Below are 53,239 nucleotides of genomic sequence, written 5' to 3'. Positions count from 1 at the left end.
TCAGCCAGAACTCGCCGAGCGCGGGCAGCGCGGCCGCGCCGTCGTCCGCGCGGCTGGCCAGGAAGCTGGCGTTGAGGGCGCCGGCCGAGGTGCCGAACAGCCAGCGGAAGGGAAAGGCCGTAGCGCTGTCGGGCAGCATGGCAGCCACGGCCTTGAGCACCCCGGCCTGGTAGGCGGTGCGTGCGCCGCCCCCCATGAGCACGAGGGCGCAACCCTCGGCCGGGGTCGCGCCGGGGGCGCGCAACTGGATGCTGTGGCTCAGGACAGTGTCGAGCGACACGCGGTGCTCCCGGTGGTGGTTGAAGGGCACCGCGACGCTATCACGTCGAGACGTCTTCGGCTGGTGTGTGGGCGTCGTCGATGAAGCGCTGCAGGCGCTGTGGGGTCACGGGCTTGTGCAGGCCCGTGACGCCTGCGGCGCAGATCGCGGCGAGTGCCTCCGGGCTGGTGTCGCCCGTGACGATGGCCATGCGGATGCGGTGGTCGAGCCGCTCTCGAAGCCGCTCGATCACCTGCAGGCCATGCGTGTCGCCGTCGAGGTGCAGGTCGACCAGGGCGAGTTCGGGCGCCGCGCCGGCGTCGAGGTGGGCCTGCACCTCGGCCACCGAGCTCGCCAGCAGCGGCTCGTGGCCCCAGCCCCGCAGCAGGTAGGACATGGCGGCCCGTATCTGCTCATCGTTGTCCACGACCAGCACCCGGTGCTTGTGGCTGGGCGCCAGCTCGGGCGCGGCGGGGGCGGCGACGGGCGCCGCCTCGCGAGCCAGGGGCAGTTCGATGGCGAAGACAGATCCCCGGCCCGGACTGGAACGCGCGTGCAGCGGACTGCCCAGCAGTTCGGCCGAGCGCTTGACGATGGCCAGGCCCAGGCCGAACCCGCGCGTCTGGCTCGCGTCGCTTCGTGCTTCGTCCGCCTGGAAGAACTCTTCGGTGACGCGTGGCAGGTCGTCCGCCGAAATCCCGATGCCGCTGTCGCGGACCTCCAGCCGCACCATCTCGCCGCGTCGGCGCGCGGCCAGCAACACGCCGCCGCGTTCGGTGTAACGCACCGCGTTGCCCGCGAGATTGCTCAGGATGGTGTACAGGATGGCGGGGTCCGCGTGCACCACCAGGTCCCCGTCGCGCACGCGCAATGCCAGTCCCTTGGCCTTCGCCAGTTGGGTCACTTCGTCGGCCACCTTGCGCAGCAGCGCGTGCAGCTCCACGGGCTGAGGATGGGGTTGCAATGCGCCCGCGTCCAGCCGGGAGATGTCAAGCAGGCGATTGAGCAGTTGCGCCATGGTGTCCAGCGCCGCCTGCAGGCGCTCGGCAATGGTGCCCACCACCAGGGGGTTCAGGCTGGGTCGCTCGGCCAGCGCCTTGAGCGCGGGAACGAAGAGGCTCATCGCGTGGATGGGCTGGCGAAGGTCGTGGCTTGCCGAGGCGAGGAAGCGCGTCTTGGCCCGGTTGGCCGATTCCGCGCGGTCCATCTGCACCCGAAGCTGCCCCGCCAGCGATTCGTTCTCGAGTCGCAGTCGCAAGGCGTCTTCGAAGGCGCGCGCAATGCGCCGCGCGAACAACTCGGCCATGAGGAGGTAGAACAGCGTCAGCCCCCCCATCGTGACCAGCGAGCCTTGTCCGGACGCCAGGCATCGGGCGGCGAAGGGCAGGACGCAGGGCAGCGCAAACGCCAGGTGGGCGGGAAAGAACGCCCCCAGCGATTGGCTCGCGCTCGACAGGATCGACATGAGCACGATGGCCACGATGGCCAGCGTGAACGGCTGCTCGGGGGTGAAGAACAGCCAGGCCAGCGCCCCCCAGCACAGGCCGGCGGCTCCGGAGGCGGACACGAAAGCCGGCGCCCAGCGCTCGGGGGGGTGGCCGGTGTCGCGGCGGAACCGGTGCAGCAAGACCAGGCGCGCCACGGACAGCAGCACCACGGCTGCCAGCCAGCCGGCCACGGCCCGCACGGGCTGCTCGTTCACCCACAGCAGCGCGGCTGTGCCGAATGCCAGGACCAGGGTGCCGACGATCAGCGCGGGTACGTTGTCCGCGAGCAGGCGAATCTGCTCGCGGCGCAATTGCAGCCGCAGGGCCAGCGAGTCTTCCATTGGTATGAGCATAGGCGTGCGCGAACGAAGCCACGACCGATTGGCGACGCTCGGCCACCTCGCTTCGATCGCCGTCCGTGACCGACTCCCCACCTCGGTTCCCGACGCGCGTCTCGGACCGCCGGTCTTGACGCCGATCAGGAAGTCACGATTTCTGACGCTTTCGGCTTGCGTGGGCGGGGCATCGTCGGCATAGTGGGTCGCAAGCCATCCCGTGGTCGCCGGATGGCCCTGCCCCCGGCGGCCTGTGTCAACCCGGAGCAATTGGAGGCTCACTCATGAACCTGACGATCAACGGTCACGACCTCGAGGTCACTCCCGCGCTGCGCGGCTACGTCACCAGCAAGCTCGAACGCATTTCCCGGCACTTCGACCAGGTCGTCGATATCCGGGTGCTGCTGAAAGTGGACAACCTCAAGGAAAAAGACCTGCGACAACGCGCGGAATGCAACATCCACGTCAAAGGGCGCGACCTGTTCGCCGAGAGTGCCCATGCCGATCTTTATGCCGCCGTTGATGAACTCGCCGACAAGCTCGACCGCCAGGTGTTGCGTTACAAGACCAAGACGCAGGACCACAACCACGAAGCCGTGAAACGCCTGATGTGAAAACGGTCACAACCCGCGCCGTTCGTGGGTTTGTGATCGTGCTGCACTGCAGCAAGCCGCTTGAGTTGTCAAGCGGCTTTTTTGTCTTTTTCATCTAGGCGTGGGAGATCAGAAGCGCATAATTCGCGCCCGAAAGGGCCCCCATGAACCGACTGTCTGCCATATTGCCCGCCGCGCAGGTGCTCGTCAGCGTTGACGCCACCAGCAAGAAGCGCGCCTTCGAGGAAGCGGGCCTGTTGTTCGAAACCCTGCACGGCCTCAACCGCGCGCTCATCACCGACAGCCTCTTCGCGCGCGAGCGCCTGGGGTCCACCGGACTCGGTCATGGCGTGGCCATTCCTCACGGTCGCATCAAGGGGCTCAAGCAGCCACTGGCCGCCGTGTTCCAGTTGGCCGGCGCCATTGGTTTCGATGCCCCCGACGAACAGCCGGTGCAGCTCATGATCTTCCTGCTGGTGCCTGAGGCGGCCACGCAGAAGCACCTGGAAATCCTGTCGGAAATCGCTGAGCTCCTGAGCGACAGTGCCCTGCGCGAGCGCATGAAGGCCTCGACCGACGCCGCCGCGCTGCACGGCCTGATCGCCAACTGGCAGTCGGCGCACGCCGCCGCCTGAACCTTGAGCCCCCACGCTCCGCCGTTGCGTGAGACGCCCCTTGCAGGGCGCGGCAGCGCCAGAGTCGCTGCCTCTTCGGACCGTCCAGGCCTGCGCAGGCAGGCCTGGAGCCGCGGTCCTCAGCCCCCCGAGTGGGCTGATCGGCCTTGGGGCGGCCCGGCGGCCGATCTTCCCGCATGAAGCCGACCGTCGTCAGCGCCGACGTCCTCTTCGAGGACCACCGGGACACGCTGAAATGGCAGTGGATCGCGGGGCTGGGGGCCTCCGAGCGCCGTTTCGACGAGGTGGCGATCCGCGCCGCGCGCTCCGGCGCCGACCTGGTCGGCTACCTCAACTACATCCACCCCTACCGCCTGCAAGTCATCGGCGAGCGTGAGGTCGCCTACCTCACCAGCCCCAGCGTCGACGACAACCGGCGCCGGGTGGCGCGCATCGTGACGCTGGAGCCGCCGGTGCTGGTGGTGGCCGACGACAAGCCCGCGCCCGACGAGCTGCTCGCCATGTGCGAGCGCGCCCAGATCCCGATGTTCGCGACCCACGAGTCCGCGGCCTTCGTGATCGACGTGCTGCGCGCCTACCTCTCGCGCCACTTCGCCGACCGCGCCACGATGCACGGCGTGTTCATGGACATCCTGGGCATGGGGGTGCTGATCACCGGCGAATCGGGTCTGGGCAAGAGCGAACTCGGGCTGGAACTCATCTCGCGCGGCCACGGCCTGGTGGCCGACGACGCGGTGGACCTGTACCGCATCAACCAGACCAGCGTGGAAGGCCGCTGCCCCGAACTGCTGCAGAACCTGCTGGAAGTGCGCGGCATCGGCCTGCTCGACATCAAGGCGATCTTTGGCGAGACGGCGGTGCGCCGCAAGATGCGCTTGCAGCTCATCGTGCACCTGGTGCGCCGCGAAACCATGGAGCGCGACTACGAGCGCATGCCTTACGAGCCGCTGTACCAGGATGTATTGGGCGTGCCCGTTCGCAAGGCCGTGATCCAGGTGGTGGCGGGTCGCAACATCGCCGTGCTGGTCGAGGCCGCGGTGCGCAACACCATCCTGCAGTTGCGCGGCATCGACACTTACCAGGAATTCGTGCAGCGCCACCGCGCAGCCATGTCGCGAGACGAGTGACACGGGGCCCCACGCTTCGCCGCTGCGCGGGGCGCTGCCCCCGACGGAACCGATCCGGCTTGGGGCGGCCCGGCGCCGGATCGTCCGTGGCCCTCAGCGGTGGCCGCCGGCCTTGGGGACGCGGTGCGGGCAGTCGCCCTTGGTGCAGTTGGCGTAGAGCGAGAGCGCGTGTTCCTGCAGCGCGAAGCCGCGCGACTTGGCCACCATCTGCTGGCGCTTCTCGATCTCGGGGTCGAAGAACTCCTCGACCCGCCCGCAATCCAGGCAGACCAGGTGGTCGTGGTGCTGGCCTTCGTTGAGTTCGTAGACGGCTTTGCCGGACTCGAAATTGCTGCGCGTGAGCAGGCCGGCCTGTTCGAACTGCATCAGCACGCGGTAGACCGTGGCCAGGCCGATGTCGCTGCGCTCGTCGAGCAGCACGCGGAACACGTCCTCGGCGGTCATGTGCCGCTGCGTGGCGTTCTGGAAGACCTCGAGGATCTTCAGGCGCGGCAGCGTGGCCTTCAGGCCGGTGCTCTTGAGGTCTTCGATGTTGGACATGGTGCTGGCGTCGGGCTCACTACAATGGCCGACCGATTATCGTCCGCCTTGCGCCGGCCGCGCCAGCGCAAGGCCAGCAGGCCCACCCGGGTTTTCGCCATGTTTCTCTTCAAGCTCCGAATCCCGCTCGCACCGGCGGCCCTGCTCGCCGCCGTGCTGGCACTGGGCGGCTGCGGTACCGTGGCCGGCTGGGTCACCCCCTACAAGATCGACATCCTCCAGGGCAACGTGATCACCCGCGAGCAGGTCCAGGCGCTGCAGCCCGGCATGCCGCGCGAGCAGGTGCGCGACATCATGGGCTCGCCGCTGCTGGCCAGCGTGTTCCACGCCGACCGCTGGGACTACGTCTTCACCCTGAAGCGCCAAGGCCAGGAGCCGCAAAGCCGCCGCGTGTCGGTGTTCTTCAAGGACGGTGTGCTGGCGCGCCACGAGGCCGACGACCTGCCGAGCGAAGCCGAGTTCGTGGCCTCGCTCGACGCGCGCCGCGGCAAGACCGGCAAGGTACCGCCGCTGGAGGCGACCGAGCAGCAGCTCAAGGAATTCGCGGAGCGCAACAAGCCGCAGGCCCCGCCGTTGCCCGCCAGCGCCGCCCCCGCGCCCTCCACCACCCAGTTCCCGCCGCTGGAGCCGGCGCGATGAGTCAACCCGGCACCAGCCCCCGCGTCTGCGTCGCGGGCGCCAGCGGCCGTATGGGCCGCATGCTTATCGAGGCCGTGCAGGCCAGCGGCGACTGCGTGCTCGGCGGCGCGCTCGACATGGCCGCCAGCCCCGCCATCGGGCAGGACGCCGGCGCCTACGCCGGCCAGTCCACTGGCGTCTTCATCACGGCCGACCTCGCGCAAGGCCTCAAAGGCAGCGACTGCCTGATCGACTTCACGCGCCCCGAAGGCACCATGGCCCACCTGCGCGCCTGCGTCGAGCACGGTGTGCAACTCGTCATCGGCACCACCGGCTTTTCCGACGAGCAGAAGGCCGAGATCGCCGAGGCCTCCCAACGCATCGCCATCGTCATGGCGCCCAACATGAGCGTGGGCGTCAACGTCACGCTCAAGCTGCTGGAGATGGCGGCCAAGGCCCTGTCCACCGGCTACGACATCGAGATCATCGAGGCCCACCACCGCCACAAGGTGGACGCGCCCAGCGGCACCGCGCTCAAGATGGGCGAGGTCATCGCCAATGCGCTGGGCCGTGACCTGAAGGACTGCGCGGTCTACGCGCGCGAAGGCGTCACCGGCGAGCGCGACCCGTCCAGCATCGGCTTCGCCACCATCCGGGGCGGCGACATCGTGGGCGACCACACCGTGCTGTTCGCGGGCACCGGCGAGCGCATCGAGATCACGCACAAGTCCGCCAGCCGCAGCACCTACGCCCAGGGCAGCCTGCGCGCCGTGCGCTTCCTCGCGGGCCGCCAGAACGGCCTGTTCGACATGTTCGACGTGCTGGGGCTGCGCACCTAGCATGTGGCAGGTGTTCCTCCAGGCCGACCCCTTCGGCCAGGCCATCGGAACCCTGCTGCTTACCATGTCCGTCGCCACCTGGGTGGTGATGATTTGGAAATATTCCCTGCTGCGCCGCGGCGCGCAGGCGCTGCCGCGCGCCACGGCGGCCTTCTGGCTCGCCCCCGACATCGACGAAGCCGAGCGCCGCCTGGCTCAGGCCGACACCGCCGCGCTCGCGCTGCCGCTGCTGCAGGCCGCGCGCTCGCTCGAGGCGGTGGACGCCGCCAGCCTGGCGCGCCAGGGCGAGCGGGCCGCGCAGGTCACGCGCCTGCTGCGCGGCGCGCTCGACGCCCGCCGTGCCCACCTGCAGTTCGGTCAGACCCTGCTCGCCAGCGTGGCCGCCACGGCGCCCTTCGTGGGGCTGCTGGGCACGGTCTGGGGCGTGCACCACGCGCTGGCGGCCGTGGGCATGGGCGAGGGCTTCCAGATCGAGCGCGTGGCCGGCCCGGTGGGCGAGGCCCTGGTCATGACGGCCGCCGGCCTGGCCGTGGCGATTCCCGCCGTGCTGGGCCACAACGCCCTCGGGCGGCACATCGCGCGCCTGGAGGCCGAGCTCGAAGGTTTCGCGCACGACCTGCGCGAATGGTTCGCGCCGACGCCCCGGCCATGAGCACCGCACGGCCACCCGACGGGGCTCGCCCCGCCGCGCGCTGCACGGAGCTTGTCCTGTGAGCTTCGGCCGCCTGCCCGGCACGCGCCCGGCGCGCGCCATCGGCGACATCAACGTGACGCCCCTGGTCGACGTGGTGCTGGTGCTGCTGGTGATCTTCATCGTGTCCGCCCCGCTGATGGCGCGGCAGATGGCGCTGGAGCTGCCGGCGGAGAAGACCGCCACACCGGCGCCCGCTGCCGCGTCCGTGGTCACGCTCGAACTCGACACCCGATCGGGCCTGCGCTGGAACGGCGAGGTCGTGCCCGAGGCGGCGCTGCCCGATCGCCTGCGCGAGGCCGCGCAGCGCGACCCGGCGACCGAACTGCAGCTGCGCGCCGACGCGTCACTGCCCTACGGCCGGGTGCTCGCGATCATCGGCGCCGCGCAGGCCGCGGGGCTGCGGCGCGTGGGTTTCACGGCCCGCCAGCCCGCGTCGCCGCGCTGACGGCGCGCCGCCGGGCCCCCGGCCTAAAATCCCCGCTCCCACGGGCACGCCACGCCCGTCCGGCCCCCAGGTCTTCCCCGTCCCCATGCAAGACAAATACGCCCACCAAGACGTCGAGCGCGCCGCGCAAGCCCACTGGACCGCCCGCGACGCCTACCGCGTCACCGAAGACGCCGGCAAGAAGAAGTTCTACGCCTGCTCCATGCTGCCCTACCCCAGCGGCAAGCTGCACATGGGCCACGTGCGCAACTACACCATCAACGACATGCTCACGCGCCAGCTGCGCATGAAGGGCTACAACGTCCTCATGCCCATGGGCTGGGACGCCTTCGGCCTGCCGGCGGAGAACGCGGCCATCAAGAACCAGGTGCCGCCGGCCAAGTGGACGTACGACAACATCGCCTACATGAAGCGGCAGATGCAGGCCATGGGCCTGGCCATCGACTGGAGCCGCGAGGTCGCCACCTGCTCGCCCGACTACTACCACTGGAACCAGTGGCTGTTCCTCAAGATGCTGGAGAAGGGCATCGCCTACCGCAAGACCCAGGTCGTCAACTGGGACCCGGTGGACCAGACCGTGCTCGCCAACGAACAGGTCATCGACGGCCGCGGCTGGCGCACCGGCGCGCTGGTCGAAAAGCGCGAGATCCCGGGCTACTACCTCAACATCACCGCCTACGCGGGCGAGCTGCTCGACCACGTGCAGATCGGCAACCCCAAGGCCACGCTCAGCGGCTGGCCCGACAAGGTGCGCCTGATGCAGGAGAACTGGATCGGCAAGAGCGAAGGCCTGCGCTTCGCCTTCCCGCACCAGATCAAGGACGCGGGCGGCGCGCTCATCGGTGACGGCAAGCTCCACGTCTTCACCACGCGCGCCGACACCATCATGGGCGTCACCTTCTGCGCCGTGGCCCCCGAGCACCCGCTGGCCACGCACGCCGCCGCCAGCGATGCGAAGCTCGCCGCCTTCATCGAGGAGTGCAAGAAGGGCGGCACCACCGAGGCCGAGCTCGCGCTGAAGGAGAAGGAAGGCCTGCCCACGGGCCTGAGCGTCACGCACCCCATCACCGGCGAGGCCGTGCCCGTGTGGGTGGGCAACTACGTGCTCATGAGCTACGGCGACGGCGCCGTCATGGGCGTGCCCGCGCACGACGAGCGCGACTTCGCCTTCGCGAAGAAGTACGGCCTGGCGATTCAGCAGGTCGTCGCGGTCGAGGGCGAAGTCTTCAGCACCGACGCCTGGCAGGAGTGGTACGCCGACAAGCAGCGCGGCGTCTGCGTCAACAGCGGCTTCATCGACGGCCTGGGCCATGCCGATGCGGTGAACAAGGTCGCCGAAGTCCTCGCCGCCAAGGGCCTGGGCGAGAAGAAGACCACCTGGCGCCTGCGCGACTGGGGCGTGAGCCGCCAGCGCTACTGGGGCACGCCCATCCCCATCATCCACTGCCCCGAACACGGCGCCGTGCCCGTTCCCGAGAAGGACCTGCCCGTGGTGCTGCCCGAGGACTGTGTGCCCGATGGCAGCGGCAACCCGCTCAACCACCACGAGGGCTTTCACGCGGGCGTCGTCTGCCCCGTGTGCGGCAAGGCCGCGCGGCGCGAGACCGACACCATGGACACCTTCGTGGACTCGTCCTGGTACTTCATGCGCTACTGCGACCCGCAGAACCGCGAGCGCATGGTGGCCGACGGCACCGACTACTGGATGCCGGTGGACCAGTACATCGGCGGCATCGAGCACGCCATCCTGCACCTGCTCTACGCGCGCTTCTGGACCAAGGTCATGCGCGACCTCGGCCTCGTCAAGGTGGACGAGCCCTTCACCCACCTGCTCACCCAGGGCATGGTGCTCAACCACATCTACAGCCGCCGCAACGAGAAGGGCGGCAAGGAATACTTCTGGCCGCACGACGTGGACAACGTGCTCGACGAGGGCGGCAAGGTCATCGGCGCGAAACTGAAGAACGCCGTCGGCGAACTGCCCGCGGGCACGCCCATCGACTACGAGGGCGTGGGCACCATGTCCAAGTCCAAAAACAACGGCGTCGACCCGCAGGACCTGATCGAGAAGTACGGCGCCGACACCGCGCGCCTGTACACCATGTTCACCGCGCCGCCTGAGGCCACGCTGGAGTGGAACGACGCAGCCGTGGAAGGCAGCTACCGCTTCCTGCGCCGCGTCTGGGCCTATGGCCACAAACGCCATGCGCAGGGGGCGCAGCAGGGCGCGCTGGCCGCCGGCGTGGGCCAGGCCGCGTTGTCCAAAGCCGCCAAGGCGCTGCGCCTGGAGGTGCACACCGTGCTCAAGCAGGTGGACTACGACTACCAGCGCATGCAATACAACACCGTGGTGTCGGGTGCCATGAAGATGCTCAACGCGCTGGAGGGCTTCACGCCCGAGGGCGCGGCCGACGAAGCCGCCGCCGCCGAGGGCTTCGGCATCCTGCTGCGCTGCCTGTACCCGGCCACGCCGCACATCGCGCACACGCTGTGGAGCGAACTCGGCTACCCCGGCGAACTGCTCGACGCGCCCTGGCCGCAGGCCGACGAGGCCGCGCTGCAGCGCGACGAGATCGAGCTCGTGCTGCAGATCAACGGCAAGCTGCGCGGCAGCGTCACCGTGCCCGCCAGCGCCGACAAGGCCGCCATCGAAGCCGCCGCGCTCGCCAGCGAGGCCTTCATCAAGCAAGCGGCCGGCGCCGCGCCCAAGAAGGTCGTGGTGGTGCCGGGCCGCCTCGTCAACGTGGTGGTCTGATCATGGTGATGCAGCGGCGCCTTCTGCTCGGTGGTTCGGCGGCACTGGCCCTGTCGGCCTGCGGCTTCAAGCTGCGCGAGGCGCCGACCTTCGCCTTCGACGCCGTGCAACTGAATGGCATCCCGGGCGGTTACGTCACGTCCCAGCTCTACCGCGAGCTGCAGGTCAACGACCTGCGCGTGAACGGCACGCCGCCGCCGCCCGTGATCCTCACCGTGCAGGTGGACCAGCGCGAGCGGGTGGTCGTGGGCCAGACAGCCGCCGGCCAGGTGCGCGAACTGCAGTTGCGCCAACGCTTCCGCTTCAACCTGCGCACCCGCGACGAGCGCATCCTCATCGAGGACACCGAGCTGCTGATCGAGCGCGACATGAGCTTCAACGAGACCCAGGTGCTGTCCAAGGACGCCGAGGAACAGATGCTCTACCGCGACATGACCAACGACATCGCGCAGCAGGTGGTGCGCCGCCTCGCCGCCGTGCGCCAGATCTGACGGCCGCATGCAGGTCCCCGCGAACCAGCTCGCCGCCCAGCTCCAGAAGGGGCTGCGCAGCCTCTACACCCTGCACGGCGACGAGCCGCTGCTGATCCAGGAGGCGGGCGACGCCATCCGCGCCGCCGCGCGCGAGCAGGGCCACACCGAACGCACCGTGCACACCATGGCCGGCGCGCACGCCGACTGGTCGTCCGTGATCGCCAGCGGTGCTTCGCTCAGCCTGTTCGCCGACAAGCAGATCGTCGAGGTGCGCGTGCCCTCGGGCAAGCCCGGCAAGGACGGCTCGGCCGCCCTGCAGCAACTGGCCGAGGCCGCCGATGGCAATCACAGCACGCTCACCCTGGTGGTGCTGCCGCGCCTGGACATGGCCACGCAGAAGAGCGCCTGGTTCGCCGCGCTCGACGCGCACGGCGTGACCGTGCGCGTGGACCCGGTGGACCGCAAGGCCCTGCCGCAGTGGATCGCGATGCGCCTGCAGGCCCAGGGCCAGCGCGTGCGCGCGGGCGAAGAGGGGCAGCGCACCCTGGCCTTCTTCGCCGACCGCGTGGAGGGCAACCTGCTCGCCGCGCACCAGGAGATCCAGAAGCTCGCGCTGCTGCACCCGCAGGGCGAACTCGGTTTCGAGCAGGTCGAATCGGCCGTGCTCAACGTGGCGCGCTTCGACGCCTTCAAGCTCGCCGAGGCCGTGCTCGCCGGCCAGGTGGCGCGCGTGCAGCGCATGCTCGACGGCCTGCAGGCCGAGGGCGAGGCGCCCGTGCTGGTGCACTGGGCCCTGGCCGAGGACATCCGCACCCTCAACCGCGTGCGCGGTGCCGTGGACGATGGCCGCCCGCTGCCCATCGCCCTGCGCGAGAGCCGCGTCTGGGGCGTGAAGGAAAAGCTGGTGGAGCGCGTGCTGCCCACCCTGGGCACGGCGCAACTGGCGCGCTGGCTCGACGACGCCCACACCGTGGACGGCATCGTCAAGGGCCTGAAGTTCCCCGACTGGCCCGCCGAGCCCTGGCAGGCCTTGCACCAGTTGGCGATGAAGGTGGCGCGCGCTTGCGCGCCACGCTGAGCGTCCGGCCCGGTTCAGCGGGACGTCGAATCCGCGGCAACCGGGGGCGTTTGCCTGCGCCGGACCTCGATATGCTTGATGGAGTCAAAAATGGCCGCGTATACGCCCGACATGCGGCGGGCGTCTCTGGCGGTCCGGTATTCGGCCAACCGATGCACCTGAGCAACCGCAGGTGGAGTGTCTGAGGCCTGCTTCTCGGTGGTGGAGAAGTCAAGTTGGAGTTGTTCCGGCAGTGTCACTGGCAGATGCTCCAGTCGGTGAGGCTACAAGACTTTTGCGTCGGAGCGATTCTACGACGAGGGCCTCCAGAGCAGGCAAGGCTTCCAGGCTTTTCTCGACCTTGGGCGTTCCGCGATCGGGTGCGACGCGAATGACTTTGCCGCCTTGCTTGCGCGAGTCGCGCTTCATCTTGAAGAGGCTCAGGAATCGTGTGGGCGCGACTCCGTCGTACGGCAGCAGCCGCACCTTGTCCCCCGACTCCTCGCTTTCGGTCATGGCGTCGCCATGAAGGCGGGTGGCCAGGCTCTTCTTGTACGGCTCGATGTAGTACACCTCAGTGATGCCCGCGGCGATGATGTGCCTCGCGCAGGAGTGGCAGGGGTAGGTCGTGACGTACAGGCGGCCACCTCGCACGCGATCACCCTTTTGCCGCAGGGCGCTCAGGATCGCGTGCATCTCCGCATGGATGGACCGCGAGAACTCGATCAAGCCGCGCAGCTTCTTGTCGCTCTTGACCAGTTGAATGGCCGCCTCGCGATGGGCTTCCTTCACGAGGCTCCCCAGCGCATCGACGACGTGCCCGGCGAGCAGGTCTTTTTCCTCATCGTTGTAGCACTTGCCGCCAAAGTTCCAGCACCTCAGGTCGTCGTTGCCGTTGGCATTCGTGCCCAGGTCGGTGACGTAGAGATCGCCGAACGCCCGGGGCACGTCGTTCCAGCCGATGGCGAGAATTTCGCCCTCCCTGTCCGTCACGGCCGCGCCGACCTGGCGCGATAGACAGGCGGAGTTGCTCGCCGCCGAGGCGGCAGCGTACATGGCGGTCTCCGCGCGCGTGGGCGTGATGACCTGGGTGCCAAGGATCAGGTGCAGAAACCGTTCGACGCGGCCTCGGAGCTGGGTGTCGGTGTTGGAGTCCGTGCGAAGGAAAAAGTCGCACTGGGGAAACGTTTCCTGAACGGTCTGCCCCTCGTCGAGCTCCTCTCCGGAGTCGCGATCCATCAAGCGGGCGATCGCCGTGTTGTCGAGTCCCTGCGCGCGAAGCGCATGCTCGCGTGCTGCGACTGGCGCAAACACCCCAACCACGTAGAGCGCTTCCCGGTACACCGTCCTCAGCAGTTCAAGTTCATGCTGGTTCTTGATGGAATCAATGATGTGGCAGGCCCTGCGTGGCAGGTATTGGCTGGTCTGTGGATCGCGCGCATTGAGTTCCCGGTCGACCCGAATTTCGTGAACGGCCAACTCCGCCAGCACGCTGAAACCGTAGGTTCGGCGCATCTCGTCGCCAAAGTCGATCAGGGCGTGTCGTCTGTCCGCGGCTTTGCCGGCGATCGACCGCCCCGCGCGGCCCGCATGGTCTTCGATGAACCGGCTCAGCCGGACGACGCGGCAGGTGTGGTACGCGAAGGTGTTGCGCAGCATCTCTTGAAGTTTGTCGGCGACCTCGTGCAGGGGGGATCCGATAGGACCGCACAGTGCGATCACGAGCTCGTCCGTGTGTGTCGAGGACAGCATGTCGCCGGTGGAGACGCCAGCGAAAAGATCGTGGTGAGGTGAAGGGTCGTGGGCCGTAGGCCCATCCACCCTTTTCAACGGCGCATTCATTCCTGGCTCCCTTGCTGCGGTAAGGCACGCCACTGGGGCCCAGTGGCGCGGTCCCGGGAGAGCTTATGTGCGCAGAGGCCTCGAAGTCGTCTCGGTTTTCTTATGGCTTGGAGCGGGTGTGATTCGTCACCCGCTCACGCGCCTGGTCGCGAAAGTCCGACGGCGTGCGCCCCGTGTGCTCGCGAAACACGCGGCTGAAGTGCGCCGTGTTGTTGAAGCCCCAGGAAAACGCGATCTCGGTGATGGTGCGCGCGGCGCTGGCCGGGTCGCCGAGCTCGCGCATGCAGCCCTGCAGCCGCTGGCGCAGGATGTACTGGGCCAGGGTGTCGTCCTCGGCGCTGAAGGCCTTGTGCAGGTGGCGCTTGCTGCAGTTCATCGCGCTGGCGATGTGGTCCAGCGATAGGTCGGGGTCGCGCAGGTGGCGGCCGATGTGCACGCGGATGCGGTCGCGAAACGCCTCCAGTTGCGTGCGCCCGTCGCCGCGCCCGGCCAGCTCCAGCAGCGAGAGCCGCACCAGCTCCACGATCGCCTCGCCCGCGCCGCGCGCGGCCGACTCGCTCATGCCCGGCAGCTCCTGGTAGGTGGTGCGCATGGTCTCCAGCGCCACGCGCGCGATGCCGCTCACCCCGCCGATCTGGCGCGCCATCAGCGGCTCCAGCGAGAGGCCGCGCTCGGCCAGTTGCGCCTTGGGCAGCATCACGATCAGGTGCTCCACGCGCTCGGGGTTGGACACCGCGTAGTCGTTCGTCGTGTCGTAGATGGCCCAGCCGCCCGGGCGCACCCAGGCCTCGCGGCCCGCCTGCTGCACGCCCGCGCTGCCGCGCCACGGCGCCACGATCTTCAGGTACGCGCGCTCGCCGGCCCGCGCCAGGCGGTCGCTCTTGATCACGCGGTGCCGGTTCGCCTCCAGCCGCGTCAGCACCACCTCGCCCGCCTGCGAGGCGCTCATGTGGCCCTCGAACTCGGTGTCGCCGTACAGGTCGGAGTCCAGCCCGCCGAAGTGCGTCCACACCCACTCGCGCCAGATCGCGGCGCGCTCCGTGGGCGCCACGGCGTCGGTGCTCATCGGGGCCAGATTGCTCATGCGGCGATTGTCTGGTGCCGCCCCGCCCGCTGGGGCGCCCGAGCATTGCGGGTAAACCCGCATCGCCATGCGCGATTGGTCAAGCGGACAGTGCGCCATCGGCACAGCGGCGCGCGGGAGTCCTTCCTACGATCGCTGCGTCCTAGGGCGTGTTCACACTATTTTTCCAAGATGCGTTGCGGAACCAAAAGGCCATGCGCAAGGCGCGAGACGCAGACGGGCCGGTGGCCCGGCGAGGCTTCGCAACGCGGCGCATGGCCTTTTGGACCGCAACCCGAAGGGAACGGGGTGAAAACAGCGCCACTCGTCGTTGCACTCCTAGGCCAGGCGTCCAGCCTGGCCGTCGTCGCGCGCCTAGATTGGCGCTGTTTTCACCCCGTTCGCACTTGGAAAAATAGTGTGAACACGCCCTAACCCCCAACACCAGGAGACAAACCATGGCCATGAGCAACCGCCGAGTGATGATCCAGCAGACCGCCGCCGCCGTGGGCGCCATGGCGGTCGCCCCGCAACTGATGGCGCAGAGCGCGCCCGTGCGCGTGGGCTACAGCATGTCGCGCACCGGCCCGTGGACGGGCGGCGCCCAGACCAGCCAGGAGCCCAACTTCCTGCTCTGGGCCGAGCAGCAGAACGCCGCCGGCGGCCTGGACGTGAAAGGCGTGCGCCGCAAGATCGAGCTCATCAGCAGCGACGACCGCAGCGACGTGGAAACCGTGGTGCGCACCTACGAAAAACTCATGGGCAGCGACAAGGTCGACCTCATCCTGCCGCCCTGGGGCTCCAACGCCAACTTCGCCGTCGCGCCGCTGGCCAACCGCTTCCAGTACCCCTTCCTCGCGCCCACCGCACTGTCCAAGCGCCTCATCGACCTGAAGCTGCCCTACTTCTTCCTGCTGCTGCAACAGCCCAAGCCCATGTGCGACGCGCTCGTCGACATGCTCAAGGCCAACGGCGCCAAGACGGTCGCCTGCATCTACGTCGACGACCTCTTCGGCCTGGAGAACTACGCCGCGCTGAAGGTGGCGCTGCAGGGCAGCGGCATCCAGCTCGTGCAAGACACCAGCTACCCCGGCGGCGTGAAGGACCTCGGCCCCACGCTGCGCAGCATCAAGGACAAGAACCCCGACGCCTTCGTCGGCTTCACCTACCCGCCCGACACCATCCTCGCCAGCCGCCAGGCCAAGGAGATCGGCTTCAACCCCAAGTTCTTCTACGCCTCGGTCGGCACCGCCTTCCCGCTCTACAAGAACGTCATCACCGCCGCCGGTGCCGAAGGCGTGCTGGGCATGGGCTCCTGGAACAGCAAGACCAGCCCCGGCGCCAAGGCCTACTTCGACGCCCACGTGGCCAGCCAGAAGAAGGAACCCGACCGCTGGGCCAGCGGCGCCTGCTGGGCCGGGCTGGAGATCCTCACCAACGCGGTGAAGCAGCACGGCCTGGACCGCAAGGCCATCCGCGACTACGTGGCCAACACCACGCACAAAACCATCCTCGGCGACATCAGGTTCCAGGGCAGCGAGAACGTGGGCACGCCCGGCACCGTGGGCCAGTGGCAGAACGGTGAGTTCGAGGTGGTGTGGCCCAAGCAGGTGGCCACCGCCGCGCTGAACCCGAACAAGCCCGCCTGGAAGTGATGTCGTTTTCCTCCTGGATCGAGCTCATCGCCTCCGGCCTCATCACCGGGGGCATCTACGCGCTCGTCGCGCTGGGCCTGAACCTGCAGTACGGGCTCATGCGCATCCTCAACATCGCGCACGGCGAGTTCCTGATGGTGGGCGCCTTCATCACCTGGATGGCGGCCGCCACCTTCGGCCTCTCGCCGCTGTGGATGATCCCCGTCTCCTTCGCGCTGCTCATGGGCATCGGCGTGGCGGTGCACTGGCTGTGCTTTCGCCGCCTCACCGCCACCTCGCCCAACCTCGATGTGTTCGAGGCGCGTGGCCTCATGGTGGCCTTCGGCCTCATGTTCTTCGTGCAGAACGCCATCAGCTGGATCTGGGGCGGCGACCTGCGCGGCTACGACTTCCTCACCCAGCCCTTCGCCATCCCCTTGCCCGACGGCCAGGCCCAGTTCGCGGTGAACAAGCTGCTCGTCTTCGGCCTGGCGCTGCTGTTCGCGGGCGCGCTCATCGTGCTGCTGCGCACCACCTTGCTGGGCAAGGGCGTGCGCGCGCTCATGCAATCGCCCACCGGCGCGCAGCTCGTGGGCATCGACACCAAGCGCCTGCACCCGCTTATGTTCGGCATCGGCCTGGGCCTCTCGGGCGTGGCGGGTTGCCTGCTCTCCATGGCCTACACCATCAGCCCCTCCATGGGCGAGCCCTACACGGTGACGGCGCTCATCGTCATCACCCTGGGCGGCTTCGGCAGCATGGGCGGCGCGCTCGCGGGCGGCCTGCTGCTCGGCGTCATCGAGGCCATCGGCATGCACTTCACCAACCCCTCGCTCAAGGCCTTGCTCAGCTACATCGTGTTCATCGGCGTGCTGCTGCTGCGCCCCGAAGGTCTGTTCTCGCGCAAAACCAGAAAAGCATGAATTCGAGACAGTTCCTCATCCGCGATTTGTTGGTGCTCTTCGCCCTCACCGGCTGGGCCGTGGCCCTGCCCGGCTTCGCCAGCGAGTTCGTCGTCTCCATGGCGCTCACCTGCCTGATGTACATCGCCCTCTCGTCGAGCTGGGCGCTGTTCTGCGGCAGCACGCGCTACCTCTCGCTCGCCACCTCGGCCTTCTTCGGCATCGGCGCCTACACCAGCGCCATCGGCCTGGAAACGCTGAGCTGGCCCGTGGCCATCGCGGCCGGCGCGGGCATTGCGGCCGTGGTGGCGGTGGTGATGGGCGCGGCCGTGCTGCACCTGCGCGGCACCTACTTCGCCGTGCTCACCTTCGGCATGACGGAGCTCATCCGCCACGCCATCAGCTACTTCGAGAAAAGCGTCACCGGCACCGTGGGCCGCGTGCTCATGGTCGTGCCCGAGCGCGACACCATCTACTTCACCGTGCTGCTGCTCGCGGTGGTGGCGGTGTTCCTGTCGATCTGGATCCGCCGCACCCGCTTCGGCCTGGCCATGATGGGCATCGGCGCCGACGAGCAGCGCGCGCAGACCCTGGGCGTCAACACGCGCCTGGTGAAGACCGCCGGCTTCGCCCTCACCGCGGCCATCGCCGGCGCCGTGGGCGCGGCCATGAGCGTGCGCTGGACGTACATCGACCCGCACACCGTCTTCAACCCCTTCATCGGTTTTCAAACGGTGCTCATCGCGCTCATCGGCGGTGCCATGACGCTGTGGGGCCCGCTCATCGCCGCCATCGTCTTCAGCGTGCTGGCCGAAACCCTGCGCCTGCAGGTGCCGCAGGTGTACATGATGTCGCTGGGCCTCTTGCTCATCCTCTCGGTGCTGTACCTGCCGGGCGGGCTCGCGTCGGTGCGCACCGACACCTTCAAGGGCTGGTGGCGCGACCTGAAAGCCTGGTGGAAGGAAACCAGGGACGACCTGAGCGGCGAGACCGAGCGCCGCAAGCAGCGCGAGAAGAAGCAGCGGGAGGCGCGCCATGTCTACTGAAGCGAAGCAGCCGCTGCTCCAGGCCAAGGACATCACCGTCCGCTTCGGCGGCCTCACCGCCGTCGACAGCGTCAGCGCCAGCTTCATGCCCGGTGAACTGGTCGGCATCATCGGCCCCAACGGCGCCGGCAAGACGACCTTCTTCAACGCCATCTCCGGCGTCACCAAACCCACCAGCGGCCGGCTGGACCTGTGCGGCCACTCGCTCGCGGGCAAGGCGCCGCACCGCTTCGCAGCCCACGGCCTGGCGCGCACCTTTCAAACCCCGCGCACCTTTGGCGACATGCTGGTGCGCGACAACATCGCCTTCGGCCTCAAGTTCGCCGGCAAGCGCCGCCGCGAATACCTGTTCTGGGGCGACGAGATCGGCGTGCCCTGGGTGCTGCGCACGCCCGACAGCATCCTCGGCCTCATCGGCCTGAGCGCGCAGGCCGACCTGCCCGCCGCCGCCATCACGCCCTCGCAACAGCGCCTGCTGGAAATCGGCATGGCCCTGGCCACGCGCCCCAAGCTGCTGCTGCTGGACGAAGTGGCCGCCGGCCTCACCGAGAACGAGGTGGAGGAAATGGCCCGCCTCATCCGCCGCCTGCGCGACGAGCTGGACCTCACTGTCGTCTGGATCGAGCACGCCGTCAGCACCCTGCTGCGCCACGTGGAGCGCGTCATCGTGCTGCACCAGGGCCGCAAGATCGCCGACGACGTGCCGCGCGACGTCATCCGCAACCCGGAGGTGATCGAGGCCTACCTGGGCGACGAGATGGGCGAAGCCGCAACCGAATCAGAAGCGGCGCAAGAACAAGAGGCCACCGCATGATGTGGTACCGCCAAGACCCCTTCCGCCTCGGCGGCGCCTCGCAAGCGCACCTCAAGATCGACGGCCTCAGCGCCGGCTACGGCGCCTTCCTGGTGCTGCGCGACCTGAAGCTCGAAGCCCGCCCCGGCCTCACCGTGGTGCTGGGCCCCAACGGCGCCGGCAAGACCACCCTGCTCAAGGCCATCAACGGCCTCATCCCGCGACAGGGCACCGTGCTGCTCAACGGCGAAGAGCTCGCCGAGAAAACGCATGAGATCGTGGAAAGCGGCGTGGCCCTGGTGCCCGAAGGCCGCCAGCTCTTCCCGCAGATGAGCGTGACCGAGAACCTGGAGCTGGGCGGTTGGCTCGTGCCCAAGGCCGAACGCGCGCGCCGCATCGAACAGGCCTTCAACGACTTCCCCAAACTCCGCGAACGCGCGAACCAACTGGCCGGCACCATGAGCGGCGGCGAACAGCAGATGGTGGCCGTGGCCCGCGCCATGATGTGCGCGCCCCGCCTGCTCATGCTCGACGAACCCTCGCTCGGCCTGGCGCCCAAGATGGTGGACGAACTGCTCGGCATCGCCCGCCGCATCGCCGACGCCGGCACCACCGTGCTGATGGTGGAGCAGAACGTGAAGAAGGCCCTGGCCGTGGCCGACCGCGGCTACGTGCTCGAACGCGGCGCCATCGTCGCCAGCGGCCCCGCCAAGCTGCTCGCGCGCTCCACCGTCATCCGCGAGGCCTACCTCGGCGCCGACAAGGACCCCGCCACCGGCACCACCAACGCCGCCGACGCCGTGGCGCGCCGCAAGGCCGTGGCCGCCTGACCGCACAGACACACCTCACCGCACAAGCTCAAGGAGAACCCATGTCCGACCTGTCCATGCTCATCAACGGCCTCAAGGTCACCGCCGAAAAAGGCGCCACCTTCGAACGCCGCAACCCGCTCGACGGCAGCGTGGCCACCCGCGCCCCCGCCGCCAGCCCGGCCGACGCCGTCATGGCCGTGGAAGCCGCCGCCGAAGCCTTCAAGACCTGGAGCGAAACCGGCCCCGGCGAACGCCGCGCCCTGCTGCTCAAGGCCGCCGACGCGCTCGAAGCCAAAACGCCCAAGTTCATCGAAGCCGTGGCGGCTGAGACCGGTGGCACCGGCATGTGGGCCGGCTTCAACTGCTTCCTGGCCGCCGGCATGATCCGCGAGGCCGCCGCCCTCACCACCCAGATCTCGGGCGAGCTCATCCCCTCCGACATCCCCGGCAGCCTGGCCATGGGCGTGCGCCAGCCCGCGGGCGTGGTGCTCGGCATCGCACCCTGGAACGCGCCCATCATCCTCGGCGTGCGCGCCATCTGCGTGCCCCTGGCCTGCGGCAACACCGTCATCTTCAAAGGCAGCGAGAACTGCCCCCGCACCCACCAGCTCATCGTCGAAGCCTTTCAAGACGCCGGCTTCCCCGCCGGCGTGGTGAACTACATCACCAACGCCCCCGCCGACGCGGGCGCCGTCGTCGAAGCCATCGTGGCCCACCCGGCCGTGCGGCGTGTCAACTTCACCGGCAGCACCAAGGTCGGCAAGATCATCGCCATGACCTGCGCCAAGTACTTGAAGCCCGTGGTGCTGGAACTGGGCGGCAAGGCGCCCATGGTCATCCTCGACGACGCCGACATCGACGATGCGGTGAACGGTGCGGCCTTCGGCTGCTTCGCCAACAGCGGCCAGATCTGCATGAGCACCGAGCGCATCGTCGTGGACGAGAAGATTGCCGACGAGTTCGTGAAGAAGTTCGGCGACAAGGCCCGCAACCTGCCCGTGGGCGACCCGCGCAAGCCCGAGCCCGTGGTGCTGGGCTCCGTCATCGGCATGAACACGGTCAACTTCTGCAACGAGCTCATCGACGACGCCCTGGCCAAAGGCGCCAAGCTCGTCTGCGGCGGCAAAAGCACCGACACCCTGATGCCCGCCACCGTGCTCGACCACGTCACGCCCCAGATGCGCATCTACCGCGAAGAAACCTTCGGCCCGGTGAAGTGCATCGTGCGCGTGAAGAACACCGAAGAGGCCATCGCCTGCGCCAACGACAACGAATACGGGCTCAGCGCCTCCGTCTTCGGCAAAGACATTGCGCGCGCCTACAACGTGGCCCGCAAGATCGACAGCGGCATCTGCCACGTGAACGGCCCCACCGTCCACGACGAAGCGCAAATGCCCTTCGGCGGCGTCAAGGGCTCGGGCATCGGCCGCTTCGGCGGCAAGGCCGGCATCAACGAGTTCACGGAGCTGCGCTGGATCACGGTGCAGACGACGCCGCGGCATTACCCGTTCTGAGTTGAACTGAAGGGGGAGCGAGGGAGGGGAGGACGAAGGCCCTGGGGCGGGAGCTCCGGGGCCTTTGGTTTGGGCGCTACTCAGCGCGAAGGCCTCCAACCCACCTCCAGCCATCGCAAGGACCAACTCGCGTGGTTGTCGCCTTGCCAGTCAAGGCGCGCGAGGCCGATCAGATCGTCGGGCGGGATTTCAGCTAGCAAGTCCGCCAGCGTGGCATCCCACGCCACCAGCGCGGTCTGAGGCACCTTGCGACCCTGGAAGAGCACCTTGTGGACGACCAGATACCAATGTCTCTCCAGGGTCAGTGTGACCACGCGCCAATACTGCTGACTAGGCGCAACCGCAGAGGGATGCAGGAACGGAACGAACGCGGCTGAGGTAACGAACATGCGCAGACTCCCAAAAACGCGTCGGCATTGTGCCCTAAATGCCGCCACCCCTGCGGGTTTGGTCTCCACACTTTTTCGGTGCCTGATCAAGCGTCCGAAACCTCTCCCGCGCGTGGCCAGTTGGCCAGGAACCTTGTTGCTCTGCGTGCGCAAGGCAACTGGAGTACTCGCGCGCTCGCGGAGCAGGCCCACGTGGACCGCCGAATGATTCAGCGTCTGGAAAGAGGGGAGCTCAATGTGTCCTTGGGCACGGTGGATAAGTTGGCTCGTGCTCTGGGCGTGTCCACAGGTTCACTGCTCGGAGCGCGGCCTGTGGCTCGACAGGAGGCTGACAACTTGATCGAGGCTCTGCTGGCGCAGAACCTTGTCGCAGCAAGGGGGCGCTTGATGCTGACTCAGGAGATGTTGAGTCAGCGATCCGGCGTCAGCAGGCCAGTCATCGCGCGCATCGAGCGCCAAGCGAGGAACCCTTCGCTGCAGACACTTGAAAGGCTCGCGGCGTCGCTCGCCTTGTCGATGGCGACGCTTCTAACGAGTTCGAATTGATGTCGTTGCTGCTTTCAAGATCCGCGTGCCCGCTGGGTTGAGGGAACGCGGTGGGATCGGGCTCGTTCCGCGCATGCGCTGCTGCTGAACCTTCAACTCTTCACCGGTAAGGTATCGACGTGGCTTCCTAGTTGGTTAGGCCGGTGAATGTCTGTAACTGCCCCCGGTAGCCAGCGCCAGGCTAGAAAGACCACTGATTCGAGGGTGAGCTATCCCTGCCAGCGGTCTCGACTCATCATCGGGAGTTAGGCCAGCCAGGGCGAGCCTCGCTTCAAACTTGCATTCAGGAATTCAGTAGTTCGGCCTGAAGACCCCGTCTGAGGCGAGGCACTTGTTCACTTGATGAGCGCGCTAGCTGTCGCTTGATGGTCTCTGCTTGGTGGCGTCTGGACAGCTTTCCGAATCTGGGGGTAACGTGAACAATCTCGAAACTCCCACCTCCGGTCCAAGAAGTGATGTCGGTTACCCCTCCGGAATCTGTGCCGCCAACCACGCGTTGCATTCTCGGCAACAGGAAATCCAAGATTGTTTGCGTGTTGCGCTCGGCGATCACCCATCGCCGCCGCATCTTGTGGGCCACGGCTGCAGTGGTCCCGCTGCCACCAAAGATGTCGACTACCAGTTCACCCGGGTTGGTCGCAATATGGATGATGCGCTCCAACAGCGCTTCGGGCTTTGGCGTATCAAAAACCTCTGCCTCGGGGAACATGGACAACAAGTGGCGCTTTGCATCGTCGTTTGTGCCGGTATCTGGTGCACCCCACACGGTGAACGGAACAAGCCCTCTTAGCTGATGTGCAAAAAGCTTTAGTCGAGGCGAGCCATCGCCCCCTTTAGGAAACCAGATCCTTCCATCGTCAAGCAGATCACGATAGGTCTGTTGCGTTGCATACCACGAGCGCCCTCGCGGTGGCCGCAACACCTGGCCGGTAGGTGTAACGATGTCGTACTGTTGAGCCCTGCGAAATCCAGGCGCCGTAAAAGGCGCATCGGCCCACGGGCCGCGAGGGTCATCGTCACGGTTTTGCAAGTGCGCCTCATCTTTGATCAGCAGATTGCGCGACGTTTTCCACTTTTTCGGACCACTCGGGGCATACACCAGAATTGTGTCGTGATTGGATGAAAAGGCCGCGCGCGAGTCGCGCGTCGTCTTCTTCTGCCATACCACCGAAGCAACGAATGCGCCTTCGCCAAAAACCTCATCCATTACAGAGCGAGCCCGGTGTACCTCCGAATCATCCAGATGGACCCATACGCTCGCATCCTCGGAGAGCAAGGGGCGCAGCGCAGCCAGTCTGTCTCGCATCATGCTCAGCCACATCGGCCGGTTCATTGCATCGTTGTATTGGCGGAAGCTGCCTTGAGTGTTGAAAGGCGGATCGATGTACACCAGACGAATGCCGCCATCCAACGCCCTGGTATGCGCAGCGAGCGCTTCCAGCGCGTCAAGGCCGTCTCCAGCGACCAGCACGTTTGTGCGGGCGTCCAGGGGGCCATCCGTGAGGGCCTCGAATTTGAGCGGCATGAGCAGCCGGTCGTCAGCCGGCTGCACCCATTCGCAGCCGTCATCCCCGGAGGCTCGCAGTTGCAGCTCCTTGTTCGGCCACATCAGTTGAACATCGGACGGAGGGAACATCATGAGCAGTGCGAACAACGACTAGCGGCGATACTGGGGTTATTTACAGGATATCATGAGGCATCACCTCCGAGGTGAAAGACAGAGCCACAAGAAGAATCCATCCCGGCTCCTAGCATGCCTTCACATCCATCAGACAGCGCGCAGCCCGAAGAGCTCCCGATCAAACCATTCATCCGGTGGGTCGGTGGCAAATCAAGACTCCTTCCTCGTATCCTCCCGCACGTTCCGGCGGACATCAAGAACTACTACGAGCCATTCTTGGGTGGAGGCGCTGTTTTTCTTGCCTGCGCGGCGCGCGTATCGGGTCGTGCGCGGTTGGCCGATCTAAACGAGCATCTGGTCGCGGCCTGGATCGCGATGAGGGACCATCCATCGGCGCTACGTCCTCTTCTCGACTGGTATGCGGCGCGCGACTCCAAGGAGTTCTACTACGAGGTACGTGCGACAGTACCGGTAGCGCCCCTTGAAAAGGCTGCGCGGTTCCTCTACCTCAACGCGGTCTCATGGAACCACCTCTGGCGTGAAAATTCGCGAACCGGCGCCATGAATGTGCCTTGGGGTGATCGCAGTTTCAAGGGCATCAGCGAGGCGACGATGACGTCGGTCCGGCGGGCATTGGTACGTGCGGACATTGTTGCGGGCGACTTCCGCCAAGTGCTCGTGGGTGCAACGCGTGGCGATTTCGTCTATCTCGACCCGCCATACCTGCCCGTCTTCTCGCGCCCCGATGTCGAGAAGGAGCCGACTGCGAAATTCAACAAGTACACAGCCAAGACATTTGAGTTGGCAGACTTAGTCGAGCTTGCGAAGATCTGCGCAGACCTGTCGGAGCGTGGCGTGCACTGGGTCATGTCTAATCGGGACACAGAGGTCGTACATGCGTTGTTCCCACGCGCGGAGATCATCCGTTTTACTACGCGACGTGCACTGGCCGCGCAAAGCCGTCGAGAAGTAGAGGCACATCAGTCGCCAGAAGCCATCATCATTGGGAGGTTCTAGATGCCTGCGCACCCTGTCGAGTGGGTTCTCGTTGTTCACTATGGTACGTCGGCTCATCGAGCAACCTATGGACGCTTAAGCGGTACGAAATACACGAAGGACTACATTCAGCTTTCCCGAACGAGCGAGTTTCTCGACGCAGTGAGGCGCCTTTTTCCTGTCGATGTAACGGGTGCTGAGTCTGTGCCGCTCACTTACCAGTGGCCTGCTGGAAATGCTCAAGGCGCGCTCGTATTTAACTCCGCGGATCGACCGCATCTCAAGTGGGGGACCAGCCACGCTCCTGACGCTTGGAAGATGACGCTCAACCCCAGCGACGCGACTGCTGAGACCATCCCCGGTGACCCGACGCATTCCGCGGTTGCTGCTGCCGAGCATGAACTGGCGCTGCTTGCCAGTCGTGGCGCCGGTCAGCCGTACCTTATGGCGGTAAAGCTTCGAGACGAATCAAGAACACTGCACTTACGCGCTTACCTCAAGGATCCGCACGAGCACTTCGCGTGGGCAGACCTGAACCTCGCGCCACCGGAGGTGCGAGTCCTCGCCACAAAGACATCTACGCGATCTGCGCTCGCATGGACGCTGCTGCACAGTGCTGGTACGGCGCCAAGCGCGATTGTGAAGAATGCACTGGCTCGGATCACTGAATCAGCCGATCAGACGGTGGCGATCACTGAACTCACGCCTGACGAGGGTGGCGCGCTTATTGAGTATCTTCGCGCGCCTGGCCATGGCCTGTTCTTTGACCCTGCGAAAAACCACGATGCCTGGGTCCAGACGGCTCCGCTGGCTCCCGGAGTCGCCGCCTCTCTCGATCAACTACTGGATTCTCTGTTGCAGCGATTCCCGGTAATCGCACCGACGGATGCAGCCGCCGAGGCCGCCGAAACGGATCCACAAGAGGTAGAAGCTTTCCGACAAAAGATTGACCAGGGGAGGTTTGAGGTGCCCGATGCCACGGCTACGGTCAAAACCAGGGGCAGCGCACAGAGAGCTTTCGCCGCCGCGGTGAAAGCGAACTATGGCTATCGCTGCGCGATCACCGGCATTGCCAGCAGAGCATTTCTTGTCGCCTCCCACATTGTCCCCTGGAGCCGAGATCAATCCATTAGGCTCGACCCGGCAAATGGAATCTGCCTGTCCTTGTTGGTCGACCGCGCCTTCGAAAATGGCCAACTGCTGATCGAGGATGACTTGACGATTCGGATCGACTGGAGCCGTGTGGGTGAAGACAGCGCACTGCGTGCTCAATTGCAACCATACGATGGGCAGCGCATGTCAGTGCCAAGCAAAGGTGCGCCGCAGCCGAGCTATCTCCAGCGGCGGCGATTTCTATTCAAGCCCGCTCTCTGACCAACGCATGTAGAGCGATCGCGCAGGAGCGCCCATTCGTTGACCTAGAAAGTTCCTGTTCTCGGGTGTGCTCAGGTAGTTGGCCAGGTCGTACAGACTGCGCTGTTCCATGATCGAGCTTCATGAACGTGTGCCGGCTTGACTTCACACCCTCATAGCCCCCCAAGTCGTCGTCTTCGCAAACGCCGCAAACTCCCGTTTCGTCGCCCCCACCTTGCTCTTGCGCGTCCACGTCTCGCCCGTAGGCAACTGGTAGGTCACGCCGATCTCGGGTGGATTGCCCTCGCTGTCCAGGTCCCCGCGCTCCTTGGCCCGTCGGGGGCTGGTGAAGCCGGCGCCTTCCGCCAGTTCGGCCAGCGTCTCCTCCGCCTCATGGCTCTTCATCATCTTGATGAGGTGGATGACAGCGTCCTTCTTCGTCTTGCCCATGTGCGTGAGCTTGTCCGACAGGAAGTTGAGCGTGGACTCGAATTCCTTCGTCGACTGTTCCTCGGCTTGCCGCATCAACCGCTCCGCGTATTCGCGCAGTTCGGTGGAGCTCATTTTGGTCGTGTCTTTGGCGGGGTTGATCACCACGGGTTCTCCTACGACGATGTGTGGGGTGAGTGCGGGAAAGCAGAATTCCGCAGAGTCTATTCCTTCGGGCATGCTGGCCCGGTAGCCGCCCACCCCCGCCATCCACCCGCTCAGGAGCCCCATGCGCCCGCTTCGTTACTCCATCAACATCTCCCTGGACGGCTGTTACGACCACGAGGCGATGGGCCCCGATGAAGAGCTGCACCGCCACGCCGCCAACACCCTGGCGCAGGCCGACGCCCTGCTGTTCGGGCGGGTCATCTACGGCCTGATGGAGAGCGCCTGGCGGCCCGTGGCCGAGACGGGCGTGCGGCCCGAAGGCATGCCCGAGTGGACGCTGCCCTTCGCGCAGACCATCCACGCGGCGAAGAAGTACGTCGTGTCCAGCACGCTCGAACGGGTGGATTGGAACGCGGAGCTGTTGCGCGGCGACCTGGGGGCGGAGGTGCGGCGCCTGAAGCAGGAACCGGGCAAGGGCCTGTACGTGGCGGGCGTGCAGTTGCCCATGGCCCTGGCGCAACTGGGCCTCATCGACGAATACGAGTTCATCGTGCACCCGCGCCTGGTGGGGCGTGGGCCCACGCTGTTCGCGGGGCTGCCCCAGCACGTGGATTTGCGGCTGGTGGGGCAGAAGGCGTTTCGATCGGGGGCGGTGGTGCTGCGGTATGAGCCGGTGCGTAGCGCCTGATGCCGCCGGACGTGCACAGCTTCCCCATTCCCGGCTTGGGGCCGGTCATTCGTCATGCGTTCGTTGCGACACGGTGGGTGGTTGTGTAGACTGCAACTCAAGGAGCTACACATGGCCACCAATCTCGCCCTCGATCAAGATCTCCTGGAGCGCGCTTACCGCGTCAGTGGGGAGTCCACCAAAAAGGCCGCAGTCACGCGGGCCTTGCAAGAGTTCATTGCCCGCCGAGAGCAACGCCGCGTGGCGGAGCTCTTCGGAAAGCTGGACTGGGACACATCGTTCGACCACAAGGCGGAGCGGACGCGCAAGCGATGAGCATGCTTGTCGACACGAGCGTATGGTCGTTGGCCCTGCGCCGGGACACCGAGCAGTCCGAGCCTCAGGTTGTGGCCCTGCGGGAGGCATTGATGGGTGCGGATCAGGTCTTCACGACGGGGTTCGTGCTGCAAGAGCTGCTGCAAGGCTTTGCCGGGCCGAAGGCCCGCGCGCAGTTGGTAGAGCGCCTGTCTGCCCTCGCATTCCTGCAGCCGGACCGGGACGACCACATCGAGGCCGCGGAGGTTCGAAACGCCTGTCGCCGTCGCGGCGTGCAGATCGGAACAATCGATGCACTGCTCATTCAGCTGTGCCGGCGACATGATCTGGTTCTGTTGTCGACGGACCTGGACTTTCAAGGTGCCGCGAAGCACGTCGAGTTCAGGCTCTGGGCCGCGCGGTAGGTGGCGGGCTGGTGGCCAAGTGGCCGCGCCCGCTTTGAAGCTTTACGCCCCCGCGTCTTTGGCCACCTGCGTCATGCCTTTGGCGCGTGTGATGTCCCCCAGTGCACGCGCGATCCCGGCCGCGTCGTCGGGCGCCTCGGTCAGCCAGGCGTCCAGGTAGCCCGCCATGTCTTCCGGGGTGCTGAGGTAGGCCGCCACGTCGTAGGGCCTCGTCTTCGTACCGGCTTTGCGCTTGCTGACGGTTCCGGCGGTGTTGGCTTTGCGCATGGCGCTCACTCCTCGTAACCTTTGGCCAGGGCAATGGCCTTGGCAATGTTTCTGACTTGGTCATTCGACACCACCCCCTGTTGGCCAATGGGTGGGGGGTATCAGGGCAAGCGGGCTCCGCGCGCCACGGTCGAGTTCCCATACTGTCGGACAGCGCGGCCACTCCGGCGTGGTATTTTTTCGCCCGGCCCACGTAGGCCACAACCCGGGAGATGACTCGATGCAAGCTGATGAGAATTGCGACGTGCTCGTCGTCGGCGGCGGCCCCGCCGGTTCCACCATCGCCGCCCTGCTCGCGCGCGAAGGCCGCCAGGTGGTGCTGCTCGAGAAAGAGCACCACCCGCGCTTTCACATCGGTGAGTCGCTCTTGCCCGGCAACGTGGCCCTGTTCGACCGGCTCGGCGTGCGCGATCAGGTCGACAAAATCGGCATGCCGAAGTACGGCATCGAGTTCGTGCCGCCCGACCTGGACTATTGCAGCTACGTCGATTTCGCCGAGGGCTGGGACCCTTCCAAGTCCTCGGCCTGGCAGGTGCGCCGCTCCGAGCTGGACGAGCTGCTGTTCCGCCACGCCGCCCGGTCGGGCGCGCAGGCGCTGGAGGGCGCCAAGGTCACGCAGGTGGCGTTCGACCAGGAAGGCGCCAACGTGGAGGCGCGGCTGGACAGTGGTGAGGCCCGTCGCTGGCGCGCGCGCTTCGTGGTGGACGCCACGGGCCGCGACACGCTGCTGGCGAACCAGTTCAAGTGCAAACAGAAGAACAAGGCCCACAACAGCACGGCCCTGTTCGGCCACTTCCGCGGCGCCCGCCGGCTGGAGGGCAAGCGCGAGGGCAACATCAGCATCTGCTGGTTCGAGCACGGCTGGTTCTGGTTCATCCCCCTGGCCGACGGCACCACCAGCGTGGGCGCGGTGTGCTGGGCCTATTACCTGAAGGCGCGCGACAAGCCGCTGAAGGACTATTTCTTCGACACCATCGCCCTGTGCCCCGAGCTGCACGACCGGCTCAAGCACGCCACGCTGGTGGACGACCAGGTGCACGCCACCGGCAACTTCTCGTACGCCAGCACGCACGCCACGGGCGAGCGCTACCTGATGGTGGGCGACGCCTTCACCTTCATCGACCCGATGTTCTCCTCAGGCGTCTTCCTGGCCATGCAGAGCGCCTTCGACGGCGCGCAACTCGTGGCCACCGCGCTGGACGAGCCCAAGCGCCTGCCCGCCGCCCGCGCCGCTTTCGAGAAGCGCGTGCGGGTGGGCCCGCGCGACTATTCCTGGTTCATCTACCGCGTCACCAACCCCACCATCCGCGACATGTTCATGCACCCGCAGAACGTGTTCAAGGTGAAGCAGGGGCTGATGTCGCTGCTGGCGGCCGACATCCACCACGGGCCGGCGTACCGGGCCTCGCTGAGGATGTTCAAGCTGCTGTACTACGTCGTCTCGGTGCTGAACTGGCGGCGCACCTACGCGGGCTGGAAGCGCCACCGCTTCAACATCCGCGACATGGGGCCGCTGAAGGGCGAGACGGTGATGAAGGCGGAGTAGGGCCGGCTGGGCCTGCCCTCACGGCTGCTCCGGCCACCTCACGGCCGCACGGCCGTGTACTCCGAGAAGACGCCCAGGTCGGTGTGGCGCTTCACCTGCTGGAAGCCCGCGCGCTCCATCGCCTGCATGATCTGCTCGGGCGGGATGCAGGCCTCGATGGTGTCCCAGTAGTAGCGCCACAGCTCGGCGCTGCCGCGTTCGCGGGCCACCACGCGCGCCAGCGTGGGCACCACGCGGCGCATGTAGAACTTCATGAAGGCACGCGACCACCGGCCCGTCGGTTGGCTGATCTCCAGGATCAGCAGCCGCCCACCGGGCCGCAGCACGCGCAGAAACTCCCCCAGCGCGGCGTCCACGTCCGACACGTGCCGGAACGCGTAGCCAAAGCTCAAAAAGTCGGCCTCGCCCGTGGCGCAGGGCAGCTCTTCCGCGCGGCCGGCGCGCAGTTCGGCGCCGGGCAGGTCCACCTGCGCCAGCATGCCGGGGCTGGGGTCCACGCCGATGAGGCGCCCGCCCTCGCCGATCAGTTCGCGGGCCTGGCGCGCCAGCAGGCCGGTGCCGATGCCCACGTCGACCACCGTGTCACCCGCCGCCAGCCCGGCCCGGGCCAGGGCCTGCCGCCGGTACCAGCCGCCCGACCCGAGCGCCATGGCGCGTTCGATGCGGTCGTAGTCGACGGCGGTCTCGTCGAAGATGCGGCGCACGTAGCGCGCATGGTCCGCTTCGTCGCGGTAGTAGGCGGGCAGGGGGGCGTGCGGCAGTTGAAGGGGCGGCTCGATCAAGGTCGGCTCCTGTGGCCATGGGCCAGGCGGGGTGGTCGGAGGGTTTGTCGCTTGCGGCCCGAGAGCATATCGGGGCGAGGGCGTCACTACGGGGCCCCGTGTGTGGGCAGGGCCTTCACCACCTCCACCACCCAATCGATGAACACGCGCACCTTCGCGCTCTGGTACCGGTTCGGTGGGTAGGCCAGGTACATGGGCATGGGGTCGAAGCGCCAGTCCTGAAAGAGCGGCACCAGTTCGCCGCGCGCGGCGTGCGCCTCGGCCATGTAGGTGGGCAGCCACAGCACGCCCAGCCCCGCCACACCCGCCGCCAGGTAGGCGTTGCCGTCGTCCACCGCCAGCGCGTGCCGGCCCAGCAGGCTCAGTTGCTCGCCGTCGCGGCGCAGGGTCAAGGGCAGCACCTTGCCCGTGCGCGCACTCAGGTAGCCCACGGTGCGGTGCTGCGCGCTGTCCAGTTCGCGCGGGTGCGTCGGTGTGCCGGCGCGTTGCAGGTACGCGGGCGCGGCGTACGCGCCGATCGACAGGTCGCCCACGCGCCGCGCCACCAGCGAAGGGTTGGTGATCTCGCCGCCGCGGATCACGCAGTCCACCCGGTCCTCGATCAGGTCCACCATGCGGTCGCTCGCGCCCATGTCGATCTGGATGTCCGGGTACTTCGCGTGGAAGTCGGGCAGCGCGGGCATCAGCACCAGCCGCGCCAGCGGGCTGGGCACGTCCACGCGGATGCGCCCGCGCGGCGAGGCCTGGGCGCTGGAGAGGCTGGTCTCGGCGTCGTCCAGTTCGGCCAGCAGGCGCAGCACGCGCTCGTAGTAGGCCGCGCCGTCGGCGGTCGCCTGCACCTTGCGGGTGGTGCGGTGCAGCAGCTTCACGCGCAGGTGCGCCTCCAGTTGCTGCACCAGTTGGGTCACGCTGGTCTTGTTCAGGCGCAGCGTCTCGGCGGCGCGGGTGAAGCTGCCGGCCTCCACCACGCGCGCAAAGGCCTGCATCGCGTCGAATCGGTCCATGGGTGCCTCCGGTTCGGCTGGGGATTGTTTGGGTTTGCCAAACAGTGATTGTTGGCCTGGCCGGTTTATCCGTGGCGCGCGCGTCCCTAGATTCCCTGCTCCTTCAACCGATTCGTGGAGCCCCCGATATGCACCCCAAGACCCCCACCCGCGACGTGGTGTCCCCGCCCAGCCGCCACGCCCTGTACGACGCGCACCGCTATTCCCCCGCCATCCGGGCCAACGGCCTGCTGTTCGTCTCGGGCCAGGTGGGCAGCCGGCCCGACGGCTCGCCCGAGCCCGACCTGGACGAGCAGGTGCGCCTGGCGTTTCGCAACCTCAACGCCATCCTGGCCGAGGCCGGCCTCAGCTTCGACGACGTCATCGACGTGACCGTGTTCATGGTGGACCCGCACACCCACTTCGAACGCGCCTGGGCCGTGGCGGCGGAGTTCTGGGGCCAGGCGCCCTACCCCACGGCCACCGCCATCGGCGTCACCTGGCTGTCGGGCTTCCAGTTCGAGATCAAGGTGATCGCGAAGCTGCCGACCTGAGAGCTGTCTTCAGGCCGGCTGGCCTTGGCCCTGCCGCTCGCGCGCGTACCGGCTGGGCGGCTGCCCCACGTGGCGGCTGAAGGCCGTGCTGAAGGTGCTGGCCGAGCCGTAGCCCACGCGCTCGGCCACCGCGCCAATGGGCAGGCCGCCCTGGTCGAGCAGGTCCTTGGCCAGGGCCATGCGCCAGGCCAGCAGGTACTCCATGGGCGGCACGCCCACCGCGCGGGTGAAGCGCTCGAAGAAGGTGGAGCGCGAGAGTGCGGCTTCTCTGGCCAGGGCCGGCACCGTCCACGCGCGTTCGGGCGCGCCGTGCATGCGGCGCAGGCCCACGGCCACGCGCTCGTCGGCCAGACCGCGCAGCAGGCCGGGCGGCGCCGCCTCGTTCGCCGCGCCGCGCAAGGCTTCGATGAGCAGCAGCTCCACCAGCCGCGCCAGCACCAGGTGGCGGCCCGGCCGATCGGCCAGGGATTCGTCGCGCACCAGTTGCACCAGCACCGGCAGGCGATCGACGCCGCGCACGTGCAGCAGGCTGGGCAGCAGGGACACCAGCAGCGCCGCGTCCAGCGACTGGAACTGGAAGTAGCCGCCGAGCATGCGCATCTCGGGCGGGCCCTTGCGCCGGCCGTGGCGCAGTTCGCCCTGCTGCTGTTGCCCGGCGGTGCGCGCCGGGTCCATGTGCACGGGTGGCGCGGGCTCCGGGCCGCGCAGCGTGAAGCCGGGCGTGCTGGGCATCAGCACGAAGTCGCCGGCCTGCAGGGCCAGCGGCTGTTGCCCGTCCACCGCCAGCACGCAGTGGCCTTCCAGCATGGTGCAGAAGCTGGGTTGCCCGAAGGCCGGGTAGCGCACGGCCCAGGCCCCCGCACCGCTGATGACCTTGGAGTACACCGCGCGCGGGCGCAGCAGGGCGATGACGTCGGCCAGCGGGTCCACCATGATCGGATGATTCCGGACGGTTGCAAAAGTGATTCGGATTCAGGATTGTAGATAGTCCGGACGAGGCGTCCTATCGTTGCGGCACCTTCAACGCAAGCCTGAACACCACCGAAAGGACTTCTCATGAAAACCATCCTCATCACCGGCTGCTCCTCGGGCTACGGCCTGGAAACCGCGCGCCACTTCCACGCCAAGGGCTGGAACGTCATCGCCACCATGCGCACGCCGCGCGATGGCCTGCTGCCGCTCTCGCCCCGGCTGCGTGTGCTGCCGCTGGACGTGACGCAGCCCGACAGCATCGCCCGCGCGCTGGACGCGGCCGGCCCCATCGACGTGCTCGTGAACAACGCGGGCCTGGGCCTGCTCGGCGCCTTCGAAGCCACGCCCATGGCCACGGTGCGCGAGATCTTCGAGACCAACACCTTCGGCAGCATGGCGATGGCGCAGGCGGTGCTGCCGGCCTGGCGCGCGCGCCGCGCGGGCCTGCTCATCAACGTCACCTCCAGCGCCACGCTGGCGCCCTTCCCGCTGGTGGCGGCCTACACGGCCAGCAAGACGGCGATCGAGGGCTTCACCGAATCACTGGCGCTGGAGTTGCAGGCCTTCGGCGTGCGCGTGAAGCTGGTGGAACCCGGCTATGGCCCCGGCACGCGCTTCACCGCCAACGGCGCCGATCGCATGCAGGGCCTGATCCCCGAGGCCTACGCACCCTACGCCCACGAGGTGTTCGCCTCGTTTGCGCAGCCGGCGGCGGTGACGAGCGAGCTCGACGTGGCCGAGGCGGTGTGGCAGGCGGTGAACGACGAATCGCCCCGGCTGCGCTACGCGGCGGGGGCGGATGCGGTGGCGCTGGCCACTCGTGCGCCGGTGCCGGCGGCGCACTGAGGGCGACGCGCTTCAGCCCGCGAGGGGCAGTGGCGCCTCCCGGCTGACCAGGTCCGCCGCGCGCAGCTCGCGCCAGAAGTCCGCCGGCACGGTTTCGTCGAGCGCCGCGCGGTCTTCCGCGATGCGCCTGGGCTGGCTGGCGCCGGGGATGACCGCCGCCACCGCCGGGTGCGCCAGCGCGAACTGCAGCCCCGCCGCTTTCATGCTCACGCCGTGGCGGTCGGCGATGGCCTTGATGCGCGCCACCCTGGCCAGGATCTCGGGCGTGGCCGGCGCGTACTCGAAGTTCGGCCCGCCCACCAGCGCGCCCGAGCTGTAGGGCCCGCCGACGACGATGCCCAGCCCGCGCTGCGCCACCAGTGGCATCACGCGCTGCAGCGCGCGCTCGTGGTCGAGCAGGGTGTAGCGGCCCGCGAGCAGGAAGCCGTCGGGGCGCGGGCCTTCCAGACCCAGCAGCAGTTCAATGGGCTCGACGCGGTTGACGCCCAGGCCCCAGGCCTTGATCACGCCCTCGTCGCGCAGCCGGTCCAGCGCCTTGAAGGCGCCCTTGCGCGCGCTTTCGAACACGCCCAGCCATTCGTCGCCATAGAAATCCTGCGCCACGTCGTGCACCCAGACGATCTCGATGCGGTCGGTGCGCAGGCGCTTGAGGCTGTCCTCGATGGAGCGCAGCGTCGCGTCTTCCGAGTAGTCGTTGACGATGCGGTTGGGGCGGCCGTGCTTGAACACATCGCCTTTCTCGCCCAGGTCGCGCGCGGCGACGTCTTCGACTTCATCCAGGATGAGCCGGCCGACCTTGGTGCTGATGACGTAGTCGTCGCGCGGGCGCCCTGCCAATGCCTCGCCCATGCGCAGTTCCGCCAGGCCCGCGCCGTAGAAGGGCGCGTTGTCGAAGTAGCGGATGCCGTCGTTCCAGGCGGCGTCCACCGTGGCGCGCGCCTCGGCCTCGGGGATGTCGCGGAACATGTTGCCCAGGGGCGCGGTGCCGAAGCCGAGCGCGCCGGGAAGGATGTCTTTCAGTGCCATGGTGAGCTCCTTGTGGCAGGAATGGGTGGATCAGGCGGCGACGGCTTCTGCTCGTTCGGACGAAGCGGCGCCCGACGACGCGGACGTGGAGGGGGCGGCCAGTGGCTGCGCCGTGGCCGGGCAGCCGAAGGTCGGCAGCGGGTTCGGCGTGACGATGCCCTGGCGCACCGCTTCGCGCGCCAGCATGCGGTCGAGCCAGGCGCTGAGCTTGGGGTAGGCGTCGATCGGGAAGTGCATCTTCACGGCGGTCCAGATCCAGCCCATGAAGGCGATGTCCACGATGGAGTACTCGTCGCCGAGGAACCAGGGCTGGTCATCGGGCAGCAGGCTTTCGATGACGCCGGTCAGGCGCTCCGCCTCGTTGCGGTAGCGGGTGATGGCGTAGGGCACGTGCTCGGGGGCGAACAGGGTGAACCAGGCGCGCTGTCCGAACATGGGGCCCACGCCCGAGGCCTGGAAGAACAGCAGTTCCAGCGCGCGTTGGCGCCGTGCGGGGTCGGTGGGCAGCAGGCGGCCCGTCTTCTCGGCCAGGTACAGCAGGATCGCGTTGGACTCGCTGATCGTGAGCCCGGTGTCGTGGTCCACGATGACCGGCACCTTGCCGTTCGGGTTGATGGCGAGGAAGCCGGGCGACTGGCCCTCGCCTTTCCAGATCTCGACGACTTTGATCTCGTGCTCCAGGCCCAGCTCGAGCAGGGCGATGGAGACCTTGTGGGGATTGGGGGCGCCGTAGGCGTAGAAGGTGATCATGAAAAGCTCCGGTGGAAGGTTGGAAGGGAAGGGGGAATGGCCCGAATCATGGCCACCGGCATTCATTTCCACCACTTTATTTCTTTGATTCCAGATATTCATCTGACATGATGACTGGATGCGCTACGACCTGAACTTGCTGCCCGTCTTCCTGGTGCTGATGGAGGAGCGCAGCGTGACGCGGGCCGCGCAGCGCCTGGGCATCACGCAGCCCGCGCTGTCCAACGCGCTCACGCGCCTGCGCGCCATGCTGCAAGACCCGCTCTTCGTGCGGCAGCGTTACGGCATGGAGCCGACGCAGAAAGCGCAGGAACTGGCACCGGTGCTGGCGGCGGCGCTGGCCAGCGTGGACGAGGTGGTGCTGGGCCAGCAGGCCTTCGACCCCGCCAAGGCCCGCCAGCGCATCACCATCGCCCCCAACAGCTACGTGGAGTTCGTGCTGATGCCGCGGGTGGTGGCGCGCTTGCAGGAACGCGCGCCAGGCGTGCAGTTGCGGCTGATTCCCTATGGCGCCGACCTGGCCGACACGGGCGTGATGTCGGGCGACACGGCCATGGTGCTGGGCCGCGTGGCCAATGCGCCGGACAACCTGGTGGTGCAGCACCTGATGGACGAAAGCCTGGCCTGCGTGGTGCGGGCCGACCATCCCACGGTGCACAAACGCCTGTCGCGCCAGCAGTTCGAACGGCTCAAGCACGTGAACATGGTGCCGCCGGGCGGCCGCCTGCGTGTGGGTTTGTTCCAGGCACTGGAGAAGCAGGGCTTGCAGCGCGAGGTGGCGGTCTCGGTCACGCACTTCCTCGCCATCCCGGAAATGATCGCCCTGTCCGATCACTGCGCGACGCTGCCGTCGCTGATCTGCCGCCGCCTGGCGCAAGACCCGCGCCTGAAGGTGCTGCCCGCGCCCGTGGACCTGGGCACTTTTCCGGTGGAGATGGCCTGGCACGCGCGCCACCGGCACGACCCGGCGCACCGCTGGCTGCGGGCCCTGGTGGTCGAGGTGGCGAAGGAGTTGTCCGCGGGCGGCTAGGCGCGCCCTGCGCGCTGCGCCATCCGCGTGGGCGCGAACACGCTGCGCCCGAGCCAGCGCCACAGGCGCTGCCCGTTGCGCCCCGCGCCCTGGACACTCAGGCCGCCCGCGCGGATTTCCTGCTCCGGGTCGCTGTCGCCGGTCCATATCTCCGTGAGCGCTCGCACGGTCGATTCGACCAACACGCTGATCTCATGGCCCGGGTCGTCGCGGCACAGGTCGGCTTCGCGGTGCTGCACCACGAGCCACCATTGCCGCTCGGCCGCGGGCGCGTCGCGAAACCGGAAGTGCACCACCGTGCGTTCGTCGGCGGGAAATTCCTCGAGGCGCGCGAAGCGGCGGATGTCCCACATCAGAAAGCCCGCGTCCAGTTGATCGGCCCGCAGGCGGCTGCCGATCCAGCGCGCGCCCCAGTGACCGATGCCCACCACGATGGGGCGCAGTTCTTCGCCGGCGGGCGTCAGGTGGTATTCCCAGCCCTTCTCCGCGCGGCGCCGCTCCACCACACCGATCTCTTCCAGCTTGCGCAGGCGTTGCGTCAGCAGCGTGGCGGACATGCGAGGCACCCCGCGGTGGATGTCGTTGAAGCGGTGGCTGCCGCAGAGCAGTTCGCGCACCACCAGGGGCGTCCACAGCTCGCCCAGCACTTCCGCGCCACGGGCGACGGTGCAGAACTGCAGGTAGTCGATCATGCGGGCCAGTCTAGCGGCGCCCCCCTGGCCTGCCTACTCCAGATTCTGGACTTGAGCGGTGCTGGCGGCAGGCCTAACTTGCGGGCCGACCGTGCACGTCGCACCGGTCTTCCTCCAGGAGAACCGCCATGACCGAGACCCTTGTTTCTTCTCCCGCACCCGCCGTTTTCGACGCCGAGAAATTCCGCCAGACCACGCGCGCGCAATGGGAGAGCGCCGCCCCCGCCTGGGACCGATGGGGCCCCTTGCTGGCGCGCTGGCTGGGCCCCGCCACCGAGGCCATGCTGGACATGGCCGCCGTGGGCGAGGGCTCGCGCGTGCTCGACGTCGCCGCCGGGGCGGGCGAGCAGACCCTGACGGCGGCCCGCCGCGTGGGTGCGCGCGGGCACGTGCTGGCCACCGACATCTCGCCCGCGATCCTGCGCTACGCCAAGGCGGCGGCCGATGCGGCCGGGCTGTCCCACGTGGAGACGCTGGAACTGGATGGCGAGCGCCACGACCGCTTGCCCGCCGGGTCCTTCGACGCGGCGGTGTCGCGCGTGGGCCTGATCTACTTCCCCGACCAGCAACGCGCGCTGGCCGGCATTCGCCACGCACTGAAACCCGGTGGGCGTTTCGCCGCGGTGGTGTACGCCACGGCCGATCGCAATGCCTTCTTCTCGGTACCTGTCGGCATCATTCGCCGCCGCGCGCAGTTGCCGCCGCCGCTGCCGGGTCAACCCGGGCCGTTCTCACTGGGCGGTGAGGGCGTGCTGGCCCGGGCGCTGGAACAGGCGGGCTTTCGCGACGTGGAGGTGCGCCGCATCGACTCGCCCGTGCACCTGCCCACGGCCGCCGAATGCGTGCGCTTCGAGCGGGAGTCCTTCGGCGCGCTGCACCAGATGATGGCGAGCCTGAGCGAAGCAGAACGCGACGACACCTGGCGGGAGATCGAGCAGGCGCTGTTGCGCTTCGAGAGCCCGGCGGCCGGCTTCGTGGGGCCGTGCGAGATGCTGGTGGGGGCGGGAACGCGGTGAAAGCGCCTCACGCCCCGATCCGGATGAGCGGAATTCCGCTCACCGGATCGCACACGCGCTTCAGGTGCGCGGGCGACTCCACCAGCATCAACTCCAGCGTGGGCCGCACGCGCGCCTCCAGCAGATGGCCACCCATGGCCTGGCCGTTGCGCCGGCCCAGCACCACGTGCGCGTGCACCTTGGGTTGGTCGCCATCGAGCGCGATGTCGCCCACCAGGGAGAGCACCTCCACCTGTTCGTCGATGGGAATGCGCTCGTACTCCTTGCTGTCCCAGTTGAAGTAGCCCAGCACGGCGGATTCGAAGGCACCGATGGCGGTGACGCGGCTGGCGGTGAGGCTGTGTTCGGTGGCGAAGCGCTGCAGGCTGGACATCACCTCGTCGCCCCGGTCCAGGACCAGGGCGATGGTGCGTTCGGGCGCGTCGTTCAGGACTTTGGCTTTCATGGGACCTCCGGTGCGATCGGTGACGCGCCTCAGGCGGCGGTCGGGGGCGGCCCGAACACCCGCCGCGTCAGGTCGGCATTGCTTTCGTGGATGAGGTCCTTGTCGACGGTGTCCACCACCGTGGACCTGACCTCGGCGTGCAGCTCATTGCGCAGGTAACCCAGCAGGCGCGGGGCCACCAGCAGATGCAGGGCGTCGAAGCGCTGCGCGCGGCGGTGGTCGAGCAGGCGCTGGGCGATGCGTTTGGCGAATGCCTGCGCGTGCTGGTGCCGCGCCGAATCGCTGGCCGAGACGGTGGCTTGCGGGCTGCCGCCGCCTCCGGCCCCGGCGCGGCGCCCGTGCGGCCCGTTGTGCATGTCGGACTCGCGCGCGTGCGCGTCCGGGTCGGTCAGCTCTTCCACGGGAACGAGGTTTCGATGGGCGCGGCGGGGCCGCTCCAGGATGCGGGCGATGGCTTCGTCGGCCACCAGGACCCAGGTGGTTTTCATTGGCTGCTCCTCTGGGGTGTCGGGCCTCGGGGCACAAGGCGTGGCCGGGCTTGGGGCCATGTTGCGGGGCTCGCCGGCCAGGGGCTGTAGGACAAGGCCGCGCCGAGCCCTGCCCCGCGTGAGTTTTTGTATCGGGGGACGTCGCCCCCGAGCGGCTCACTTCGTGATCTCTAGCCGGTAGATCCGCTCGTCCGGGTTCTGGTCGGACCGGGTGCCGTAGTAGGCGTTGCCCGCGCGAACGATGAAGCGGCACCAGTCCTCGGTCTCCACCGAGCGCCATTCGATGCGCACGCAGTAGCGCCCATCGTCCGAGAGGCTCCACTGACCGCGCGCGGTGGAAGGCATGGTGCTGCCGCGGTCCTTGTTGTCGGAAGAGGCGACGAAGCTGCCACCTGGCTCGTTCTTCCAGATGTTGCGGTTGCCGCGGCCGGACACGCGGCTGACGGTGGCCCCCGGCATGAGCTGCTGCAGTTCGTCCTTGCTCAGGGTCACCCGGGCGGCGGCGTCGAGGTCGCGCAAGCGCGTGGCGTCTTGTGCCAGGCTGGGGGCGCCGGCTGCGAGGCCGGCGAGAGCTAGCAAGGGTGCGACGCGCTTCATGTGGCCTCCTGGGGCGGTTCGGCTGCGCACCCGCATGCTAGCGCCGCCCGCACCGGATGCAAGTGCCGTGGCGCCAGCGGCGGGGCGGGTGCCGCGAGCCCTTGCGCCAAACGGACCATGCCGCGGCGGGCTTGGCGTCGTGGAGTTGGCAAAGGCGGGCAGGCAAGATGGGCGTCAGATGAGCCGCTTCGGCCGCTTCGGCCGCTTCGCGGCCTCCCCACGAACCGATCCCCACGAGGAATGTCCATGCCGTCCGATTCGTTCTCGCCCGTCCGCCGCCGCCTGCTGCAAGGCTCCGGCGCGCTGGCCGCCACCCGTTTTGCCGGTGTGATGGGCGCGCTCTACGCGCAAAACGCCCTGGCCGCCACCGGCAAGCAGACCGTCTCCGCCACTTCGCCCTACGGCCCCATCGCGCCCGTGAACGACCTGGCCACCGGCCTGCCGCTGCTGCAACTGCCGCCCGGCTTCAGCTACCGCAGCCATGGCTGGACGGGCGACGCCATGGACGACGGCGCGCCCACCCCCGGCAGCCACGACGGCATGGCCGCCGTGCTGTCGCGCCGCGTGGGCCGTGGCAGCGAACTGGTGCTGGTGCGCAACCACGAGCGCGGCCTGGTGGGCACGCCCGCCGAGGCCATCCCGGCCCCGCACCGCTACGCCACCACCCTGGTCAATGGCGTGATCACGGTGTTCTACGGCAGCCTGCCCATCCGCATCGGCGCGGGCGGCATCGTCACCGACCCCGCGGCCCCCGCGCCCGCGCCCTTCGTGGGCTATCCGGCCGGCGGCACCAGCAACCTGCTGTGGCGCGACAACCAGTGGGCCGGCTCGATGGGCTCCATCGGCGGCACGCTGGGCAATTGCGCGGGCGGCCCCACGCCCTGGGGCTCCTGGCTCACCTGCGAAGAGACCATCTACGATTTCTCCAGCATCGGCGGCAGGAAGCACGGCTACGTGTTCGAGGTCGCCGCCGACCCGACGCACACCATCGCCGAGCCCATCGTCGGCATGGGCCGCTTCATCCACGAGGCCGTGGCCGTCGATCCCGCCACCGGCGTGGTCTACGAGACCGAGGACAACCGCAACATCGCGGCCTTCTTCCGCTACGTGCCCAACGACAGCTCGGGCGTGGTGGGCAGCCTGCTCCGCGGCGGCGCCTTGCAGGCCGCGCGCATCAAGACGCTGGTGCGCCAGGCCCGCCCGTCCACGCTGGCGCAGGCCAACGACCAGGGCCTGCTCAACCCCGACATCGGCGACGAGTACGAACTGGAGTGGGTCGACATCGCCGACCCGGACGCCGACCCCGTGGTGGTGGTGGGCCAGCCCGGCGGCGTGAGCATGGGCTTCGCGGCCGGGCCCACGCACCAGGCGCTGACGCAGGGCTGCGCGCGCATGAGCCGGGGCGAAGGCATCTGGTACTCGGCCGGCAAGATGTTCATCGTGGACACCGCGGCCGGCGTGAACGGCAGCGGCAGCGTGGGCAACGGCGAAGGCGCGGTCTGGGAACTCACGCTCGCCACCATGCGCCTGCGCGCCATCTTCGTGAGCGGCCACCAGACGGCGGGCAACAACCCCGACAACGTGACCGTGAGCCCGCGCGGCGGCGTGGTGCTGTGCGAGGACGGCGGCGGCTCGACCGACGCCTTCGGTACCGGCGCGCGCCTGCTGGGCCTGAACCCGGTGGGTGAGGCCTACATCTTCTGCAAGAACAACGTGAACCTGAGCGCGCAGCAGGTGGCGGGCGCCGGCAAGACGGTGGGCGCGGCCGACCACCGCGGCTCGGAGTTCTGCGGCGCCACCTTCGACCCCACGGGCCGCGTGCTGTTCGCCAACATCCAGACGCCGGGCATCACGGTGGCGATCACGGGGCCGTGGAGCAAGGGCAACCTCTGAGGCTTCGCACTGGCGCGCCAGCGCACCGCTCGGGCGATCAGGCGCCGAGCAGGCGGCGCGCGGCCGTCACCGTCAGTGGCTTGACCAGGTAGCCGCGGACGAAGGGCTGAGCGCTGGCGCGCCGCTGGTCCGCCAGCGAGTCGGACGAGCTCAGGATGTGCACCTCGGGTGGATCCGGGAGGGCCATGCCGGCGAGCCGGTCGGCGGTGTCGAAGCCGTTCAGGATGGGCATGTTGATGTCCAGCAGCACGCAGGTGCGCGGCTGCGCTGGCGCGGACGCGAGGAAGTCCAGCAGGTCGACACCGGACTCGAAGCGCAGGATGTCGCCGGTGTAACCCGCCTTGCGCAACACGATCTCGTGGAAGTCGTTGTCGAGTTCGTTGTCGTCGACCAGGATGACGCGGGCGTAGGCGCTCATTCGGGTGCTCCCTCGCCGCGTCCGGGGAGGGGCAGCAACAGGCTGAAGCGGCTGCCCACGCCGGGGGTGGACAGCACCACGATGTCGCCGCCATGCATGCGCGCAATGCGGCGGCAGATCGCCAGGCCCAGGCCGGCGCCCTCGCTGACGCGGCGCGCGTGCAGGCGCGCATAGGGCTCGAAGATGGTTTCGTGGTGGGCGGCGTCGATGCCGATGCCCTGGTCGTCCACGTGAACGCTCAATGTGGCTTCGCCTTCGGTGCCATGGATGTGCACCTGGGGCGGCTCGCCGGGCCGCGCGAAGCGCAGGGCGTTGGACAGCAGGTTCTGCAGGCAGATGCGCAGCAGCGAGGCGTTGCCGTGCACGCTGGGCAGCGGGTCGATGCGAACCATCGCCCGCTGGCGTTCGATGGCCTCGGCCAGTTCCTGCACGGCCTGCCGCGCCACGCTGTCCAGCGCCACCGCCTCCATGGACACCACGTGGTTCTCCACCTCGAAGAAGCGGCGCAGGTCGTCGATGAGGCTGCGCATGCGCCGCGTGCCCTGCAGCACGTGGTCCAGGTAGGTCTGGCCGTCGGGAGCCATCGACGCGCGGTAGTCCTCGTCGATGAGCGAGACGAAGTTGCCGATGGTGTTCAGCGGCTCCTTCAGGTCGTGCGACAGCACGTGGATGTACTGCTGTTGCTGCAGCGTGCGCTGCTCCAGCAGCTTCACGGTGGCCTCCAGCTGCACCTGCCGGGCCTTGATCTCGTGGATGTCCTGCACGCGTCCCACCACGCCGGTGGGCAGGCCTTGCTCGTCGAAGAGGGCGGGGATGTAGGTCACCTCCACGTGCCGGGGGCCGGTCGCCGCGAAGTCGATGATGGTCTGGAACCGCCGCTGCTCGCCGCGCAGCGCCGCGTCCAGGTGGGGTTTGAGCGTGGCGGCGAAGGCCGCGGGCGTCTGCAGCTCGGGCACCGTCTTGCCGAGCAGGTCGCCTTCGCTCAGGTTCCAGTACGCCAGGTAGCTGCCGTTCGCGTAGCGGTAACGGTAGTCGCGGTCGATGAAGACCTTGAGGTCCAGGCCCGCGTCGCCCATGGCCTGCATCACGGCTTGCCGGTGCTTCAGCCGGCGGGTCTCGTGCGACAGGTTGCCGTGCAGGCTGGCCGAGTGCTCGAACATGTGCGCGACCACCGCCGCCAGCAGCCGCAGGGTGTCGAGCTGGTACGCGCTGAGCCGGCGCACCTCCTGGTCGATGACACACACGGTGCCCAGCGCCAGGCCGTCGCTGGTGACGATGGGCGCGCCCGCGTAGTGGCGGATGTGCGGTTCACCGATCACCATCGGGTTGTCGCGAAAGCGCTCGTCGCTCAGCGCGTCGTGCACCTCCATCACCGCGTGCGGCTCCAGGATGGCGTGCGCGCAGAAGGCGAAGTCCCGCGCGGTTTCCGTGGACTGCAGGCCTACCCGCGACTTGAACCATTGGCGCTCGTCGTCGATCACCGAGATCAGCGCGATGGGTGAGTCGCAGATGTGGGCCGCGAGCTCGGTGATGACGTCGAACGCCGCGTGCGGCAACGTGTCCAGGACGCCCAGCTCTTGCAGGCGGGCGAGGCGTTCGGCCTCGCGTGTCGGCTTGCGCGCGATCGTCATGTCTTGTTCTCGGGTCTTCTTGTTCTGGACCTCGGTCCTTGGGCGGGGCAAGCTGCGGACCATTGTGAAGACCAGGGAAAGCGCTCGGCCACTGGGATTTCCGCACTTGGCGAACCGCCGGAAGTGGCGCACAGTGGTTGGTTGTTCGCGGTGCAGCGCGTGCCGCTGGATGCCGACGGAATCGCGCCTGTATTCAAGCGCGTCCCGGGCTGCGCCGGGGCTTCATGCTCGCCACCAGGAAATCCGCCAGGGCGCGCACGCGCAAGGGCATGTGCCGGTTGGCGGGGTAGATGAGCGAGAACGGCCGCGAGGCGCCGCCCAGCGGCTTCAGCACCTCCACCAGGGTGCCGCTGTCCAGGTCCTTCTCGATCATGAAGCGGTAGATCTGCGCCAGGCCCGCGCCCGCACGCGCCAGCGTGGCGACGCCCACGATGTCCTCGGACACGGAAATGCCGCCCTGCGTGGGGACGTCGCTCTCATCGCCATCCACGCGCAGGCGCCAGGGCACGTGCTGCCCGGTGCGCGGCAGCACGAACTGGATGCAGTCGTGCTGGCGCAGATCCTCCACCGACTTCGGCGTGCCGCGCTGGCGCAGGTAGGCCTTCGTTGCCACCACCACCAGCTCCGCGTCCATCAGCGGGCGCGCGATGAGGCCCGAGTCGGCCTGCACGCGCCCGCGCACCGCCAGGTCGAAGCCATCGGCGGTGAAGTCGATGTTGCGGTTGCTCAGTTGCACGTCTACCGCCACCTGCGGGTGGCGCGCGCGAAACGCCGGCAGCAGCGGCAGCAGGCGGTGGTGCCCGAACGAGGTGGGCGCGCTGATGCGCACCACGCCCGCCGGCTGCGCCTGGTGGCCGCTGAGCTGGCGTTCGGCTTCCGCCAGTTGCCCCAGGGCCTGCTTGCACTGCTGGTGGTAGGCGCGTCCTTCGTCGGTGAGGCGGATGCGCCGCGTGGTCCGCACGAACAGGCGCACCTGCAGGCGTTCTTCCAGGCGGCCGATGGCGCGGCTGACGGCGGCTGGCGTCAGCGCGGCCTGCCGCGCGGCGGCGGTGAAGCTCTCCAGGTCGGCCGCCAGGCAGAAGAGTTCGATGCTGCCCAGGGAGGTGACGCCGAATTCGCGAGCCATGATTTACGTCATGTAATGAATGAAGTTCAAGTATATGTGTTTATCAATGGAAAGGCGATGAATACCATCACGGCATCGTTTTTCAACCGCCCTTTCAGGGCACGAGGCACACCATGACTTCCCGCATCAGCATCGTTTTCCACAGTGGCTACGGCCATACCCGAAAGCTCGCGCAGGCCGTGGCGCAAGGCAGCGGCGCCGACCTGATCGAGATCGACCAGGACGGCCGCGTCAGCGAGCCGGACTGGGCCCGCCTGGCCGCGTCCGACGCCATCGTCTTCGGCACGCCGACCTACATGGGCAACGTCAGCTGGCAGTTCAAGCGCTTCCAGGACGCCACCACTGGCGTGTGGATGAACCAGCAGTGGAAGAACAAGCTGGCGGCCGGCTTCACCAACTCCGCCGGCATCAACGGCGACAAGCTGGCCACGCTGAATTCGCTGTTCACCTTCACGCAGCAGCACGGCATGCTGTGGGTGGGCACGGGCATGCTGCCGGCCAATGCCAAGGCCTCGGTGCGCGACGACGTGAACTACCTGGCCTCCTTCAGTGGGCTCATGGCCGCCACGCCATCGGACGCGTCGGCCGATGAACTGGTGCCTGGCGATCTGCGCACCGCGCGCCTGTTCGGCGAGCGGATTCGCGAAGCGGTGCAGCGCCTGAACTGAGGCGCCGCCATGCCCTACGTGAACATCCAGGTGACGCGCGAGAACGTGAGCGCGCAACAGAAGGCCGAACTGATCGCCGGCGTAACGGGCCTGCTGCAGCGTGTGCTCGACAAGGACCCCGCGCTCACGCATGTGGTGATCGATGAGATCGATCTCGACAACTGGGGCGTGGGCGGCTTGCCCGCGCTGCAATACCGGCGACGGGGCACATCGTGAGCGCGGCGGCGGATTTCGCCCGCGAGAGCGCGGCCGTCGCGCAGGTGCTGGGGCGCTACTTCGACGGCCTGCACCACAGCGACGTGGCGCTGCTGGAGCAGGTCTTTCACCCCGAGGCGCACTACTTCAGCGCCACGGACGGCCACCTGCTGCACCTGGACATGGCGAGCTACTTTCCCCGCGTGGCGCAGCGCCCCTCACCGGCGAGCCAGGGCCATGCGCGCACCGACCGCATCCTCGCCATCGAGTTCGCGGGCCCGGTGACCGCGTTCGTCCGGCTCGAGTGTTCCATCCCGCCCAAGGCGTTCATCGATCTGCTGACCTTGGTGAAGCTGGACGGCGACTGGCGCATCGTCAGCAAGGTGTTCCACCACGACGCCATGCCCTGAGCGGTCGGCCGGGCGGGCTGCTCGGGCATGATGGCCTGTGTGCGGTGGTCCGTCGGAGATGGCGGATCATGCACCGCCGTCTGGTCAACGCCTTGCCGAAAGCCCCACCCATGCGCCGCCTCGCCTGCTCCCTGTTGTTGGTCTTCGCCTCGCTCGCCCACGCCGAAGAAATCGGCTCCGTCGACACTGTGTTCAAGTTCATCGGCCCCGACCACAAGATCGTGGTCGAGGCGCACGACGACCCCGGCGTCAACGGCGTCACCTGCTACATGTCGCGCGCCCGCACGGGTGGCATCAGCGGCGCGCTCGGGCTGGCGGAAGACAAGGCCGAGGCGTCCATCGCCTGCCGCCAGACCGGGCCGATCAGCATCCCCAAGCCCATCAAGGCCCAGGAAGAGGTGTTCAGCGAGCGCATCAGCCTGGTCTTCAAGCGCCTGCGCATCGTGCGCATGGTCGACGCGAAGCGGCACTCGCTGGTTTACCTGACGTACTCCGATCGCCTGATCGAGGGCTCGCCGCAGAACTCGGTGGCGGTGGTGGCGGTGGACCGCGCCACGCCGATTCCGCTGCGCTGAACGCGCCCGCTACAGCAGGCCGGGGTTGCGCTGCCAGATGGAGAAGGTGAGCGCGGCGGCGAAGCAGACCCAGGCCAGGTAGGGCACGAGCAGCGCGGCCGCGGGTGGCCTGATGCGCCAGAAGACCTTCATCGTCGCCACGATCAGCGCGATGAGGACCAGGATCTCGACGAAGGCCCACTGGCCTTGTCGCCAGGCGAAGAAGAGCCAGGTCCACAGCGCGTTGGCGGCGAGTTGGGCACCAAACAGCCCATACACCGCGAAACCCTGTTCGAGTCGCACCTCACGCCAGACCACCCAGGCCGACAGCGCCATCAACCCATACAGAACCGTCCACACCGGGCCGAAGAGCCAGGCCGGCGGCGCCCAGGCCGGGCGGTTCAGCTGGGCGTAGAAATCCGGCGCGTTGGCGGAGGCGACGGCCCCGATGGCGGCGGCGGCGAAGCAGAGCAGCAGCCAGACGGCGAGGCTGGGCCAGGGCGAGGGCGGTGAGGTGAAGAGCGTGCGTGGCATGGGCGGTGAGCGGGCAAGCCGTGATCGGCAGGACCATACCGCCGAAGCCGTGCTCGACCGGGTGTCGTGCGCCCACGACGCGGCCTTGGCCTACAAGCCAGCCGCCGAACGGTCGCCGACAATCCCCGCATTCTCGAAACGCTCAGGAGATTGCCGCGATGGACGAAACCACCCCCCGAATGACCAACCTGTTCCTGCAACTGGGGCTCGACGCCGGTGAACAGGACATCGCGCGTTTCATCGTGGACCACCAGATCCCCGCCGACGTGCACATCTGCGACGCGCCGCACTGGAACGACGCCCAGCGCCAGTTCCTGGCCGAGCAGATCAAGGCCGACGCGCCCTGGGCGCTGGTGGTGGACCAGCTCAACGAAGCCCTGCACGCGGACGCGATGGGGCACGAGGCCGGCCCGCGCTGAGGCGCGCGGCGAGGGCGCGCCGGCGCGCTCAGGCCACCTGGACCTCGGCCCTTACGGTCAGGGCCCGGCGCAGCGCATCGCCCACGGGCGAGTGGGCTTCGGCCCACTGCACGAGTTCATGCAGCGTCTGCGCCGGCACGCCGGGCGCGGCGATGCGCACGGTGAGCTGAACGTCCAGCGGCCCGGCGTGGGCCTCGCCATCGCCCGCGCCCAGCAGGCCGCGGTTGTCCGAGCGGCTGCCCACTGTCACTTCCAGCTGGCTGAGCTCGATGCCGAGCTGCGCCGCGCGCAGGGCGATCATGGTGGCGTCGCAATTGGCCAGTGCGGCGCGCAGGTACCAGCCCGGCGTGGGCGCGCTGCCACCGCCGCCGATGGGCGCCGGCATGTCGGTGATCAGCACCTCGCCCTTGGGCCCCACGGCCTTGCAGCGCAGGCCCGACTCCACGGTGGCCACCGCCGGCTTGTCCCGCGAGATGGCGTCCTGCGGGTTGTCCGCGAAGTGCTTCGCGAGCTCCTCCACGGATTGGCGAATGTGCGCTGCGCTCATGGGGGCTCCTGGCGGCGCGGGTGCGCCAGCGGCGCGAATGATGGCAGCAAGCGCTTCGGCGGCCAAGTCCCGGCGCGCCTCTGCCGCCGGACAGCGGGGCGCTGGCCTCACCGATGCGCGGCGACCGCCCCTTCCACGTCCTCGTCGAAGCGGCTGAGCTGCTCCAGCACCACGTTGCGCAGCAAGTTCAGTTCGCTCACCGTCAGCGGATCCTCTGCGCGCGCAGGCTGAGCGATGAACAAGGGAATCTGCAGGGCGGGCCGACGGATGCGGTGCAGTCGCAGCAGGCCGTCGTCGATGCAGGAGTGCACGCCGCTCAGGGGAATGACCGAGTAGCCGTGTCCGTTGCGCACGAGGTCGAGGATGGCGGTGAGGTTGGCAATCTCGTGCGCCACGCAGGGCTTGCGGCCCAGCCGCGCCAGGCCCATGCACAAGGTCTGGTGCACGGCGTTGTCCTGACCGGCGGTGATGAGGGGCAGGTCGGCCACCTCCGCCAACGGCACGGAGCTGCCCAGTGGGGGCCCCCCGGCGGGACCTGAAACCAGGTACAAGGCCTCGTCGGCCAGTGGGGTGAGCACGACCTTGTCGGTGGGCACGACGCTGTAGACGATGGCGCAGTCGAGTTTGCCGCCGGCCACCAGCTCGACGAGGTTGGCCGACAGCCCATCCACCGATCGCATCACCGCCTCCGGGATGTGCGCCTGGAAGGCTTCCACCAGCGGCACCACGATGGTCCGCGCCAGGCTGGGCGGCAGGCCCAGCGCGAGGTGGCCCCGCACCGCGTCACCCACGCCGCGCACCGCGCGCGGGATGAGCGCCACCTGCTGGAGCACGAGGTGCGCCTGCTCCAGCAGGCGCTGGCCGGCGGGCGTGGGCACCAGGCCCCGGCCGGTGCGGCGGAACAGCTCCACCTCCAGCTCCGCCTCCAGCAGGGCGAGTTGCCGGCTGAGCGCGGCCTGCGTGAGGTCGAGGGTGCGCGCGGCCGCCGTGAGGCTGCCGAGTTCGGCGACCTTGCAGAAGTTGTGCAGTTGCTTGATGTCCATGGCGGTTTCAGCGCGGTTGGTGGGTGCGAGCTATGCATTCATCTTAAAGCTGAGCTGCGTGAAAGTCCTCTTCAGGCCGTGTCCGGTTCAAACAAACAATGAAGCTGTTATCAGTTTTGTTTGTACCAGACCTGACCATGAACGACATGACCGCCCCTGTGACCGTGCGCGCGAAGCCGCGCGGACCCGACCGCTACCAGTACCTCACGCAGACCGGCCCCGGCACGCCGGCCGGTGAGCTGCTGCGCCGCTACTGGCAACCCGTTGCCCTGATCGATTCCCTGCCGCCCGGGGCCGCCCCACAGCCCGTTCGCCTGCTCAGCGAGGACCTGGTGCTGTTCCGGGACGACCAGAACCGGGTCGGCCTGATCGACCGCCGTTGCGCGCACCGCTGCACCGACCTGGCGCTGGGCCGCGTGGAGGATGGCGGCCTGCGCTGCCCGTACCACGGCTGGCTGTTCGACGTGAATGGCCGCTGCCTCGATCAACCCGCCGAGGCCTCGCCCACCGCCAAGGACCGCATCCACATGAAGTCCTACCCGCTGCACGAAGCGGCGGGCGTGTTCTGGGCCTACCTCGGCCCCGGCGAGCCGCCGCTGTTTCCGCGCTACCCGGCCTTGCAAGGCGGGCCGGCGCATTGCTACGTGACGCGCTGGCAGGGCGACTGCAACTGGCTGCAGGCCAGCGAGGGCAACATCGACCCGGTGCACACCTCGTTCCTGCACCAGCTGGAGCTGGCCGATGCGCAGATGCAGGCGCGCTGGGGTGTGTTCGCCAATCAGGCGCGCCCGGAACTCTCGATCGAGGACACGCGATTCGGCGTGCGGCTCTACACCCGCCGCGCCATCGCCGACAGTGACCGCTGCTCGGTGCGCATCACCAACTTCGTGATGCCCAACGCCTGCGCCGTGGGCGGCTTCGAGGGCTACCTCGGCGAGGGCGGCCTGACCATGCTGTGGGACGTGCCCATCGACGACGAGCACCACTACCGCTGGGAGTTCATCTTCCACCGCAGCGGCCAGCTCGACAAAGGCGCGCTGGAGCGCCAGTACAGCGCCGAGAAGGCCGAAGGCGACCGCATGTGGCGCCGCCAGGAACAGCTCTATTCGCAGGACCGCGAGTCGATGAAGGGCCAGGCCTATGCCGGCCTGGGCGAATGCTTCTCCGTGCACGACATCGTGATCACGCAGGCGCAGGGCGTGGTGCACCAGCAGGCCAATGAGCACCTGTCCTCCAGCGACATCGCCATCGTGCGCGCGCGCCGCATGCTCGACGAGGCGGTGGATGAGGTGCTGGCCGGGCGCGACCCGCGCGGCGTGGTGCGCGAGCCGGCGCAGAACGACTTCCGTGACATGGTGGTGGTCACGGGCGAAATGGGCACGAGCGAATCCAAAGAGCGGTACTGCGCCGGCTTCGCGGCCGATGCCTCGCTGTTCGCGGTGCGGGAGCGGGCATGACCTCGGCCACGCTTGACGTCGTGGTGAGCGAGACCGTGCCGGTGGCCGAGGACGTGCTGCAGGTGCGCTTTGCGCGACCCGACGGTGCCCCCTTGCCTCCGTTCGCGCCCGGTGCGCACATCGACCTGCACCTGGCCCCCGGGCTGGTGCGCCAGTACTCCCTGTGCGGCGCCATGGAGGACGCGTGCGCGTACACGATCGCCGTCAAGCGCGAGGCGCAGTCGCGGGGCGGCTCGCGCGCGGTGCATGAGCGCCTGCGCGTGGGCACCGCGCTGGCCATCTCGGCGCCGCGCAACCATTTCCCCATCGACCTGGACGCGGCGCATTCGGTGCTGGTGGCCGGAGGGATCGGCATCACGCCCTTGCTGTGCATGGCCCGCGCGCTGCAGCGGCGCGGCCGATCGTTCCATCTGCACTACTTCGCGCGCTCGGCCGCGCAGGCCGCCTTTCTGGATCTGCTGGGTTCGCCGGGCTTTCGCGAGAAGACCACGTTGCACCTGGGGCAAGGGCACAGCGAGACCGAGGCCAGCCTGCGCGAGGCGCTGTCGCGGCCACCCGAGGGGGCGGAGCTCTACCTGTGCGGACCGCGCGGTTTCATGGACCGGGTGTGCGCGGTGGCGGCCGAGCGCGCTTGGCCGAAGGAGCGCGTCCACCTGGAGTACTTCAGCGCCGATCCGCTGCCCGTGTCCACCGCCACCGGCGCGATCCAGGTGACGCTGGCGCGCAGCGGGCAGGTGCTGTCGGTGCCACCGGGCACCACCATCGTCGATGCGCTGCGTGAGGCCGGTGTGTCCATCGACACGTCCTGCGAGCAGGGCGTTTGCGGCACCTGCGTCACGCGCGTGCTTGGCGGTCTGCCCGATCACCACGACCTGTTCCTGACCGACGAAGAGAAGGCGCGCGGCGACTGCATGGCGCCCTGTGTGTCCCGCGCGCTCACACCGCAGTTGGTGCTGGACCTCTAGCCGCGCCCGCGGCCATTCCCCCGAACAACCACCCACGAGGAGACAAGACATGAGATGGACAAGCAGCGCGGCGGCCGCGATGGCCCTGGCCGCGAGCAGCGCGCAGGCGCAGGCACCCGCACCGCCGGGCGTGCAGCTCTACGGCATCGTCGATGCCGGTGTGGAGCGCGTGAACAACGTGGGCGCCGCCGGGCGCTCGGTCACGCGCATGCCCGGGCTCAGCGGCGGGCAACTGCCCTCGCGCTGGGGCCTGAGGGGCAACGAGGACCTGGGCGGTGGCCAGCGCGCGGTGTTCACGCTGGAGTCGGGCTTCGGTGTGGACACCGGCAACCTGTTGCAGGGCGGTCGCGGCTTCGGCCGTCAGGCCTTCGTCGGCCTGTCGGGCGGCTGGGGCACGCTCACGCTGGGCCGGCACTGGACGATGACGTTCTTCTCGATGCTGGACGCGGACGTGATCGGGCCCTCCGTCTTCGGCCTCGCGGCCTTCGACCCCTACCTGCCCAATGCGCGCACGGACAACTCGGTGTCTTACCGGGGCACGTTCCAAGGCGTCACGCTGGGGGCCACCTACTCGCTGGGCCGCGACGGCGCGCCGCCCGCCAACTGCGGCGGCGAGAACGCCGCGGGCGAGTGCCGCGCCTGGTCCTTGCTGGCGAAGTACGACGCGCCCACCTGGGGCGTGGCGCTGGCGCACGACAAGCTGGAAGGGGGCGCCACCGGCGGCTTCTTCGGTCAACCGGCCGGGACCCTGCCCGCGGCCGGCAATACCGACGCGCGCACGCACCTCAACGGCTACCTCCGCTTCGGCACGCTGAAGCTGGGCGCGGGCCTGGTGCGGCGTGAGTTGAAGGTGAGCCCCGCGCCGCTGTCCACCGACCTGTACTACCTGGGCCTGAGCACGCCCGTGGCGGGCGCCTTCAGCGTGGATGCGCAAGTGATCGCTCTGCGCGACGAGCGCCCCGACGCCAATGCGCGTGCCCTGGTGGTGCGCGGCAATTACGCCTTCAGCCGTC

The 53,239-nt window shown here is 68.2% G+C and carries 59 protein-coding genes and 1 pseudogene (2 of these 60 only partly in view); 36 read left to right on the top strand and 24 right to left on the bottom strand.

Translation table 11 applies throughout. The features are described from left to right. Together GTO19_RS00910 and GTO19_RS00905 are read right to left on the bottom strand one after the other, a co-directional pair. Positions 1-280 carry the start of a patatin-like phospholipase family protein gene (locus GTO19_RS00910; RefSeq protein WP_291016739.1) on the bottom strand. It extends 971 nt beyond the left edge of the window, so 280 of the gene's 1,251 nt are visible here — the first part of the coding sequence; the start codon lies at positions 278-280; its stop codon lies beyond the left edge, outside the window. Positions 281-320: 40 nt separating this feature from the next. Beyond that, a complete protein-coding gene (locus GTO19_RS00905) occupies positions 321-2,087 on the bottom strand; it encodes an ATP-binding protein (protein WP_291016736.1) in 1,767 nt (588 codons plus the stop codon). A 278-nt stretch (positions 2,088-2,365) separates the two neighbouring features. Between GTO19_RS00905 and raiA the strand changes: the two genes are divergently transcribed. The 3 genes from raiA to hprK all read left to right on the top strand — a co-directional run bounded on the left by raiA (position 2,366) and on the right by hprK (position 4,436). Further along, complete coding sequence (gene raiA, locus GTO19_RS00900; protein WP_291016733.1) at positions 2,366-2,695, top strand: ribosome-associated translation inhibitor RaiA; 330 nt, start codon at positions 2,366-2,368, stop codon at positions 2,693-2,695. A gap of 143 nt (positions 2,696-2,838) precedes the next feature. Further along, positions 2,839-3,309 (top strand): PTS sugar transporter subunit IIA, encoded by a 471-nt coding sequence (locus GTO19_RS00895; RefSeq protein ID WP_291016730.1) that lies wholly within the window; start codon positions 2,839-2,841, stop codon positions 3,307-3,309. Positions 3,310-3,485: 176 nt separating this feature from the next. Then, positions 3,486-4,436, top strand: a complete 951-nt coding sequence (gene hprK / locus GTO19_RS00890) for an HPr(Ser) kinase/phosphatase (RefSeq protein ID WP_291016727.1) — start codon at positions 3,486-3,488, stop codon at positions 4,434-4,436. A gap of 93 nt (positions 4,437-4,529) precedes the next feature. Here the strand turns inward: hprK and fur are convergent, their stop codons facing one another. After that, positions 4,530-4,976, bottom strand: coding sequence for a ferric iron uptake transcriptional regulator (gene fur, locus GTO19_RS00885; protein WP_291016724.1), 447 nt, complete (start codon positions 4,974-4,976; stop codon positions 4,530-4,532). A gap of 99 nt (positions 4,977-5,075) precedes the next feature. Between fur and GTO19_RS00880 the strand changes: the two genes are divergently transcribed. From GTO19_RS00880 to holA, 7 genes are all read left to right on the top strand, one after another. After that, a complete protein-coding gene (locus tag GTO19_RS00880; protein WP_291016721.1) occupies positions 5,076-5,615 on the top strand; it encodes an outer membrane protein assembly factor BamE in 540 nt (179 codons plus the stop codon). Further along, a complete protein-coding gene (dapB, locus tag GTO19_RS00875) occupies positions 5,612-6,433 on the top strand; it encodes a 4-hydroxy-tetrahydrodipicolinate reductase (protein ID WP_291016719.1) in 822 nt (273 codons plus the stop codon). The genes GTO19_RS00880 and dapB overlap by 4 nt, the downstream gene beginning before the upstream one ends. Before the next feature lies 1 nt (position 6,434). Continuing rightward, positions 6,435-7,085 (top strand): MotA/TolQ/ExbB proton channel family protein, encoded by a 651-nt coding sequence (locus GTO19_RS00870; RefSeq protein ID WP_291016717.1) that lies wholly within the window; start codon positions 6,435-6,437, stop codon positions 7,083-7,085. Positions 7,086-7,143: 58 nt separating this feature from the next. Next, positions 7,144-7,572, top strand: a complete 429-nt coding sequence (locus GTO19_RS00865; RefSeq protein ID WP_291016715.1) for a biopolymer transporter ExbD — start codon at positions 7,144-7,146, stop codon at positions 7,570-7,572. A gap of 85 nt (positions 7,573-7,657) precedes the next feature. Then, the gene (gene leuS, locus GTO19_RS00860) at positions 7,658-10,327 is read left to right on the top strand and encodes a leucine--tRNA ligase (RefSeq protein ID WP_291016713.1); all 2,670 of its coding nucleotides are present in this window, start codon (positions 7,658-7,660) and stop codon (positions 10,325-10,327) included. 8 nt (positions 10,328-10,335) lie between these two features. Next, a complete protein-coding gene (lptE, locus tag GTO19_RS00855; protein WP_291016711.1) occupies positions 10,336-10,818 on the top strand; it encodes an LPS assembly lipoprotein LptE in 483 nt (160 codons plus the stop codon). Between the two features lie 7 nt (positions 10,819-10,825). After that, positions 10,826-11,878 carry a DNA polymerase III subunit delta gene (gene holA / locus GTO19_RS00850; protein WP_291016708.1) on the top strand — a complete coding sequence of 351 codons (1,053 nt, stop codon included), beginning with the start codon at positions 10,826-10,828 and terminating at the stop codon, positions 11,876-11,878. Between the two features lie 210 nt (positions 11,879-12,088). On the opposite strand, the gene GTO19_RS00845 is transcribed toward holA, so the two are convergent. Both GTO19_RS00845 and GTO19_RS00840 read right to left on the bottom strand, forming a co-directional pair. Beyond that, on the bottom strand, positions 12,089-13,699 hold the full coding sequence (locus tag GTO19_RS00845) for an anti-phage dCTP deaminase (protein ID WP_291016705.1): 1,611 nt from the start codon (positions 13,697-13,699) through the stop codon (positions 12,089-12,091). A gap of 100 nt (positions 13,700-13,799) precedes the next feature. After that, positions 13,800-14,783 (bottom strand): helix-turn-helix domain-containing protein, encoded by a 984-nt coding sequence (locus GTO19_RS00840; RefSeq protein WP_291016703.1) that lies wholly within the window; start codon positions 14,781-14,783, stop codon positions 13,800-13,802. Between the two features lie 437 nt (positions 14,784-15,220). Here GTO19_RS00840 and GTO19_RS00835 point away from each other — a divergent pair, with 437 nt between their 5' ends. The 6 genes from GTO19_RS00835 to GTO19_RS00810 are packed head-to-tail and all read left to right on the top strand — an operon-like array spanning position 15,221 to position 21,463. After that, the gene (locus GTO19_RS00835) at positions 15,221-16,417 is read left to right on the top strand and encodes an amino acid ABC transporter substrate-binding protein (RefSeq protein ID WP_291016701.1); all 1,197 of its coding nucleotides are present in this window, start codon (positions 15,221-15,223) and stop codon (positions 16,415-16,417) included. Continuing rightward, a complete protein-coding gene (locus GTO19_RS00830; RefSeq protein WP_291016698.1) occupies positions 16,417-17,319 on the top strand; it encodes a branched-chain amino acid ABC transporter permease in 903 nt (300 codons plus the stop codon). The genes GTO19_RS00835 and GTO19_RS00830 overlap by 1 nt, the downstream gene beginning before the upstream one ends. Then, positions 17,316-18,344, top strand: coding sequence for a branched-chain amino acid ABC transporter permease (locus tag GTO19_RS00825; protein WP_291016695.1), 1,029 nt, complete (start codon positions 17,316-17,318; stop codon positions 18,342-18,344). Before GTO19_RS00830 ends, GTO19_RS00825 begins: the two co-directional genes overlap by 4 nt. Next, the gene (locus GTO19_RS00820; protein ID WP_291016692.1) at positions 18,334-19,158 is read left to right on the top strand and encodes an ABC transporter ATP-binding protein; all 825 of its coding nucleotides are present in this window, start codon (positions 18,334-18,336) and stop codon (positions 19,156-19,158) included. Before GTO19_RS00825 ends, GTO19_RS00820 begins: the two co-directional genes overlap by 11 nt. Next, positions 19,155-19,967, top strand: coding sequence for an ABC transporter ATP-binding protein (locus GTO19_RS00815; protein ID WP_291016689.1), 813 nt, complete (start codon positions 19,155-19,157; stop codon positions 19,965-19,967). Before GTO19_RS00820 ends, GTO19_RS00815 begins: the two co-directional genes overlap by 4 nt. Before the next feature lie 41 nt (positions 19,968-20,008). Next, positions 20,009-21,463 (top strand): aldehyde dehydrogenase, encoded by a 1,455-nt coding sequence (locus tag GTO19_RS00810; protein ID WP_291016686.1) that lies wholly within the window; start codon positions 20,009-20,011, stop codon positions 21,461-21,463. 80 nt (positions 21,464-21,543) lie between these two features. Here GTO19_RS00810 and GTO19_RS00805 read toward each other — a convergent pair whose 3' ends face one another. After that, a complete protein-coding gene (locus tag GTO19_RS00805) occupies positions 21,544-21,852 on the bottom strand; it encodes a hypothetical protein (protein ID WP_291016685.1) in 309 nt (102 codons plus the stop codon). Between the two features lie 78 nt (positions 21,853-21,930). Between GTO19_RS00805 and GTO19_RS00800 the strand changes: the two genes are divergently transcribed. Then, complete coding sequence (locus GTO19_RS00800) at positions 21,931-22,398, top strand: helix-turn-helix transcriptional regulator (protein WP_291016683.1); 468 nt, start codon at positions 21,931-21,933, stop codon at positions 22,396-22,398. Positions 22,399-22,681: 283 nt separating this feature from the next. Here the strand turns inward: GTO19_RS00800 and GTO19_RS00795 are convergent, their stop codons facing one another. Beyond that, on the bottom strand, positions 22,682-24,052 hold the full coding sequence (locus GTO19_RS00795; RefSeq protein WP_291016681.1) for a site-specific DNA-methyltransferase: 1,371 nt from the start codon (positions 24,050-24,052) through the stop codon (positions 22,682-22,684). Positions 24,053-24,151: 99 nt separating this feature from the next. Here GTO19_RS00795 and GTO19_RS00790 point away from each other — a divergent pair, with 99 nt between their 5' ends. After that, positions 24,152-25,036 carry a DNA adenine methylase gene (locus tag GTO19_RS00790; protein WP_291016678.1) on the top strand — a complete coding sequence of 295 codons (885 nt, stop codon included), beginning with the start codon at positions 24,152-24,154 and terminating at the stop codon, positions 25,034-25,036. A gap of 297 nt (positions 25,037-25,333) precedes the next feature. Then, the gene (locus GTO19_RS00785; RefSeq protein ID WP_291016676.1) at positions 25,334-26,389 is read left to right on the top strand and encodes an HNH endonuclease; all 1,056 of its coding nucleotides are present in this window, start codon (positions 25,334-25,336) and stop codon (positions 26,387-26,389) included. 144 nt (positions 26,390-26,533) lie between these two features. Here the strand turns inward: GTO19_RS00785 and GTO19_RS00780 are convergent, their stop codons facing one another. Then, on the bottom strand, positions 26,534-26,962 hold the full coding sequence (locus tag GTO19_RS00780) for a hypothetical protein (RefSeq protein ID WP_291016674.1): 429 nt from the start codon (positions 26,960-26,962) through the stop codon (positions 26,534-26,536). Between the two features lie 124 nt (positions 26,963-27,086). Here GTO19_RS00780 and GTO19_RS00775 point away from each other — a divergent pair, with 124 nt between their 5' ends. From GTO19_RS00775 to GTO19_RS00765, 3 genes are all read left to right on the top strand, one after another. Beyond that, positions 27,087-27,653 carry a dihydrofolate reductase family protein gene (locus GTO19_RS00775; protein WP_291016671.1) on the top strand — a complete coding sequence of 189 codons (567 nt, stop codon included), beginning with the start codon at positions 27,087-27,089 and terminating at the stop codon, positions 27,651-27,653. Positions 27,654-27,764: 111 nt separating this feature from the next. Next, a complete protein-coding gene (locus tag GTO19_RS00770; RefSeq protein ID WP_291016669.1) occupies positions 27,765-27,968 on the top strand; it encodes a type II toxin-antitoxin system VapB family antitoxin in 204 nt (67 codons plus the stop codon). Next, positions 27,965-28,372, top strand: a complete 408-nt coding sequence (locus tag GTO19_RS00765; protein ID WP_291016666.1) for a PIN domain-containing protein — start codon at positions 27,965-27,967, stop codon at positions 28,370-28,372. Before GTO19_RS00770 ends, GTO19_RS00765 begins: the two co-directional genes overlap by 4 nt. A gap of 48 nt (positions 28,373-28,420) precedes the next feature. Here the strand turns inward: GTO19_RS00765 and GTO19_RS22360 are convergent. Further along, a pseudogene (locus tag GTO19_RS22360) lies at positions 28,421-28,639 on the bottom strand (DNA-binding protein); the annotation flags it as partial. 220 nt (positions 28,640-28,859) lie between these two features. Here GTO19_RS22360 and GTO19_RS00755 point away from each other — a divergent pair. Next, positions 28,860-30,185, top strand: coding sequence for an NAD(P)/FAD-dependent oxidoreductase (locus GTO19_RS00755; protein WP_291016663.1), 1,326 nt, complete (start codon positions 28,860-28,862; stop codon positions 30,183-30,185). Positions 30,186-30,223: 38 nt separating this feature from the next. Here GTO19_RS00755 and GTO19_RS00750 read toward each other — a convergent pair whose 3' ends face one another. Further along, the gene (locus GTO19_RS00750) at positions 30,224-30,967 is read right to left on the bottom strand and encodes a class I SAM-dependent methyltransferase (protein ID WP_291016661.1); all 744 of its coding nucleotides are present in this window, start codon (positions 30,965-30,967) and stop codon (positions 30,224-30,226) included. 86 nt (positions 30,968-31,053) lie between these two features. Next, complete coding sequence (locus GTO19_RS00745; RefSeq protein ID WP_291016659.1) at positions 31,054-31,971, bottom strand: LysR family transcriptional regulator; 918 nt, start codon at positions 31,969-31,971, stop codon at positions 31,054-31,056. 128 nt (positions 31,972-32,099) lie between these two features. On the opposite strand from GTO19_RS00745, the gene GTO19_RS00740 reads away from it, so the two are divergent. Beyond that, entirely contained in the window at positions 32,100-32,504 is a 405-nt protein-coding gene (locus GTO19_RS00740) for a RidA family protein (RefSeq protein WP_291016656.1), read from the top strand. Positions 32,505-32,513: 9 nt separating this feature from the next. Here the strand turns inward: GTO19_RS00740 and GTO19_RS00735 are convergent, their stop codons facing one another. Beyond that, entirely contained in the window at positions 32,514-33,437 is a 924-nt protein-coding gene (locus GTO19_RS00735) for an AraC family transcriptional regulator (RefSeq protein WP_291016654.1), read from the bottom strand. Positions 33,438-33,560: 123 nt separating this feature from the next. Between GTO19_RS00735 and GTO19_RS00730 the strand changes: the two genes are divergently transcribed. Continuing rightward, entirely contained in the window at positions 33,561-34,322 is a 762-nt protein-coding gene (locus GTO19_RS00730) for an SDR family oxidoreductase (RefSeq protein ID WP_291016651.1), read from the top strand. Between the two features lie 12 nt (positions 34,323-34,334). Here GTO19_RS00730 and GTO19_RS00725 read toward each other — a convergent pair whose 3' ends face one another. Together GTO19_RS00725 and GTO19_RS00720 are read right to left on the bottom strand one after the other, a co-directional pair. Then, positions 34,335-35,348, bottom strand: a complete 1,014-nt coding sequence (locus tag GTO19_RS00725; RefSeq protein ID WP_291016648.1) for an aldo/keto reductase — start codon at positions 35,346-35,348, stop codon at positions 34,335-34,337. A gap of 30 nt (positions 35,349-35,378) precedes the next feature. Further along, positions 35,379-36,098 carry a glutathione S-transferase family protein gene (locus GTO19_RS00720; protein ID WP_291016646.1) on the bottom strand — a complete coding sequence of 240 codons (720 nt, stop codon included), beginning with the start codon at positions 36,096-36,098 and terminating at the stop codon, positions 35,379-35,381. A gap of 118 nt (positions 36,099-36,216) precedes the next feature. Here GTO19_RS00720 and GTO19_RS00715 point away from each other — a divergent pair, with 118 nt between their 5' ends. Next, positions 36,217-37,128 carry a LysR family transcriptional regulator gene (locus tag GTO19_RS00715; RefSeq protein ID WP_291016643.1) on the top strand — a complete coding sequence of 304 codons (912 nt, stop codon included), beginning with the start codon at positions 36,217-36,219 and terminating at the stop codon, positions 37,126-37,128. Here GTO19_RS00715 and GTO19_RS00710 read toward each other — a convergent pair. After that, positions 37,125-37,820 (bottom strand): helix-turn-helix domain-containing protein, encoded by a 696-nt coding sequence (locus GTO19_RS00710; RefSeq protein WP_291016640.1) that lies wholly within the window; start codon positions 37,818-37,820, stop codon positions 37,125-37,127. The two genes, GTO19_RS00715 and GTO19_RS00710, sit on opposite strands and share 4 nt — an antisense overlap. Before the next feature lie 128 nt (positions 37,821-37,948). On the opposite strand from GTO19_RS00710, the gene GTO19_RS00705 reads away from it, so the two are divergent. After that, on the top strand, positions 37,949-38,836 hold the full coding sequence (locus tag GTO19_RS00705) for a methyltransferase domain-containing protein (protein WP_291016638.1): 888 nt from the start codon (positions 37,949-37,951) through the stop codon (positions 38,834-38,836). Positions 38,837-38,843: 7 nt separating this feature from the next. On the opposite strand, the gene GTO19_RS00700 is transcribed toward GTO19_RS00705, so the two are convergent. The 3 genes from GTO19_RS00700 to GTO19_RS00690 form a co-directional block, all read right to left on the bottom strand. After that, on the bottom strand, positions 38,844-39,281 hold the full coding sequence (locus GTO19_RS00700) for a DNA-binding protein (RefSeq protein ID WP_291016636.1): 438 nt from the start codon (positions 39,279-39,281) through the stop codon (positions 38,844-38,846). 29 nt (positions 39,282-39,310) lie between these two features. Beyond that, positions 39,311-39,769 carry a host attachment protein gene (locus GTO19_RS00695; protein WP_291016635.1) on the bottom strand — a complete coding sequence of 153 codons (459 nt, stop codon included), beginning with the start codon at positions 39,767-39,769 and terminating at the stop codon, positions 39,311-39,313. A gap of 156 nt (positions 39,770-39,925) precedes the next feature. Further along, entirely contained in the window at positions 39,926-40,366 is a 441-nt protein-coding gene (locus tag GTO19_RS00690) for a DUF995 domain-containing protein (protein ID WP_291016633.1), read from the bottom strand. A gap of 246 nt (positions 40,367-40,612) precedes the next feature. Between GTO19_RS00690 and GTO19_RS00685 the strand changes: the two genes are divergently transcribed. Continuing rightward, positions 40,613-42,259, top strand: a complete 1,647-nt coding sequence (locus tag GTO19_RS00685; protein WP_291016631.1) for an alkaline phosphatase PhoX — start codon at positions 40,613-40,615, stop codon at positions 42,257-42,259. 37 nt (positions 42,260-42,296) lie between these two features. On the opposite strand, the gene GTO19_RS00680 is transcribed toward GTO19_RS00685, so the two are convergent. The 3 genes from GTO19_RS00680 to GTO19_RS00670 form a co-directional block, all read right to left on the bottom strand. Next, positions 42,297-42,677, bottom strand: coding sequence for a response regulator (locus GTO19_RS00680; protein ID WP_291016629.1), 381 nt, complete (start codon positions 42,675-42,677; stop codon positions 42,297-42,299). After that, the gene (locus GTO19_RS00675; protein ID WP_291016627.1) at positions 42,674-44,308 is read right to left on the bottom strand and encodes an ATP-binding protein; all 1,635 of its coding nucleotides are present in this window, start codon (positions 44,306-44,308) and stop codon (positions 42,674-42,676) included. The genes GTO19_RS00680 and GTO19_RS00675 overlap by 4 nt, the downstream gene beginning before the upstream one ends. Positions 44,309-44,501: 193 nt before the next feature. Further along, a complete protein-coding gene (locus tag GTO19_RS00670) occupies positions 44,502-45,434 on the bottom strand; it encodes a LysR family transcriptional regulator (protein ID WP_291016625.1) in 933 nt (310 codons plus the stop codon). 113 nt (positions 45,435-45,547) lie between these two features. Between GTO19_RS00670 and GTO19_RS00665 the strand changes: the two genes are divergently transcribed. The 4 genes from GTO19_RS00665 to GTO19_RS00650 all read left to right on the top strand — a co-directional run bounded on the left by GTO19_RS00665 (position 45,548) and on the right by GTO19_RS00650 (position 47,282). Continuing rightward, on the top strand, positions 45,548-46,102 hold the full coding sequence (locus tag GTO19_RS00665; RefSeq protein WP_291016623.1) for a flavodoxin family protein: 555 nt from the start codon (positions 45,548-45,550) through the stop codon (positions 46,100-46,102). A 9-nt stretch (positions 46,103-46,111) separates the two neighbouring features. Further along, complete coding sequence (locus GTO19_RS00660) at positions 46,112-46,318, top strand: 4-oxalocrotonate tautomerase family protein (RefSeq protein ID WP_291016620.1); 207 nt, start codon at positions 46,112-46,114, stop codon at positions 46,316-46,318. Next, the gene (locus tag GTO19_RS00655) at positions 46,315-46,707 is read left to right on the top strand and encodes a nuclear transport factor 2 family protein (protein WP_291016617.1); all 393 of its coding nucleotides are present in this window, start codon (positions 46,315-46,317) and stop codon (positions 46,705-46,707) included. Before GTO19_RS00660 ends, GTO19_RS00655 begins: the two co-directional genes overlap by 4 nt. 110 nt (positions 46,708-46,817) lie before the next feature. Then, positions 46,818-47,282 carry a CreA family protein gene (locus tag GTO19_RS00650; RefSeq protein WP_291017040.1) on the top strand — a complete coding sequence of 155 codons (465 nt, stop codon included), beginning with the start codon at positions 46,818-46,820 and terminating at the stop codon, positions 47,280-47,282. 9 nt (positions 47,283-47,291) lie between these two features. Here GTO19_RS00650 and GTO19_RS00645 read toward each other — a convergent pair whose 3' ends face one another. Continuing rightward, complete coding sequence (locus tag GTO19_RS00645) at positions 47,292-47,795, bottom strand: TspO/MBR family protein (RefSeq protein WP_291016614.1); 504 nt, start codon at positions 47,793-47,795, stop codon at positions 47,292-47,294. Positions 47,796-47,953: 158 nt separating this feature from the next. Here GTO19_RS00645 and GTO19_RS00640 point away from each other — a divergent pair, with 158 nt between their 5' ends. Next, on the top strand, positions 47,954-48,214 hold the full coding sequence (locus tag GTO19_RS00640; protein WP_291016611.1) for a DUF2789 domain-containing protein: 261 nt from the start codon (positions 47,954-47,956) through the stop codon (positions 48,212-48,214). Between the two features lie 28 nt (positions 48,215-48,242). Here the strand turns inward: GTO19_RS00640 and GTO19_RS00635 are convergent, their stop codons facing one another. Together GTO19_RS00635 and GTO19_RS00630 are read right to left on the bottom strand one after the other, a co-directional pair. Next, on the bottom strand, positions 48,243-48,761 hold the full coding sequence (locus GTO19_RS00635) for an OsmC family protein (protein WP_291016609.1): 519 nt from the start codon (positions 48,759-48,761) through the stop codon (positions 48,243-48,245). A 107-nt stretch (positions 48,762-48,868) separates the two neighbouring features. Beyond that, positions 48,869-49,804 carry a LysR substrate-binding domain-containing protein gene (locus tag GTO19_RS00630; RefSeq protein WP_291016606.1) on the bottom strand — a complete coding sequence of 312 codons (936 nt, stop codon included), beginning with the start codon at positions 49,802-49,804 and terminating at the stop codon, positions 48,869-48,871. A 137-nt stretch (positions 49,805-49,941) separates the two neighbouring features. Between GTO19_RS00630 and GTO19_RS00625 the strand changes: the two genes are divergently transcribed. The 3 genes in view from GTO19_RS00625 to GTO19_RS00615 are tightly spaced (at most 49 nt apart) and all read left to right on the top strand, a layout consistent with a single transcriptional unit that may run on beyond the window. Beyond that, positions 49,942-51,261 carry a Rieske 2Fe-2S domain-containing protein gene (locus GTO19_RS00625; protein ID WP_291025840.1) on the top strand — a complete coding sequence of 440 codons (1,320 nt, stop codon included), beginning with the start codon at positions 49,942-49,944 and terminating at the stop codon, positions 51,259-51,261. Further along, positions 51,258-52,226, top strand: a complete 969-nt coding sequence (locus tag GTO19_RS00620; protein ID WP_291016601.1) for a PDR/VanB family oxidoreductase — start codon at positions 51,258-51,260, stop codon at positions 52,224-52,226. The genes GTO19_RS00625 and GTO19_RS00620 overlap by 4 nt, the downstream gene beginning before the upstream one ends. 49 nt (positions 52,227-52,275) lie before the next feature. Continuing rightward, on the top strand, positions 52,276-53,239 hold the 5' portion of the coding sequence (locus GTO19_RS00615) for a porin (RefSeq protein ID WP_291016598.1). 146 nt of this gene lie beyond the right edge of the window; 964 of the gene's 1,110 nt are visible here — the first part of the coding sequence; it begins with the start codon at positions 52,276-52,278; its stop codon lies beyond the right edge, outside the window.

Origin of the sequence: Hydrogenophaga sp., from assembly GCF_011772445.1 — a bacterium.
In the GTDB taxonomy this organism is placed as follows: Bacteria; Pseudomonadota; Gammaproteobacteria; order Burkholderiales; family Burkholderiaceae_C; genus Hydrogenophaga.
Note: the sequence above shows the minus strand (reverse complement) of the source record. Positions and strands in the feature narration are given on the sequence as shown.

Excerpts from the sequence above, each read along its gene's own strand:
- GTO19_RS00755 (WP_291016663.1), top strand. The coding sequence starts at position 28,860 with ATGCAAGCTGATGAGAATTGCGACGTGCTCGTCGTCGGCGGCGGCCCC.
- GTO19_RS00685 (WP_291016631.1), top strand. The coding sequence starts at position 40,613 with ATGCCGTCCGATTCGTTCTCGCCCGTCCGCCGCCGCCTGCTGCAAGGC.
- GTO19_RS00825 (WP_291016695.1), top strand. The coding sequence starts at position 17,316 with ATGAATTCGAGACAGTTCCTCATCCGCGATTTGTTGGTGCTCTTCGCC.
- GTO19_RS00670 (WP_291016625.1), bottom strand. The coding sequence starts at position 45,434 with ATGGCTCGCGAATTCGGCGTCACCTCCCTGGGCAGCATCGAACTCTTC.
- GTO19_RS00700 (WP_291016636.1), bottom strand. The coding sequence starts at position 39,281 with ATGAAAGCCAAAGTCCTGAACGACGCGCCCGAACGCACCATCGCCCTG.
- holA (WP_291016708.1), top strand. The coding sequence starts at position 10,826 with ATGCAGGTCCCCGCGAACCAGCTCGCCGCCCAGCTCCAGAAGGGGCTG.
- GTO19_RS00845 (WP_291016705.1), bottom strand. The coding sequence starts at position 13,699 with ATGAATGCGCCGTTGAAAAGGGTGGATGGGCCTACGGCCCACGACCCT.
- GTO19_RS00770 (WP_291016669.1), top strand. The coding sequence starts at position 27,765 with ATGGCCACCAATCTCGCCCTCGATCAAGATCTCCTGGAGCGCGCTTAC.
- GTO19_RS00710 (WP_291016640.1), bottom strand. The coding sequence starts at position 37,820 with ATGATCGACTACCTGCAGTTCTGCACCGTCGCCCGTGGCGCGGAAGTG.
- GTO19_RS00870 (WP_291016717.1), top strand. The coding sequence starts at position 6,435 with ATGTGGCAGGTGTTCCTCCAGGCCGACCCCTTCGGCCAGGCCATCGGA.
- GTO19_RS00690 (WP_291016633.1), bottom strand. The coding sequence starts at position 40,366 with ATGAAGCGCGTCGCACCCTTGCTAGCTCTCGCCGGCCTCGCAGCCGGC.
- GTO19_RS00820 (WP_291016692.1), top strand. The coding sequence starts at position 18,334 with ATGTCTACTGAAGCGAAGCAGCCGCTGCTCCAGGCCAAGGACATCACC.
- dapB (WP_291016719.1), top strand. The coding sequence starts at position 5,612 with ATGAGTCAACCCGGCACCAGCCCCCGCGTCTGCGTCGCGGGCGCCAGC.
- GTO19_RS00880 (WP_291016721.1), top strand. The coding sequence starts at position 5,076 with ATGTTTCTCTTCAAGCTCCGAATCCCGCTCGCACCGGCGGCCCTGCTC.
- GTO19_RS00785 (WP_291016676.1), top strand. The coding sequence starts at position 25,334 with ATGACGCTCAACCCCAGCGACGCGACTGCTGAGACCATCCCCGGTGAC.
- GTO19_RS00675 (WP_291016627.1), bottom strand. The coding sequence starts at position 44,308 with ATGACGATCGCGCGCAAGCCGACACGCGAGGCCGAACGCCTCGCCCGC.
- GTO19_RS00840 (WP_291016703.1), bottom strand. The coding sequence starts at position 14,783 with ATGAGCAATCTGGCCCCGATGAGCACCGACGCCGTGGCGCCCACGGAG.
- GTO19_RS00680 (WP_291016629.1), bottom strand. The coding sequence starts at position 42,677 with ATGAGCGCCTACGCCCGCGTCATCCTGGTCGACGACAACGAACTCGAC.
- GTO19_RS00830 (WP_291016698.1), top strand. The coding sequence starts at position 16,417 with ATGTCGTTTTCCTCCTGGATCGAGCTCATCGCCTCCGGCCTCATCACC.
- GTO19_RS00745 (WP_291016659.1), bottom strand. The coding sequence starts at position 31,971 with ATGGACCGATTCGACGCGATGCAGGCCTTTGCGCGCGTGGTGGAGGCC.
- fur (WP_291016724.1), bottom strand. The coding sequence starts at position 4,976 with ATGTCCAACATCGAAGACCTCAAGAGCACCGGCCTGAAGGCCACGCTG.
- GTO19_RS00905 (WP_291016736.1), bottom strand. The coding sequence starts at position 2,087 with ATGGAAGACTCGCTGGCCCTGCGGCTGCAATTGCGCCGCGAGCAGATT.
- GTO19_RS00665 (WP_291016623.1), top strand. The coding sequence starts at position 45,548 with ATGACTTCCCGCATCAGCATCGTTTTCCACAGTGGCTACGGCCATACC.
- GTO19_RS00810 (WP_291016686.1), top strand. The coding sequence starts at position 20,009 with ATGTCCGACCTGTCCATGCTCATCAACGGCCTCAAGGTCACCGCCGAA.
- GTO19_RS00635 (WP_291016609.1), bottom strand. The coding sequence starts at position 48,761 with ATGAGCGCAGCGCACATTCGCCAATCCGTGGAGGAGCTCGCGAAGCAC.
- GTO19_RS00660 (WP_291016620.1), top strand. The coding sequence starts at position 46,112 with ATGCCCTACGTGAACATCCAGGTGACGCGCGAGAACGTGAGCGCGCAA.
- GTO19_RS00730 (WP_291016651.1), top strand. The coding sequence starts at position 33,561 with ATGAAAACCATCCTCATCACCGGCTGCTCCTCGGGCTACGGCCTGGAA.
- leuS (WP_291016713.1), top strand. The coding sequence starts at position 7,658 with ATGCAAGACAAATACGCCCACCAAGACGTCGAGCGCGCCGCGCAAGCC.
- GTO19_RS00740 (WP_291016656.1), top strand. The coding sequence starts at position 32,100 with ATGCACCCCAAGACCCCCACCCGCGACGTGGTGTCCCCGCCCAGCCGC.
- GTO19_RS00895 (WP_291016730.1), top strand. The coding sequence starts at position 2,839 with ATGAACCGACTGTCTGCCATATTGCCCGCCGCGCAGGTGCTCGTCAGC.
- GTO19_RS00630 (WP_291016606.1), bottom strand. The coding sequence starts at position 49,804 with ATGGACATCAAGCAACTGCACAACTTCTGCAAGGTCGCCGAACTCGGC.
- GTO19_RS00640 (WP_291016611.1), top strand. The coding sequence starts at position 47,954 with ATGGACGAAACCACCCCCCGAATGACCAACCTGTTCCTGCAACTGGGG.
- GTO19_RS00815 (WP_291016689.1), top strand. The coding sequence starts at position 19,155 with ATGATGTGGTACCGCCAAGACCCCTTCCGCCTCGGCGGCGCCTCGCAA.
- GTO19_RS00725 (WP_291016648.1), bottom strand. The coding sequence starts at position 35,348 with ATGGCACTGAAAGACATCCTTCCCGGCGCGCTCGGCTTCGGCACCGCG.
- GTO19_RS00620 (WP_291016601.1), top strand. The coding sequence starts at position 51,258 with ATGACCTCGGCCACGCTTGACGTCGTGGTGAGCGAGACCGTGCCGGTG.
- GTO19_RS00645 (WP_291016614.1), bottom strand. The coding sequence starts at position 47,795 with ATGCCACGCACGCTCTTCACCTCACCGCCCTCGCCCTGGCCCAGCCTC.
- GTO19_RS00705 (WP_291016638.1), top strand. The coding sequence starts at position 37,949 with ATGACCGAGACCCTTGTTTCTTCTCCCGCACCCGCCGTTTTCGACGCC.
- GTO19_RS00775 (WP_291016671.1), top strand. The coding sequence starts at position 27,087 with ATGCGCCCGCTTCGTTACTCCATCAACATCTCCCTGGACGGCTGTTAC.
- GTO19_RS00695 (WP_291016635.1), bottom strand. The coding sequence starts at position 39,769 with ATGAAAACCACCTGGGTCCTGGTGGCCGACGAAGCCATCGCCCGCATC.
- GTO19_RS00715 (WP_291016643.1), top strand. The coding sequence starts at position 36,217 with ATGCGCTACGACCTGAACTTGCTGCCCGTCTTCCTGGTGCTGATGGAG.
- GTO19_RS00805 (WP_291016685.1), bottom strand. The coding sequence starts at position 21,852 with ATGTTCGTTACCTCAGCCGCGTTCGTTCCGTTCCTGCATCCCTCTGCG.
- GTO19_RS00625 (WP_291025840.1), top strand. The coding sequence starts at position 49,942 with ATGAACGACATGACCGCCCCTGTGACCGTGCGCGCGAAGCCGCGCGGA.
- raiA (WP_291016733.1), top strand. The coding sequence starts at position 2,366 with ATGAACCTGACGATCAACGGTCACGACCTCGAGGTCACTCCCGCGCTG.
- GTO19_RS00650 (WP_291017040.1), top strand. The coding sequence starts at position 46,818 with ATGCGCCGCCTCGCCTGCTCCCTGTTGTTGGTCTTCGCCTCGCTCGCC.
- hprK (WP_291016727.1), top strand. The coding sequence starts at position 3,486 with ATGAAGCCGACCGTCGTCAGCGCCGACGTCCTCTTCGAGGACCACCGG.
- GTO19_RS00835 (WP_291016701.1), top strand. The coding sequence starts at position 15,221 with ATGGCCATGAGCAACCGCCGAGTGATGATCCAGCAGACCGCCGCCGCC.
- GTO19_RS00720 (WP_291016646.1), bottom strand. The coding sequence starts at position 36,098 with ATGATCACCTTCTACGCCTACGGCGCCCCCAATCCCCACAAGGTCTCC.
- GTO19_RS00790 (WP_291016678.1), top strand. The coding sequence starts at position 24,152 with ATGCCTTCACATCCATCAGACAGCGCGCAGCCCGAAGAGCTCCCGATC.
- GTO19_RS00765 (WP_291016666.1), top strand. The coding sequence starts at position 27,965 with ATGAGCATGCTTGTCGACACGAGCGTATGGTCGTTGGCCCTGCGCCGG.
- lptE (WP_291016711.1), top strand. The coding sequence starts at position 10,336 with ATGCAGCGGCGCCTTCTGCTCGGTGGTTCGGCGGCACTGGCCCTGTCG.
- GTO19_RS00735 (WP_291016654.1), bottom strand. The coding sequence starts at position 33,437 with ATGGTGGACCCGCTGGCCGACGTCATCGCCCTGCTGCGCCCGCGCGCG.